Source organism: Natrinema sp. H-ect1, from assembly GCF_041821105.1.
Taxonomy (GTDB): domain Archaea; phylum Halobacteriota; class Halobacteria; order Halobacteriales; family Natrialbaceae; genus Natrinema; species Natrinema thermotolerans.
Window position 1 is genome coordinate 54386 of sequence record NZ_JBGUBA010000003.1, and the last position, 55151, is coordinate 109536.

The 55151-nt window shown below is 66.3% G+C and carries 56 protein-coding genes (2 of these 56 running past the window's edge); 28 read left to right on the plus strand and 28 right to left on the minus strand.

What is annotated here, in order from left to right:
• The 3 genes from ACERIM_RS08600 to upp all read right to left on the minus strand — a co-directional run.
• Nucleotides 1-119 carry the beginning of a TAXI family TRAP transporter solute-binding subunit gene (locus ACERIM_RS08600; RefSeq protein WP_006648500.1) on the minus strand. 832 nt of this gene lie to the left of the window's left edge, so 119 of the gene's 951 nt are visible here — the first part of the coding sequence; the start codon lies at nucleotides 117-119; the stop codon falls past the left edge of the window.
• A gap of 431 nt (nucleotides 120-550) precedes the next feature.
• A complete protein-coding gene (locus tag ACERIM_RS08605; RefSeq protein ID WP_006648499.1) occupies nucleotides 551-925 on the minus strand; it encodes a cupin domain-containing protein in 375 nt (124 codons plus the stop codon).
• 153 nt (nucleotides 926-1078) lie between these two features.
• Entirely contained in the window at nucleotides 1079-1756 is a 678-nt protein-coding gene (gene upp, locus ACERIM_RS08610; RefSeq protein ID WP_006648498.1) for a uracil phosphoribosyltransferase, read from the minus strand.
• 460 nt (nucleotides 1757-2216) lie between these two features.
• Here upp and ACERIM_RS08615 point away from each other — a divergent pair, with 460 nt between their 5' ends.
• The 5 genes from ACERIM_RS08615 to ACERIM_RS08635 all read left to right on the plus strand — a co-directional run bounded on the left by ACERIM_RS08615 (nucleotide 2217) and on the right by ACERIM_RS08635 (nucleotide 6097).
• Nucleotides 2217-2633, plus strand: coding sequence for a hypothetical protein (locus ACERIM_RS08615; protein ID WP_373632599.1), 417 nt, complete (start codon nucleotides 2217-2219; stop codon nucleotides 2631-2633).
• Between the two features lie 77 nt (nucleotides 2634-2710).
• Entirely contained in the window at nucleotides 2711-3433 is a 723-nt protein-coding gene (locus ACERIM_RS08620) for a DUF5828 family protein (RefSeq protein ID WP_006183136.1), read from the plus strand.
• 90 nt (nucleotides 3434-3523) lie between these two features.
• Nucleotides 3524-3955, plus strand: coding sequence for a hypothetical protein (locus ACERIM_RS08625; protein WP_373632106.1), 432 nt, complete (start codon nucleotides 3524-3526; stop codon nucleotides 3953-3955).
• A 170-nt stretch (nucleotides 3956-4125) separates the two neighbouring features.
• Nucleotides 4126-5319, plus strand: a complete 1194-nt coding sequence (locus ACERIM_RS08630) for an anion permease (RefSeq protein ID WP_373632108.1) — start codon at nucleotides 4126-4128, stop codon at nucleotides 5317-5319.
• A gap of 49 nt (nucleotides 5320-5368) precedes the next feature.
• The gene (locus tag ACERIM_RS08635; protein ID WP_373632110.1) at nucleotides 5369-6097 is read left to right on the plus strand and encodes a hypothetical protein; all 729 of its coding nucleotides are present in this window, start codon (nucleotides 5369-5371) and stop codon (nucleotides 6095-6097) included.
• 48 nt (nucleotides 6098-6145) lie between these two features.
• Here the strand turns inward: ACERIM_RS08635 and ACERIM_RS08640 are convergent, their stop codons facing one another.
• Nucleotides 6146-7549 carry a hemolysin family protein gene (locus ACERIM_RS08640; protein WP_049965236.1) on the minus strand — a complete coding sequence of 468 codons (1404 nt, stop codon included), beginning with the start codon at nucleotides 7547-7549 and terminating at the stop codon, nucleotides 6146-6148.
• A 108-nt stretch (nucleotides 7550-7657) separates the two neighbouring features.
• Here ACERIM_RS08640 and ACERIM_RS08645 point away from each other — a divergent pair, with 108 nt between their 5' ends.
• The 4 genes from ACERIM_RS08645 to ACERIM_RS08660 all read left to right on the plus strand — a co-directional run bounded on the left by ACERIM_RS08645 (nucleotide 7658) and on the right by ACERIM_RS08660 (nucleotide 9417).
• Nucleotides 7658-7948, plus strand: coding sequence for a glutathione S-transferase N-terminal domain-containing protein (locus ACERIM_RS08645; RefSeq protein ID WP_049905504.1), 291 nt, complete (start codon nucleotides 7658-7660; stop codon nucleotides 7946-7948).
• Nucleotides 7948-8463, plus strand: a complete 516-nt coding sequence (locus ACERIM_RS08650) for a redoxin domain-containing protein (RefSeq protein WP_006648491.1) — start codon at nucleotides 7948-7950, stop codon at nucleotides 8461-8463. The genes ACERIM_RS08645 and ACERIM_RS08650 overlap by 1 nt, the downstream gene beginning before the upstream one ends.
• A 50-nt stretch (nucleotides 8464-8513) precedes the next feature.
• Entirely contained in the window at nucleotides 8514-9101 is a 588-nt protein-coding gene (locus ACERIM_RS08655) for an L-threonylcarbamoyladenylate synthase (RefSeq protein ID WP_373632112.1), read from the plus strand.
• Nucleotides 9102-9252: 151 nt separating this feature from the next.
• Nucleotides 9253-9417, plus strand: a complete 165-nt coding sequence (locus tag ACERIM_RS08660) for a hypothetical protein (protein WP_373632114.1) — start codon at nucleotides 9253-9255, stop codon at nucleotides 9415-9417.
• A gap of 6 nt (nucleotides 9418-9423) precedes the next feature.
• On the opposite strand, the gene ACERIM_RS08665 is transcribed toward ACERIM_RS08660, so the two are convergent.
• Both ACERIM_RS08665 and ACERIM_RS08670 read right to left on the minus strand, forming a co-directional pair.
• Nucleotides 9424-10107, minus strand: a complete 684-nt coding sequence (locus ACERIM_RS08665; RefSeq protein ID WP_373632116.1) for a hypothetical protein — start codon at nucleotides 10105-10107, stop codon at nucleotides 9424-9426.
• Nucleotides 10108-10266: 159 nt separating this feature from the next.
• Nucleotides 10267-10857 carry a conditioned medium-induced protein 4 gene (locus ACERIM_RS08670; protein WP_373632118.1) on the minus strand — a complete coding sequence of 197 codons (591 nt, stop codon included), beginning with the start codon at nucleotides 10855-10857 and terminating at the stop codon, nucleotides 10267-10269.
• 180 nt (nucleotides 10858-11037) lie between these two features.
• Between ACERIM_RS08670 and ACERIM_RS08675 the strand changes: the two genes are divergently transcribed.
• Nucleotides 11038-13224, plus strand: a complete 2187-nt coding sequence (locus tag ACERIM_RS08675; RefSeq protein WP_049905485.1) for a heterodisulfide reductase-related iron-sulfur binding cluster — start codon at nucleotides 11038-11040, stop codon at nucleotides 13222-13224.
• A gap of 154 nt (nucleotides 13225-13378) precedes the next feature.
• Here ACERIM_RS08675 and ACERIM_RS08680 read toward each other — a convergent pair whose 3' ends face one another.
• The 6 genes from ACERIM_RS08680 to alaS form a co-directional block, all read right to left on the minus strand.
• On the minus strand, nucleotides 13379-13831 hold the full coding sequence (locus tag ACERIM_RS08680) for a type II toxin-antitoxin system VapC family toxin (protein WP_049905484.1): 453 nt from the start codon (nucleotides 13829-13831) through the stop codon (nucleotides 13379-13381).
• Nucleotides 13828-14106 (minus strand): hypothetical protein, encoded by a 279-nt coding sequence (locus ACERIM_RS08685; RefSeq protein ID WP_006648485.1) that lies wholly within the window; start codon nucleotides 14104-14106, stop codon nucleotides 13828-13830. The genes ACERIM_RS08680 and ACERIM_RS08685 overlap by 4 nt, the downstream gene beginning before the upstream one ends.
• Before the next feature lie 136 nt (nucleotides 14107-14242).
• Nucleotides 14243-14980 carry a type 1 glutamine amidotransferase gene (locus ACERIM_RS08690; protein ID WP_049965242.1) on the minus strand — a complete coding sequence of 246 codons (738 nt, stop codon included), beginning with the start codon at nucleotides 14978-14980 and terminating at the stop codon, nucleotides 14243-14245.
• 128 nt (nucleotides 14981-15108) lie between these two features.
• On the minus strand, nucleotides 15109-16362 hold the full coding sequence (locus ACERIM_RS08695; RefSeq protein WP_373632120.1) for a class I adenylate-forming enzyme family protein: 1254 nt from the start codon (nucleotides 16360-16362) through the stop codon (nucleotides 15109-15111).
• A 59-nt stretch (nucleotides 16363-16421) separates the two neighbouring features.
• On the minus strand, nucleotides 16422-17207 hold the full coding sequence (locus ACERIM_RS08700; RefSeq protein ID WP_373632122.1) for an alpha/beta fold hydrolase: 786 nt from the start codon (nucleotides 17205-17207) through the stop codon (nucleotides 16422-16424).
• Nucleotides 17208-17286: 79 nt separating this feature from the next.
• Nucleotides 17287-20064, minus strand: a complete 2778-nt coding sequence (gene alaS, locus ACERIM_RS08705; RefSeq protein ID WP_373632123.1) for an alanine--tRNA ligase — start codon at nucleotides 20062-20064, stop codon at nucleotides 17287-17289.
• Nucleotides 20065-20396: 332 nt separating this feature from the next.
• Between alaS and ACERIM_RS08710 the strand changes: the two genes are divergently transcribed.
• Genes ACERIM_RS08710 through ACERIM_RS08720 form a run of 3 tightly spaced genes read left to right on the plus strand, consistent with a single transcriptional unit; the run spans nucleotide 20397 to nucleotide 23902 of the window.
• On the plus strand, nucleotides 20397-21053 hold the full coding sequence (locus tag ACERIM_RS08710; RefSeq protein WP_006648480.1) for a twin-arginine translocation signal domain-containing protein: 657 nt from the start codon (nucleotides 20397-20399) through the stop codon (nucleotides 21051-21053).
• Nucleotides 21050-21760: a hypothetical protein gene (locus ACERIM_RS08715; RefSeq protein WP_373632125.1), complete on the plus strand. Its 711-nt coding sequence runs from the start codon at nucleotides 21050-21052 to the stop codon at nucleotides 21758-21760. Before ACERIM_RS08710 ends, ACERIM_RS08715 begins: the two co-directional genes overlap by 4 nt.
• Nucleotides 21761-21805: 45 nt before the next feature.
• Nucleotides 21806-23902 (plus strand): GAF domain-containing protein, encoded by a 2097-nt coding sequence (locus tag ACERIM_RS08720; RefSeq protein ID WP_373632127.1) that lies wholly within the window; start codon nucleotides 21806-21808, stop codon nucleotides 23900-23902.
• Between the two features lie 9 nt (nucleotides 23903-23911).
• On the opposite strand, the gene ACERIM_RS08725 is transcribed toward ACERIM_RS08720, so the two are convergent.
• Nucleotides 23912-24904 (minus strand): replication factor C small subunit, encoded by a 993-nt coding sequence (locus ACERIM_RS08725; RefSeq protein ID WP_373632129.1) that lies wholly within the window; start codon nucleotides 24902-24904, stop codon nucleotides 23912-23914.
• Nucleotides 24905-25034: 130 nt separating this feature from the next.
• On the opposite strand from ACERIM_RS08725, the gene ACERIM_RS08730 reads away from it, so the two are divergent.
• The 4 genes from ACERIM_RS08730 (at nucleotide 25035) to ACERIM_RS08745 (ending at nucleotide 27318) form a co-directional block, all read left to right on the plus strand.
• The gene (locus ACERIM_RS08730; protein ID WP_373632131.1) at nucleotides 25035-26132 is read left to right on the plus strand and encodes a polymer-forming cytoskeletal protein; all 1098 of its coding nucleotides are present in this window, start codon (nucleotides 25035-25037) and stop codon (nucleotides 26130-26132) included.
• Between the two features lie 82 nt (nucleotides 26133-26214).
• A complete protein-coding gene (locus tag ACERIM_RS08735; RefSeq protein WP_373632133.1) occupies nucleotides 26215-26466 on the plus strand; it encodes a ubiquitin-like small modifier protein 2 in 252 nt (83 codons plus the stop codon).
• Nucleotides 26467-26889 (plus strand): GNAT family N-acetyltransferase, encoded by a 423-nt coding sequence (locus tag ACERIM_RS08740; RefSeq protein WP_373632136.1) that lies wholly within the window; start codon nucleotides 26467-26469, stop codon nucleotides 26887-26889.
• 60 nt (nucleotides 26890-26949) lie between these two features.
• The gene (locus tag ACERIM_RS08745) at nucleotides 26950-27318 is read left to right on the plus strand and encodes a hypothetical protein (RefSeq protein ID WP_006648473.1); all 369 of its coding nucleotides are present in this window, start codon (nucleotides 26950-26952) and stop codon (nucleotides 27316-27318) included.
• A gap of 41 nt (nucleotides 27319-27359) precedes the next feature.
• Here ACERIM_RS08745 and ACERIM_RS08750 read toward each other — a convergent pair whose 3' ends face one another.
• The 3 genes from ACERIM_RS08750 to ACERIM_RS08760 all read right to left on the minus strand — a co-directional run bounded on the left by ACERIM_RS08750 (nucleotide 27360) and on the right by ACERIM_RS08760 (nucleotide 30809).
• The gene (locus ACERIM_RS08750) at nucleotides 27360-28706 is read right to left on the minus strand and encodes a tryptophanase (RefSeq protein WP_373632138.1); all 1347 of its coding nucleotides are present in this window, start codon (nucleotides 28704-28706) and stop codon (nucleotides 27360-27362) included.
• 153 nt (nucleotides 28707-28859) lie between these two features.
• Nucleotides 28860-29486, minus strand: coding sequence for a hypothetical protein (locus ACERIM_RS08755; RefSeq protein WP_373632140.1), 627 nt, complete (start codon nucleotides 29484-29486; stop codon nucleotides 28860-28862).
• A 144-nt stretch (nucleotides 29487-29630) separates the two neighbouring features.
• Nucleotides 29631-30809 (minus strand): aspartate kinase, encoded by a 1179-nt coding sequence (locus ACERIM_RS08760; protein ID WP_006648470.1) that lies wholly within the window; start codon nucleotides 30807-30809, stop codon nucleotides 29631-29633.
• A 206-nt stretch (nucleotides 30810-31015) separates the two neighbouring features.
• Here ACERIM_RS08760 and ACERIM_RS08765 point away from each other — a divergent pair, with 206 nt between their 5' ends.
• Nucleotides 31016-31453 (plus strand): hypothetical protein, encoded by a 438-nt coding sequence (locus ACERIM_RS08765; RefSeq protein ID WP_015298622.1) that lies wholly within the window; start codon nucleotides 31016-31018, stop codon nucleotides 31451-31453.
• Between the two features lie 233 nt (nucleotides 31454-31686).
• On the opposite strand, the gene ACERIM_RS08770 is transcribed toward ACERIM_RS08765, so the two are convergent.
• Nucleotides 31687-33246, minus strand: coding sequence for a DNA-directed DNA polymerase II small subunit (locus ACERIM_RS08770; protein ID WP_373632142.1), 1560 nt, complete (start codon nucleotides 33244-33246; stop codon nucleotides 31687-31689).
• Nucleotides 33247-33424: 178 nt separating this feature from the next.
• Here ACERIM_RS08770 and ACERIM_RS08775 point away from each other — a divergent pair, with 178 nt between their 5' ends.
• Together ACERIM_RS08775 and ACERIM_RS08780 are read left to right on the plus strand one after the other, a co-directional pair.
• Nucleotides 33425-34300, plus strand: a complete 876-nt coding sequence (locus tag ACERIM_RS08775; RefSeq protein ID WP_049965255.1) for a S26 family signal peptidase — start codon at nucleotides 33425-33427, stop codon at nucleotides 34298-34300.
• Between the two features lie 92 nt (nucleotides 34301-34392).
• Nucleotides 34393-35352 (plus strand): S26 family signal peptidase, encoded by a 960-nt coding sequence (locus tag ACERIM_RS08780; RefSeq protein ID WP_373632143.1) that lies wholly within the window; start codon nucleotides 34393-34395, stop codon nucleotides 35350-35352.
• Between the two features lie 87 nt (nucleotides 35353-35439).
• On the opposite strand, the gene ACERIM_RS08785 is transcribed toward ACERIM_RS08780, so the two are convergent.
• Nucleotides 35440-37200 carry a Cdc6/Cdc18 family protein gene (locus ACERIM_RS08785; RefSeq protein WP_006648466.1) on the minus strand — a complete coding sequence of 587 codons (1761 nt, stop codon included), beginning with the start codon at nucleotides 37198-37200 and terminating at the stop codon, nucleotides 35440-35442.
• Between the two features lie 1250 nt (nucleotides 37201-38450).
• On the opposite strand from ACERIM_RS08785, the gene ACERIM_RS08790 reads away from it, so the two are divergent.
• The 4 genes from ACERIM_RS08790 to ACERIM_RS08805 all read left to right on the plus strand — a co-directional run bounded on the left by ACERIM_RS08790 (nucleotide 38451) and on the right by ACERIM_RS08805 (nucleotide 41608).
• Complete coding sequence (locus tag ACERIM_RS08790; RefSeq protein ID WP_006648465.1) at nucleotides 38451-39089, plus strand: Era-like GTP-binding protein; 639 nt, start codon at nucleotides 38451-38453, stop codon at nucleotides 39087-39089.
• Nucleotides 39090-39095: 6 nt separating this feature from the next.
• Nucleotides 39096-39497, plus strand: a complete 402-nt coding sequence (locus tag ACERIM_RS08795; RefSeq protein ID WP_006183099.1) for a DUF2073 domain-containing protein — start codon at nucleotides 39096-39098, stop codon at nucleotides 39495-39497.
• Nucleotides 39497-40483, plus strand: coding sequence for a Zn-ribbon containing protein (locus tag ACERIM_RS08800; RefSeq protein WP_373632145.1), 987 nt, complete (start codon nucleotides 39497-39499; stop codon nucleotides 40481-40483). The genes ACERIM_RS08795 and ACERIM_RS08800 overlap by 1 nt, the downstream gene beginning before the upstream one ends.
• Nucleotides 40484-40825: 342 nt before the next feature.
• Entirely contained in the window at nucleotides 40826-41608 is a 783-nt protein-coding gene (locus ACERIM_RS08805; protein ID WP_006648463.1) for a hypothetical protein, read from the plus strand.
• A gap of 128 nt (nucleotides 41609-41736) precedes the next feature.
• Here ACERIM_RS08805 and ACERIM_RS08810 read toward each other — a convergent pair whose 3' ends face one another.
• Nucleotides 41737-42315, minus strand: a complete 579-nt coding sequence (locus ACERIM_RS08810) for an ATPase domain-containing protein (RefSeq protein ID WP_006648462.1) — start codon at nucleotides 42313-42315, stop codon at nucleotides 41737-41739.
• 349 nt (nucleotides 42316-42664) lie between these two features.
• On the opposite strand from ACERIM_RS08810, the gene ACERIM_RS08815 reads away from it, so the two are divergent.
• Nucleotides 42665-43345, plus strand: coding sequence for a class I SAM-dependent methyltransferase (locus ACERIM_RS08815; RefSeq protein ID WP_006648461.1), 681 nt, complete (start codon nucleotides 42665-42667; stop codon nucleotides 43343-43345).
• Between the two features lie 204 nt (nucleotides 43346-43549).
• Here ACERIM_RS08815 and ACERIM_RS08820 read toward each other — a convergent pair whose 3' ends face one another.
• Together ACERIM_RS08820 and ACERIM_RS08825 are read right to left on the minus strand one after the other, a co-directional pair.
• Nucleotides 43550-44125, minus strand: a complete 576-nt coding sequence (locus ACERIM_RS08820) for a DUF1684 domain-containing protein (protein ID WP_373632147.1) — start codon at nucleotides 44123-44125, stop codon at nucleotides 43550-43552.
• 138 nt (nucleotides 44126-44263) lie between these two features.
• Nucleotides 44264-44500 (minus strand): hypothetical protein, encoded by a 237-nt coding sequence (locus tag ACERIM_RS08825; RefSeq protein WP_006183093.1) that lies wholly within the window; start codon nucleotides 44498-44500, stop codon nucleotides 44264-44266.
• Between the two features lie 211 nt (nucleotides 44501-44711).
• Here ACERIM_RS08825 and ACERIM_RS08830 point away from each other — a divergent pair, with 211 nt between their 5' ends.
• Nucleotides 44712-47084 (plus strand): ATP-dependent DNA helicase, encoded by a 2373-nt coding sequence (locus ACERIM_RS08830; RefSeq protein ID WP_373632601.1) that lies wholly within the window; start codon nucleotides 44712-44714, stop codon nucleotides 47082-47084.
• Nucleotides 47085-47100: 16 nt separating this feature from the next.
• Here the strand turns inward: ACERIM_RS08830 and ACERIM_RS08835 are convergent, their stop codons facing one another.
• Nucleotides 47101-47589 carry an adenylyltransferase/cytidyltransferase family protein gene (locus ACERIM_RS08835; protein WP_373632150.1) on the minus strand — a complete coding sequence of 163 codons (489 nt, stop codon included), beginning with the start codon at nucleotides 47587-47589 and terminating at the stop codon, nucleotides 47101-47103.
• On the minus strand, nucleotides 47586-47894 hold the full coding sequence (locus tag ACERIM_RS08840) for a hypothetical protein (RefSeq protein WP_006648455.1): 309 nt from the start codon (nucleotides 47892-47894) through the stop codon (nucleotides 47586-47588). The genes ACERIM_RS08835 and ACERIM_RS08840 overlap by 4 nt, the downstream gene beginning before the upstream one ends.
• A 378-nt stretch (nucleotides 47895-48272) precedes the next feature.
• Between ACERIM_RS08840 and ACERIM_RS08845 the strand changes: the two genes are divergently transcribed.
• The gene (locus ACERIM_RS08845; protein WP_373632602.1) at nucleotides 48273-50141 is read left to right on the plus strand and encodes an SLC13 family permease; all 1869 of its coding nucleotides are present in this window, start codon (nucleotides 48273-48275) and stop codon (nucleotides 50139-50141) included.
• 22 nt (nucleotides 50142-50163) lie between these two features.
• Here ACERIM_RS08845 and ACERIM_RS08850 read toward each other — a convergent pair whose 3' ends face one another.
• From ACERIM_RS08850 to ACERIM_RS08870, 5 genes are all read right to left on the minus strand, one after another.
• A complete protein-coding gene (locus ACERIM_RS08850; protein ID WP_373632152.1) occupies nucleotides 50164-50355 on the minus strand; it encodes a hypothetical protein in 192 nt (63 codons plus the stop codon).
• A 74-nt stretch (nucleotides 50356-50429) separates the two neighbouring features.
• Nucleotides 50430-50741, minus strand: coding sequence for a hypothetical protein (locus ACERIM_RS08855; RefSeq protein WP_006648452.1), 312 nt, complete (start codon nucleotides 50739-50741; stop codon nucleotides 50430-50432).
• Between the two features lie 84 nt (nucleotides 50742-50825).
• The gene (locus ACERIM_RS08860) at nucleotides 50826-51863 is read right to left on the minus strand and encodes an ABC transporter ATP-binding protein (protein ID WP_373632154.1); all 1038 of its coding nucleotides are present in this window, start codon (nucleotides 51861-51863) and stop codon (nucleotides 50826-50828) included.
• Nucleotides 51860-53761: an ABC transporter permease gene (locus ACERIM_RS08865; RefSeq protein ID WP_373632155.1), complete on the minus strand. Its 1902-nt coding sequence runs from the start codon at nucleotides 53759-53761 to the stop codon at nucleotides 51860-51862. The genes ACERIM_RS08860 and ACERIM_RS08865 overlap by 4 nt, the downstream gene beginning before the upstream one ends.
• A gap of 4 nt (nucleotides 53762-53765) precedes the next feature.
• Complete coding sequence (locus ACERIM_RS08870; RefSeq protein ID WP_373632157.1) at nucleotides 53766-54848, minus strand: thiamine ABC transporter substrate binding subunit; 1083 nt, start codon at nucleotides 54846-54848, stop codon at nucleotides 53766-53768.
• 98 nt (nucleotides 54849-54946) lie between these two features.
• Between ACERIM_RS08870 and ACERIM_RS08875 the strand changes: the two genes are divergently transcribed.
• Nucleotides 54947-55151, plus strand: partial view of an AI-2E family transporter gene (locus ACERIM_RS08875; RefSeq protein WP_373632159.1) — the 5' end (the start) only. The gene runs 908 nt beyond the window's last position; only the first 205 of its 1113 coding nucleotides appear in the window; it begins with the start codon at nucleotides 54947-54949; its stop codon lies off the right edge, out of view.

The window sequence follows — 55151 nt, forward strand, 5'->3', positions numbered from 1 at the left end:
CCCGCGTGCCACGAAAGCGTGTTTCCGTCGCCGCCACCACTGAGACAGCCGGCGAGACCGGTGATCCCAGCAGCACCCGCTGCCTTGACAAAATTGCGCCTGTTGAAATGAGATGACATACTTCGATTCCAAGTAACGGGGCTATATACATTATTGATTGTCAATCGTATCCTCAGTATTAGTTTGCATCCCTACATTACAGACCCTAATGACGAATATTCGTTCAAAAACATAATTATCTATATAGCCTTATATTCCTCGCGACAGATGAGGGGAAGACAAAAGTCGGGTTCGACTGGAAACGAAGGGGTCGCGGACACCCATACCCACACCGGGATCGTTCGAATGAACACGGCCAGAAACGTCGGCGGTCTCGGTTGCATCGTCCTCGCAGTGCGTCTCAATCGGCTACCGGACCATATCCGGCCGATCGGCACCCCACGTTCATCGCCGGCAGTGACCTGCTCGCCACCGCGGTCAGCCAGCAGTAGCCGGTGAACGCGGCGCTGGGAATCGATGCCTGCAGCGGGGAGGTGGCGGACGCTCGAGGTTACGCCTCGGGTTCGTAGGGCGCGACGTCGTCGACCGCCGGCGCACCGATCGCCACGACCGACACCCGTTCGTCGGCGTCTTCGGGATTGTAGGCCCGGTGTGGCGACTCCGGCCGGGCCGCGAACAACGATCCCTCGGGAACCTCGAGGTCGCCCTCGGGCGTCTCGACGTGGAGCGTCCCAGAGAGGACGAGGAACGCCTCCTCTTGGGTGTCGTGGACGTGATAGGCCAGCGGTAACTGTTCGCCCGGTGCCGCGTCGAAGCGGTTGATCGCGACGTTGTCCAGGCCGGCCGCGTCGCTCAGTCGACGGAGGTCACAGGGCCGTTCGTCGACGTACTCGAGGTCGTCCGGATCGACGACGCTGTACTCCATGGGGGTCTGTACGAGGCGGTCCGCAAAAGTCCGTCGCCACCAGTCCGCTCGGTGATACCTCGAGCGCGAGTTCATACGGTCGACTGTCCGTCATTACCGGTGGGACCGCGACCGCCCTGCAGTCCCGCCAGGACATCGGGACAGCAAACCGTATCAGGTCGTGCGGAACGCGCGGTCGCCGGCGTCGCCCAGTCCGGGGACGATGAAGCCGTTCTCGTCGAGTCGGTCGTCGATCGACACCGTCAGCAGGTCGGCCTCGTCGAACTCATCGTCAACCCGGAGCAGTCCCTCCGGTGCCGACACCGCCGAGAGGACGATCAGGTTCTCCGGTTGCACCGCGTTCTCGACGATGTGATCGAGGACGGTACACATCGTACTCCCGGTTGCGAGCATCGGGTCGGCGATGATGACCGTGTCGTCCTCGGTGATTTCGGGCAGTTTCACGTAGTCGACCGTGATGGGGAACGAGCCGTCCTCCTCGCGGCCGGCCTCCTCGTCGCGGCTCGCGCTAATGACGCCCTGTCGCGCCCGCGGGAAGGCCTTTAGCAGTCCCTCGACGAACGGCGTCGCCGCGCGTAAGACGTTGATGATCACGACGTCGTCGAGGCCGCGAACGCGCTCGCCCATCGTCTGCTCTAAGGGCGTCTCGATCTCGACGTACTCGGTCTCCATGCGGCCGTCGATGATCTCGTAGCCACAGATCCGACCGAGTTTGACCAGTCCCTTCCGGAAGCTGACCTGCTCGGTTTCGACGTCGCGGAGCCGACTCAGCGTGTCCTTGGCCAGTGCGTGAGTGATGAGATAGGCGTTGTCCCGGTCTTCGATCGGCATACCCGTATGGCCACCCGCCGGGTAGTTCACAGTGTCGATCAGCGGCGACGACCGTGCGACGCGACACCGTGTCGAGACGGTCGCACCGGGGGAAAGGATGAATTGTGACCGCTAACAGGGTTTTACCGAGGCGCAAGCCACACTCCGCCCGAAATTCGGGCGGTCGCTACGACACCCGAAACCGGCTTCGCCCGGCCGAAACGGTCGTAACGGTGGCTCCGGTTTAATCGGCCGATCGGCGTAGCCTCCGGTGCCCGATCACGGGCGAGGAATTCCAATGAGCAACCAGCACCACCAGCAGCCGCGACAGGGACCGACGGGACAGCAACCGACGAGCCGAGGCGGAATGCAGGGGACGGGCGGGCAACAACCGATGGGCAGGCAACGAATGAGCGGCCAGCAGCCGACCAGCGGCGGCCAACAAACGGGTGGTCAGCAGTCGATTGGCGGCGGCCAGCGGATGGGAAGCCAGGGAACGCAGGGCCAGCGATCGTTCGAGGACCACCTCACCAACGAACTGCGGATCGCGCTCGAGGACTTCACCGAACTGTCCCACGTCGCCGACTGGTGTGCGAAGATGTGTGCCTCGGAGGGGCCACAGCTCGCGACGTGTGCGGCGATCTGTCGCGACATCGCGGAACTGGCCGCGTTCAACGAGAAGCTGATCGCCAGGGACTCGATGTTCGGCCCCGAAATCGCGGACACGTTCATCCGGATCGCCCGGGAGGGCCTGCCGGAACTCCAGCAGTACCAGCAACATCCCCACGTTGCTGAGACGATCTCAGCGATCGATCGGACGATGGACTCCTGTACGACGCTGCTCGAGATGGTCGGCGGGCAGTCGATGGGCGGCCGCGGGACGAGCGGCCAGCGGTAACGTCCCCCGGTACCGATCCACGTGACCGACGGCAGAGAAGTTTATACCTGTCCGCACGCTACCCCTCGGCCAGCCGAATGGAAGAGAGCATCTCGGGGTTCAAAGTCCGCGGTGACTGGGGCGATATCGTCGAACACGGGGAGCGAATCACGCGCGCGCTCCGCGATGTCGACGTCCACGATCCCGATCAGGAGTGGGGCGCGCGCTTCGCGCGTGCCTTCGAGGAATGGGACGAGTGGCGACCCAAAGCCCACGAAACCCTCGATTCCGACGTCAGCGAAAAGACCGCCGACCAAGCCAGCGTCGAGGAAGGCAAAGGCGAAAAGGCCGGCAAGGAGCCCGACGAGGACATCAAGACCGCCGGCGAGAAGCTCTCGGAGTCCTACGAGAGCCTCGAGGACGACGACGCCGGGGCCGCGGTCGACAACTGGAAGGAGTCGATCGATTACGTCGCGCGCGCGGCCGACTCAGCGAGCCGCAAGGCCCTGCGTCGGGTCGAGGACACGGTCTACCAGAACGTGATGACTCAGCTCGCGCCGTACTACTTCGACAACGAACTCGTCAGCGCCAACGTCCAGCAGTCGACGCGCAACGGCGGCAACGGCGAACAGTTCGTCTTCGAGGTCAACGTCAACGACGACGACCTCAAGGAGGCGGTCTCGGAGCGACTCGCCGAGTACGAGGACGAGATCGACCGCTGGCACGTCGAAGTCGAGAAAGACACCGACGCGGCCGAGGCCATCGAGGGCGCGGAGCCGCCGCCGGAACCCGACGACAACTCGCGGTCGACGACGAACTGAGACGACCCGTCGGGTTGTCGTCTCACTCGGTCCAGGAGCGCTCCGCTCGAATATAGATAGAATATTGTGGTGTGCTGACAGAATTGCCGTATGGAACGCGACCGACGCGCGACCGGCAACTGGCTCCTCGAGCCGACCGCCGATGGGGCACCGCTCGGCGTTGGAATACTGGGATGGCTGGTCCTCATCAACGGAATTCAAATCGGTATTCAAGGTATTAGTGAAGATACCCCCCTCGGACTCTGGCCAGCAATCGTCGTCGGTGCGTGTACAGTCGGTATCGGATGGACGATCATCACTGGCCGGCCGATCGGCCTCGCCGGCGGCGTCCTTGCGTGGAGTGGTCACATTCTATCGGGGTTTTTCGGGATTCTCGGCGCACGTACTCTCGAGAGTGATGTCGATCTGCTACTCGGTGTCGTGGCCGCCGTGGCGCTCTGGCTGACCGGACTGTGGATCCTATACAGACACAAGGGGTTCTTTCTCGACCACGTCGCGACCGATTCCGAGTCAGTCAGGTAATATTGACTGTCCAAACGGCGACAGATGGACGTGGAGACCAGGCGGATTCTCACGGCTTCCCACCTGCAGTAACTCGAGCAGGCCCGGTGCCGTTACGCTACCCGAACGGCCGCCACTGGCAGCCGCAGGTCGGCACACACTTGTAGGGGCCGCTAATAGGAAGCGAGTAGATGGTCGATATCGCCACGCTCGGGACCTTCGGCGTCGCTGCGATCGCGAGCCTCTTCATGGCGTGGGCGATCGGTGCCGGCTCGAGCGGGTCGACGCCGTTCGCGCCGGCGGTCGGTGCGAACGCGATTTCGGTGATGCGAGCGGGCTTTCTCGTCGGGCTGCTCGGCTTCTCCGGCGCAGTCTTGCAGGGTGCCAACGTCTCCGAGGCGGTGGGGACAGAACTGATTGGCGGCGTAACTCTCTCCTCGCTGGCCGCGACGCTGGCGCTGCTGATCGCGGCCGCCCTGGTTGCGATCGGGATCTTCACGGGATACCCGATCGCGACGGCGTTTACCGTCACGGGGGCAGTCATCGGCGTCGGCCTCGCGATGGGCGGCGATCCGGCGTGGGCGAAATACAGCGAGATCGCCACCCTGTGGGTTCTCACGCCGTTCGTCGGCGGCTCGATCGCCTACGCGGTCGCTCGAGCGCTACGCGCCGAGGTGGTCCCCGAGGAGTATCTCATCGTCGTGCTGGCCGCCGTGGTCGGCGCGATCGTCGCCAACATCGAGTTCGCGATCCTCGGTCCGGCGGACGCGGGCGGGCAATCGATCGCACAGGCCTCGAGCGTCTCGCTTCCCGGGCCGGCGATCGCCGGGACCGCCCTCGCAACGGCCGTGATCGCGGTGCTGTGGGCGGTCGCGATCGGGCTGGACCTCCGCAACGGCACCGAACGGGGCGAACGACACTTCCTGCTCGTCCTCGGCGGACTGGTGGCCTTTTCGGCCGGCGGCAGTCAGGTCGGGCTGGCGATCGGGCCGCTGATCCCGCTGTCGGGCGAACTCGATCTGCCCCTGCTCGCGATGCTGGTCGGTGGCGGGTTCGGCCTCCTGCTGGGGTCGTGGACCGGTGCGCCACGAATGATCAAGGCGATCTCGCAGGACTACTCCTCGCTGGGTCCGCGGCGGTCGATCGCCGCGCTCATTCCCTCGTTTATCATCGCCCAGACCGCCGTCTTCTACGGCATTCCGGTCTCGTTCAACGAGATCATCGTCAGCGCGATCATCGGGAGCGGCTACGCCGCGGCCGGCGCCGGCGGCGGCGTCAGCGCCCGCAAGATGGGCGTGACCGTCCTCGCGTGGATCGGGTCGCTGGCCGGCGCGATCACCGTCTCCTTTGTCGGCTACACCGCCGTCGCCGCGGTCCTGCTGTGAGCCGGCCGACATCGAACGGTCTTTACCCGACGGGTCGTGAGTCCGACGTATGGACGAGGACGCCGTCGACGTCACCGATGCCGACGACGAGACGATCCAGTGGCGTCGTGACGCCAGTACCTCACGTACCGTCCGACTGCTGTGGACGTTCGGCGTCGGCACCTTTTTCGCCGCGATCCTGACGGTCGTCTGCTGGCGGCTCTACAGGCTCGCCGGCGAGGCAGCCGGCGGGACCGGCCACACCGTCGTCGTCGCGCTCATCGCAGCCATCGCCGCGACCGTCCTCGCGGTCGCCGCCTCGAGCGACACCGAACGTCACCTCGAGCGACTCCCGGTCGACGTCCCCGGCGAGAAGCGACTGGACCGCGCGGTCGACGCGGCCGTCGGGACCGTCGTAATGGGGGGTGTCATCGGCCTGTTGATGGGGGTCGGGCGGTACGTCTCGCAAAACGAACTGTTGGCCGTCGGTGCCAGTCCCTTTACCTTCGTCGCGGCGGCATCGGTTCCGCTCGCGCTCGTCGCGCTCGTTCTCGCGTCGTTTCTCCAGTCGGTCGGCAGGCTCGATCCCGAGGAGCGAACGATCTATCTCTACGAACCCGAACAGGTGATCGATCTCGCAGTCATCGAAGCGGTTTCGATCCGCCGCCTCGGCGACGCGGCCGTCCTCTCGCTGACGTACGCCCAGCCGGACGGGCAGTACGTGCAGGGACCCCGTCGAATCGTCGTCCCGCCGGCGGTCGCACGCGATGTCGCCGCACTCGTCGGTTCGGAGAGCTGATCCGGCCCGCGGTCGCGCTCGATCGACAGGAAGTAGTGACCCGGCGGGCTACTCGTGGTCGTTGTCGGCCTCGAGCGGCGCTGCGTCGTCGGGTTCCGGTTCGTCGTCGTCCGGCTGCTCGAGTTTCGTGAGTCGGGCTTTCAGGATGCGGGTGTTCTCGACGGTCTCGACGGTGATACGGACGCCGTCGTAGGTGATCTCCTCACCCTCCTCGACGAGCCGGCCGGCACGGTTGAAGATGAAGCCGGCGATGGTCTCGAACTCCTGTCCCTCGGGGAGTTCGATGTCCAGCGCTTCGTTGACGTCCTCGATGTTGACCTCACCGCGGACGAGGACGGTGTCGTCGGCGATCTCCTCGATGGGCTGTTCCTCGCCGCCCTCCAAGATCTCGCCGATGATCTCCTCGATCATGTCCTCCATCGTCACCAGCCCCTCGGTGGTGCCGAACTCGTCGATGACGATGGCCATGTGCATCCGGTTTTCCCGCATCTCGGTCAACAGTTCGTCGACGTTTTTCGACTCGGGAACGTGTAGCGTCGGCTGGATGAGATCCGCTAGCTCGAGTTCGTCGTTTGCCGCCTCGCCGTAGTTCAGGTCCCGGACGAGATCGCGGATGTGGACGACGCCTTGCACGTTGTCGAGGCTGCCCTCGTAGACCGGGATGCGGGCGTGACCGCTCTGGATACAGGTCTCGATGGCCTCGTCGATCGGGGCGTCTTTCGGCACCGCCGTCATGTCGAGTCGCGGGGTCATCACCTCCTTGACGATGGTGTTGTTAAAGCGGAAGATCCGCGTGAGCATCTCGTGTTCCTCCTCCTCCAGGACGCCCTCGCGCTCGCCGGACTCGATCATCTCTTGGATCTCGTCGCGGGTGACGTAGGGCGACTCGATCGCGCCCGTCGAGCCGATGAGGCGGTTGATTTGGCGGGTGAGGTAATCGAAGAGGACGATCAGGGGAAAGAGTAGGTACTCGGTGAGCTTCAGCGGTTTCGAGATGCGGACCGACCACGACTCGGTGTTCTCCACGGCGTAGGACTTGGGGACGCTCTCGCCGAACAGGAGGACGATCGCCGTCACGCCGAACGTCGACAGCACGACCGGCACCAGCCCCGACTCGAAGTACAGGCCGAGCAGCGCCGTCGCGATCGACGACATCGCGATGTTGACGAGGTTGTTGCCGACCAGAATCGTCACGAGCAGCCGGTGGGGATCGTCTTTGAGCGACTTCACCAGCTCCGCGCCGGTGATCTCTTCCTCTAACATCCCCTCGAGACGGTGTTTCGGGAGGTTGAACATCGCGATCTCCGAGGAGGAGAAAAACGCCGACAGGGCGACGAGAACGACGATCACGAGTGCGCCGAGGGCCGCCACTATCGACTGATCGAACTCGACGCCCACGACCGGCAGCTCGTAGGCAACCATCGGGACCGCAAGCGACGGAGACAACGCCATTGATGTACAGCCTAATAGCCGGATCGGTTAACCGTTTCCCATTTTACAATGACGGCCATCGCCGCCGCCGACGACACGTTTACCCGGCTGTTTCCCCTATACGCGACGATGAGCGACACCGACGACCGACAGATCACGTTCTACCGGCTCCAAGGCTGTCCGTTCTGCGAGCGAGTCGCGCGGCTCCTCGAGGAGTACGAGCTGGGCTATCGCTCGCGGTTCGTCGAACCGATGCACTCCGAGCGAGACGTCGTCAAACGCGTCGCCGGCGTCCGGACCGTCCCCGTCGTCGTCGACGAGAACACCGGCGTCACGATGGCCGAAAGCGCCAACATCGTCGACTACCTCGAGTCGACCTACGGCGAGGGAGCCGCGGCGACGGCCGGAGGTGACGACTGATGCCGGAGTTCGATGTCGTCGAGTTGGGGCCGGCGGATCACCCCGAACCCGGCGCGGACGCACCCGACTTCACCCGACCGCTGGTCACCGACGAGTTCTGGGAGGACCGGACGCTGTCGGAGATCGTCGCCGAGACTGACGGCCCGACGATCCTCGTGTTCACGCCGATGACCGGCTCGTTCCTCGCCAAGTACGTCTGGGACGAACTGACGGAGCGAAACTGGGACGACCGCGCCGGCCGCGTCGTCGGCCTCACGGCCTCGACACCCTACGGCGTCAAACGATTCCTCGGGGACAACGACTACCCCTTCACGTTCTTTAGCGACCCGAGCAACGAAGTCGCCGCGTCCTACGGCATCGCCCACGACCTCGACGGCATGACCGGCCTCGGCGAACCCCGCGTCGCCTTCTTCGCGCTCGCGGCCGACCGCACGATCGAGGGCGCGTGGGTCGCCACTGAGTGGCCCGACTTCCCCGACTACGACGCCCTCGAGGCCGAACTCGGCCTCGAGTGACCGGCGCTGAGCGACAGGTTTTTGCCCGAGATCCGCCGAGTTCGACCCGAATGAGCGAGTACGACCGCGCAGCCGAGGCGATCGAGGAGGGGAAACTCGTCGTCTACCCGACGGAGACGGTCTACGGCCTCGCCGCGGACGCCCTCTCGCCCGCCGCCGTCGAGCGGGTCTTCGAGGTGAAAAGCCGGGACCGATCGAAGCCGGTCTCCATGGCGGTGCCGTCGGTCCCGTCAGCGCTACAGCACGTCCGCGCGACCGAGCGGGAACGGCAGTTCATGGGCACGTTTCTCCCCGGCCCCGTGACGGTCCTCTGTCGGCGACGCGAGAGGGTTCCAGACGAACTCACGGCTGGCCAGGACCGCGTCGGGATCCGGGTCCCGGACCACGCGGTCGCGTTGCGACTCTGTGAGCGGGCCGGGACGCCGATTACGTCGACCAGCGCGAACGTCAGCGGCCGCGAGAGCGCACGCCGGATCGACGACCTCGATCCGGAAATCCGCGAGGCCGCGGCCGTCGTCCTCGACAGCGGCGAGACCGATGGCGGGACCGAGAGTACCGTCGTCGACGTCTCGAGCGGAACGATCCACCGCCGCGGTGCGATGGCCGACGAGATCGAGGCCTGGCTCGAGCGACACTGAACCGCAGCAGCCGTGGCTGCCGGTCGCTCCGAACACGTCGCTGCTGCCCCCTTTGACAACGAAACCCACATACGACAACGGTCCGACGTGTTTCCGTACGCCGCCCATGAGCAGTCAGCCCATTACCGACTCGTGGTTTCGGACGCGGTCAGTGCTATGGCACCTCCTCACCGTGACGGTCCCCGGCGGTGTGTACGCCGGCAGCCAGATCGTGATCGGCGGGCAGTCGCCCGAGAGCGCGGTGCCCATCGGCATCGTCTTCGGGCTCGTCTTCGCCGTCACGACCGCGGTCCTGAAACACGTACTGGCACGGTAGCCGAGCCTACAGCCCCAGCAGCGATCGAAGCGTCCGCGTCTTGACTCCACACTCGGCCGCGAACTCACAGGACTCACATTTCGAGCGATTGGTCGTCCGCGGGGGCGGACCGTCAAGCTCACGGACCGCCCGCAACGCGCTTCTGTAGGTCGCTTTCCGGCGGGTCGTCATGTCGACCGAGCGGATCACGCCATGGGCGGGATACTCGAGCCAGGCCCGTTTGACCGTCGTCCCGTGTTCCCAGGCGACTGCCTTCGCGGCCGCGACCGCCTGGACCGACTGGGACTCCCAGACGCCGTTCTCGGGGGGTTCCCCCGAAGACACCAGCACCGGCTCGAGCGGGTCGGAAAGGACCTTGTGAACGATCCCGCGACAGTGGCGGCCGGTCGCGAACACGTCGCGGTCGCGCGGGTCTCGAAGCCGGTCCCACTGCCCGCTCTCCGCGAGCCGGTCCCGGGTCGCTGCCAGCCGGTCGCGGTACCGGACCGACGGGACGGCGATCGGTTCGTCCTCGAGATCTCCCGGTGGGGCCGCGAGCAGCGATTCGTAGCGGGGCTCGAGCGCCCGGATCGAGTCGACTTCGGGCGGTGGCTCGCGCTCCTCGGCCGGCAGTCGCTGCTGATAGTAGCACTTTCGAGGGCAGTAGGCGGCGGTCCGCAGGTCGCTGAACGAGACGGGAGAGTGGGTCACGCCCCGTCTGGCCGCGGCTTCGTATAAGAAGTCTCGCCGGAAACGGCGGTGCAATCGGTCGTGCCGAGCGTGAGCGGAGCGAGCGCTCGGCCTTTTTCATCGAAGTTTTTGCGCCGAGTGGTTCGCCTGCGGCGAACCCGAGGCGCAAAAAGTTCGGTTCTAGAACTCCACGTCCGTCTCCATCCCCTCAGTGGCGTCCTCGAGGCCGTCCTCGCGGAGGTCGGAGGCCATGCGTTCGGAGAGGTCGGCGTCCGAGAGGACACTATCGAACTCGTCGCGGTAGCGGTCGTTCGCCGTCCGAGACTGGTCGTCCGCCTCGGCGACACGGCGGTACCGACGGATCCGATCCTCGCTGACGCCGTACTCCGCCGCCAGCGTCGCGTCGTCCTCGCCGCGATCGCGAATCGCCGCGAGGTCGACTTCGTCGGCGTCGTCCTCGTCCACGAGATGCAGCGACATGCGGGCCTCGAAGATCGCGTCTACATCGACGCCGAGTTCGTCGGCGATCTCGTCGTCGCTCCGAGCGTCGTAGAAGGCTCTGGCGACCGTTATCAACTCCTCGTCTGCGAGGGGCGTCTCGAACTCGTAGCGCTCGCGCATCTGCTGGACGACGCTCTCGAGGCGTTCCTGATCGGTCCGTTCGTCCCGCTCTAAGGAGCCGCGGGTGTCTTCTTGGGATTCGGTGACGGTCTCCTCGCCGTCGGTGACGTCGGTGAAGATGTCCCGGAGTTCCTCGGTTTTGTCGTTCATGGGTGGACACTCCCGACGGGCGGCTATTTAAGCCTGTTGCCAGATAGGTTGGGCGGGCGAAACGAACATGGACGACTATTATAAACTCGAAATAGTAGGAAAATTTTCGCAAGACGGCGTCGGGGTTGCCTTCGATCGAGTGTGGCAAGAATTAAGTTACCGCCCTCCCCGTCATTGGATATGCATGCACTAGCACAGTCAGACGTGGCGAGGGAGACGTACTGGGGTATCACCAGCGTCGAGTACGCGACGTTTTACTTCCTCGCGTTTACCGCCATCGCCGTCTTCACCTACGGCGTCTATCGGCGGTTCGCCCGCTACTCGCAGGGCGACGACGACTCCTTCGCGCGTCTGAACGACCTGCCGAACCGCATCGTGAGCTCGGCCAAGATCGTGCTCTCGAACGAGAAGCAGTTCAACAGGGACCTCTACGGCGGCCTGATGCACTCGTTTATCCTGTGGGGATTCCTGACGCTGTTTATCGCGACGCTGATCCTGATGGCCGAGGAGTACGCCGCCCAGAAGATCCTTCACATGTCGTTCTGGGACGGTGACTTCTATCTCGCCTACCAGTTCATGGTCGACGCGCTGGGGCTGCTGTTCGTCGTCGGCATCGGGATGGCGATGTATCGGCGCTACTGGGTGCGCAACCACCGTCTCTGGGGCCGACACACCTCCAACGAGGACGATATCTTCATCTGGACGCTGTTCGCGCTGGGCATCGGCGGCTTCCTGCTCGAGGGGCTGCGCGTCTACAGCGCCGGGATTCCGGACCACGAGGTCGTCAGTTTCGTCGCCTACGGAATGGCGCTTGGCTTCGACGCCGTCGGGCTCCCGACGATGGGCGCCGAGCAGGCCGGACTGAACGGGGCCGGCTTCAACGTCGAGAACCTCCACTGGCTCGCGTGGTGGTCCCACTCGCTGATCGCCTTCTTCTTCATCGCGTGGATTCCCTACGCCAAGCCGTTCCACATGATCTCCTCGTTTGCAAACGTCGTCACGCGCGACGAGAAAGCAGGCAAGCGCCTGCCCAACGTCCCCTCGGACCTGGACGCGACCAACGCCGAGTCCATCGACGACTTCACCTGGAAGGAGATCCTCGACCAGGACGCCTGTACCAAATGCGGTCGCTGTTCGTCGGTCTGTCCGGCCAAGGCCTCCGACCGGCCGCTCGACCCGCGGAACGTCATCCTCGACCTGAAGTCCTACCGGGAGGATCTCGAGGCCGGCGGGGAGGAGAAACCGATCATCGCCGACGGCGGTACCTCGGTGATCAACTCCGAGACGATGGACTCCTGTATGGCCTGTATGGCCTGTATGGACGCTTGCCCCGTCGAGATCGAACACCTCAAGAGCTTCACCCGGCTCAACCGCCAGCAGACCGATCAGGGCGACGTCTCCTCGAGCATGCAGGACGTCTTCCAGAACGTCATGCAGAACGGCAACACCTTCGGTGACTCGCCACGCAATCGCGGCGACTGGACCGAGGACCTCGAGTTCGACGTCACCGACGCCCGCGAGGAAGAAGTCGACTACCTCTGGTACGTCGGCGACTTCCCGAGCTACGACGAGCGCAACAAGCAGGTCGCCCGCTCGCTGGCGACGATTCTGAAGGAGGCCGACGTCAGCTTCGGCATCCTCTTCGACGACGAGAAGTTCGACGGCAACGACATCCGGCGGGTCGGCGAGGAACTGCTCTACGTCGAACTGGCCGGCCACCACGTCGAGACGTGGGAGGACTGTGAGTTCGACAAGATCGTCTGTACGGACCCCCACTCCTACAACACCTTCAAGAACGAGTACCCGGAACTCAACTTCGACGAGTTCTCGGACGATCCGATGATGCCCTTCGAGTACGACGAGCAGTGGAACGACGACGGCGAGATCGACGTCTACCACTGGACCCAGGCCGTCGAGGAGCTCGTCGAGGACGGCAAACTCGACCTGGACGGGACCGAACTCGACTACACGGTCACCTACCACGACCCGTGTCATCTGGGTCGATACAACGACGAGTACGAGGCCCCGCGCGAACTCATCAAGGCGACCGGCTGTACGCTCGACGAGATGCCGCGCAACCGCAGCAACTCCTTCTGCTGTGGTGGTGGCGGTGGCGGCCTCTGGATGGACTTCGAGGAAGAGCCAAAGCCAAGCGAGGAACGCATTCGAGAGGCACTCGAGGACACCGACGCCGGCAGCGGGATCGAGAAGTTCGTCGTCGCCTGTCCGATGTGTATGACGATGTACGAGGACGGCCGCAAGACCGGCGACTTCGAGGACGAGATCGAGATCGTCGACGTGGCCGAACTCATCGTCGAGGCCATCGGCAAGGCAGACGAAGCGAAGGTCGAAGTCGCCGCGGACTGATTGGCACTCCGGTCGGTCCGGTAGCCGACGAATCGGATTCGTTTTGCGGATCGGTCGAACGGGAGAATTCGAACGGTTGTACTGCTATAGTAGCCGCTGAAAGTCATTGCACACCTGATCGCACGACAGCGTTGCGATCAGCGTGTAAATCGTTTCAACGGCTACTATAGTCGTCGCCGATTATCGTCGGATCGATCCGATCGACGAGGCCGTCGAAGTCGTCGTCGAAGCTGAGAACGGAATCGATACCGTCCCGCTCAACGATCGCGATCGTGTTCGCGTCCGTGAAACTAAGCGAATGATCCCGATAGTTCTCGAACGTTTCGAGCGTCTCCTCGAACAGTTCCGGTGTCGTCTGCTGTAGTTCGATCCGATCCGGGTATCCACCACGACCGAGGATTCGCCGTCCGATAGTCCACGCGGCGTCGTAGCTACCCGTTCGTTTCCGGGTAAGCGTGATCGCTTCGTCGATCACGTAGTCGCTCGTGTATGGACGGCCGAGACTGCCTGCGAGGACTGTCTGCATTGCATTGGCTGCCGCTTCATGCCTCGCTGCGGCACGATCGTGCTGCGCGAAGAAAACACCAGTGTCGATAAATACGCTCATTCGCCGTACAGAACCTCATCGATGTCTTCTTCCGTCGTCTCGACACCTGAGTCGACGGTTCCGGACAGCCACCGATCGATCTCGTCCTCCGACAGTGGCTCGAAATCGTCCCGATACGAGTCGATTATCTCGTCTTTCGATTCGTACGTGTTCGTAACGATCCGTTCGAGGAGGTCCTGTTGAGTCACGTTCGTTCCCGTCTCGAGGCGAATCTCTGCTTGAAGTTCCTCGAGGTACGATTTCGTGACATCCGTGACCTTGATCGAGGTACTCATATGCGCTAGTAGCGGACTCCACTGAGAAAACTGTTCTCCCGCTACGAGCAATGTCTTCCGACGGGCGAATTCAGAACGTTACAGTCGCTATCGAATGCCGTTCGAGCAGATAGCAATCGGAGGGGGAACCGGCTAGTCAGTCGGAGCGACCGGCTCGAGTCGCAGTCCGATTGTCGGTCCCGGAATCGACACCGTCCGCGCGCACCTCGCGAACGAACTCGAGGAAGTTGTCGAAGACGAGTTTCGCTTCGCTGGCCTGCCGGTAGTTCTCCGCGGTGATCTCGGCGAGGATCGACTCGCGGCGCTCATCGGAGAGGTCCTTGCGGTGGACGAGTTCGCGGGCGGTTTTCGCGTCGTACTCGGGGTGGAACTGGACGCCGAAGACGCGGCCCGTGCGGAAGCCGTGGTTCGAGTAGTCGTTTTCGGCGAGGGGGTCGGCACCGGGCGGGAGAGTAGTAACCGCGTCGGAGTGGCTGGTAAAGGACAGGAAGGTCTCGTCGATGCCGTCGAACAGCCGCGAGTCGCCGGTGTGTTCGATCTCGCTGTAGCCGACCTCGTAGACGCCCATGTCTTCGACGGTGCCCCCGAGGACGTCGGCGAGCAGCTGGTGGCCCCAACAGACCCCGAGGAAGGGGATCCCGCGATCGATCGCCTCGCCGACCCACTCCTTGACGGGCCGCATCCAGTCGTCGTCCCAGTAGACCGACGAGCGGGAGCCGGTAACGACGGCACCGTCGTAGTCGAAGTCGTCGGGGACTGTACCGTCGGTGGCGTCGAACTCCGCCAGCGAGGCGTCGAGTTCCCGTCGGAAGTTCCGCGTCGTGTTCTCGTCCCGGTGAGCCGCGTTCAGGACGGCGATTCGGGGTTTACTCATTACGCCATACTGCCCACTGGACAAGAATAGGTGTTCCGCCCGATGCCGTGGTTGCCGCAACTGCCGACGGCCAGCGCCGCGCCTCGAGCGCCGACGGAATCGAACTCGGTCACGCTCGCGACTGCGACTCATCGCAGGTAGTAGGTCCCCGCTTCGTCCCGCCGGAACCGGTCGCCCGTATCGAACCAGCCGTCGGCGATCCAACCGCGGTCGCCGGCGTTGTCCCCGGTACGCTCGAGTGCGGTCGGCTCGTCCCGCTGTTCGTCGGCGGTTCCGGCAGCGTTTACGTAACCGTCGGCCACCACCGGCCCCGAGAGTTGGAGGCGGCCGTCGGCCGCTCCCTCGAGGACCGTCCCCTCGTCGTCGACCAGCCGGGCACGACAGTCCGGAACCGGACGGCCGACCGGTGACCCCTCGGACTCGTCGACACGGGTGTCGCCGACGAACCCCTCGCTCAGGGCCGTCGGACACTCGAGGCGGCCGTAGACCCGTGCGACCGGCACATCCCGATCTCGGTAGGCCCGGACCACAGCCCCGTCGTCCGGCGCTTCGCAGACCGCACGCTCGAGCCGGTCGGCGGCGGCGTCGAAGCCGGTTTCGGCTGCGATATCGCGGAGGACCGTCGCTCGGCCGGGCAACAGCGTCGCTCCCTCCTCGGCGATCGCGGTCGCGGCGTCGCCGGGGTCGAAGGCCCGATCGAGCAGGAGCGTTCCGCCGACGTACAACACCGACAGCGCGACGCGGACGAGCCCGTCCGGCGCGGCCAGCGGCGTCGTGAGGGGAACGACGTCGTTCGCGGCCAGTCCCCACGCGGCGACGGCCGTCCGGCAGTTGCGCTCGAGGGTCTCGCTCGCATAGCCCGCGACCGGTCGACCTGACTGGCCATGGAGGGCGAGCAGCGGAGCGTCGCCCGGCCGGCGATCGTCGACTTCGACACCGGCGCGATCCGTCTCGGACAGTTCCGCAAGCGTCACCGATCGGTCGAACGGGATCGACCGCACTAGATCGCGCTGGGCCGCTTCCGCGACGACGATCTCGGGCTCGAGGACATCGAAGGGACGCTCGACGGAGGCGGGCGTCAGCAGATGGGAAACCGGCGCGAGCGTCGCCCCGAGCCGTCGACAGGCGAAAAACAGCCCCAGCGTCGCGACCCGGTTTCGGGTGACGAGACAGACCGTATCGCCGGGTCCGATCCCGAGCGTGGCGAGCCGTTCGGCGGTTCGGTCCGTGATCGCCGACAGCGCTCCGTAGGAAACCCGGTCCTCGTGAATCGTCTCCGCGGGCGCGTACAGCCGATCCTCGGAGATGTCGACGACCGCCGTCCGATCCGGGAAGCGGTCCGCCCGGCGGGCCAGCGAGAGGGTCACGGCGGTCGCTTCCACGCTCGCATACGTAGTATGGCGGGGGTCAGTCGCAAGCACTCCCCGCGTCGGCCGAGCCGTTACGTGGATTCATCCGTCCGATCCGCGAGAAAGCCCAGCAGGAGATCGTTGACCGTCCGCGAGCGCTCGATGAAACAGAGATGCCCCGCGCCCTCGAGGTTGCGGAACTCCCCGCGGGGCAGTCCCCGCGCCAACGCCGTCCCGGCCGCCGGCGACACGAGTTCGTCCGCGCCGCCGTGGATCACCCGCGTGGGCTGGGTCACCTCGACCAGCCAGTCGGTCGCGTCGAACCCCTCGAGCGCCGCGACCTGTGCCTCCCAGCCGTCCCGTTCGGCGTCGCCGTCGGCCCGCCAGTCGACGATCCCCTCGAGTGCGTCGGGTTGGGCCTCGCGGAAGTCCGTCGAGAGGCCGGCCGTGAGCGACTCCCGAAGCGCGTCACGGTCGTCCGGCGGGGCAAAGAGCGGTTCGAGGTCGAACGCCTCGCCCTCGGCCGCCGTTCCGAACAGCGTCAACGTCGCGACGCGACTCGAGTCTCGAGCGGCACGAAGTGCGATCGCACCGCCGAGCCCGCAGCCGACGAGATGTGCGTTCGGAATCCCGCAGTCGGCCAGCACCGCCTCGAGGTCGGCGGCGAGCGTCTCGAGGTCGTAGGGACCGGGCGGTGCATCCGAGCGACCCGTCCCACGGAGATCCCAGACGACGGCCTCGTGGGGGCCGGCGACGGCGGCGTGTTGCCAGCCCCACAGCCAGCCGCCGAGGCCGGCCCCGGGGACGAAGACGACGGGCGCGCCCTCGCCCGCACGGTCGTAGTACAGCGAGACGGAGCCGTTCGTTGCGGTCGGCATGAGAGAATCGACGGGGCGGCGGTGAAAGAAGGGGACGGTTTCGACTCGAGCGGGAGATCGAACGGCGTCGAACCGCCGATCAGGCGTTCAAGATCTGGCGCAACACGTCGGGGGCGTCCTCGAGCGCGTCGTCGAGGTCCTCGACGTTGGGGCCGCCGCCCTGTGCGAAGTCCGGTGGGCCGCCGCCGCCGCCGCCGACCTTGGCTGCGAGTTCGCCGACGACCTCGCCGGCGTTGACGCCCACGTCGTCGGGGACGGCGACGACGAACTGGGCACCGCTCTCGCCGCTGCCGAGGACGGCAATCTTGCCGTCCTCGACGAGGGCGTTGGCGGTCGCGCGGAGTTCGTCCATGTCGGCGTCGATGCGGTCGACGACGGCGGTCGTCTCGCCGACCTCGACCTCCTCGCCGCCGCCACCGCCGCCGGCGCGGGCCGCGGCGAGCTGTTCGGTCAGGTCCTCGATCTCCTTGCCTCGAGCTTTCCACTCCTCGAAGAATCGCTCGGCGGTCTCGGGGACGTCCTCGGGGGAGACGTCGAGGGTTTCGGCGGCCTCGTAGAGGGCGTCCTCCTTCGCTTGCGTGGCCTCGATGGCGGCCTCGCCGGCCGCGAAGGTGATCCGCTCGACGCCGTCTTGGACGCGCTCGGTCGAGAGGACCTTGATCGTGCCGATGTCGCCGGTGCGGGCGACGTGGGTCCCGCCGCAGGCCTGGACGTCCTCGTCGACGGTGATCAGCCGGATCTGCTCGCCCGGCGGGATCCCGCCCTGATAGAGGTCGAAGCCGTGTTCGGCCTCGGCGTCGTGGCGGTCGGGCCACTCCTGTGTGACCTGCGTGTTGTCCATGACGATCTCGTTTGCCAGGGACTCGATCTCCTTGACGTCCGCCCGGGAGATCCGGTCGTAGTGGCGGACGTCGATCCGCGAGGAGTCGACCCCCTTCTGTGCGCCGGCCTGGCGGATGTGTTCACCGAGTACCTGCCGGGCGGCGTGGATGACGATGTGGGTCGCCGTGTGGTGGCGCATGAGCTGACGGCGACGACCGCCGTCGACCTGCCCGTTGACGAACTCGCCCTTGCCGGGGCTCTCGTCGGTCCGGTGGAGGATCACTCCGTCCTCGATCTGGACGTCTTCGACCTCGACGGTGGTGTCGTCGGTCGAGAGTGTCCCCGTGTCCGCGGGCTGGCCACCGCCCTCGGGGTAGAACATCGTCTGATCGAGGACGACGTCGTAGCCCTCCTCGCGCTCGAAGACGTCCAGCACGACCGCCTCGAACTGGGTGCGCCCCTGATCGTCGTAGTAGAGCTTGTCCGTCTCGGGGAGGTCGGCGAAACGTTCGTCTTCCTCGTCTTCGGCCTCCGCAACGACCTCGGGCGTATCGTGGCGCTTCGCGACGAGGCTGTAGAAGTCGTCGGGGATCTCGACGTCAGCCCCCGACTCCGCGGCGATCTCCGCGACCATGTCCGGCTGGATACCGTGGGAGTCGTAGAGTTCGATCAATTCGTCGGTCGGGATCGGCTCGTCTTTCTTCGCGTACTCCTCGGCCAGCGTCTCGACCCGGCGGCCGCCCCGTTCGAGCGTCTCGCGGTACTTCTCGACCTCGGTGCGGACGATGTCCCGGATCGTGTCGCGGTTCTCGTACTCGAGGCGCTCGGCCTGCATGTCGACGAGTTCGTCCAGCGGCGCGTCGACGCCGACCGTGTCACAGAGCCGTTTGGTGCGACGAAGCACCATCCGCGCGAGGTAGCCGGTACCGACGTTCGAGGGGACGATGCCGTCGCCGAGCATGTACGCCAGCGTGCGGCAGTGGTCGGCGATCGCGTAGATGTCCTCGAGCGGCTCCATCAGTTCCTCGAGGGTGTCGACGTCGACGTCGAGTTCGGCCGCGATCTCGCCGCGGGCGGTCTCCATGTCCTCGGCCTCGTCGATGTCCATGTGGCCCGCGAGTTTCGCGGCCCGATGGATCAGTGCCTCCTGCTCGTCGGTGTGGTCGAGGCCGGCGTTGTCCTTCAAAAAGGCGATCATGTCGGGGTAGACCGCCTCGTAGACGGTCGGGGTCCCCTGTGAGACCCAGGTCCAGCGCTCGAGGCCGTAGCCCGTGTCGACGATGTAGGTGTCCATCGGGCTGTAGCGGTTCCCGTCTTTCATCTCGTACTCGCCGTCCGGGTCCTGTTCCATCGACATGAAGACCAGCGTGGCGAGTTCGACGCCGCGGTAGATGACCTCGATGGCGGGGCCGGCGTTGCCGCCGCCGACCCACGGGTCCTCGATGTAAATGACTTCCTCGAGGTCGACGCCCATCGAGTCGAAGAAGCCGTCACAGAGTTCGACGGTGCGGTCCTTCCAGTAGACCTCGCCGTGGTAGGCGTACTCGTCTTCCTCGACCTCCTCGCGCGTGTTGAACGCGTGATGGGCCATCATCTCGAAGGCCATCGTGTGTCGCCCGGTCTTGCCGACGTTGTCGATGTCCTGCATCCGGATGCAGGGCTGGGAGACCGTCAGCGGGTTCGCGGGCGGGGGCGTCTCGCCGCTGGTCACCAGCGGCTGGAAATCGTAGATCGACGCCTGAGTCAGCAAGACGTCGTCTCGCCAGCGGTTCGCCGCGACCGGGTAGGGATCGATTCGCTCGTGGTCGTGGTCCTCGAAGTAAGAGAGAAAGGCCTCGCGCATCCCCGAGAGGTCGTACGACTCCTCGAAGCCGGAGTTGTCGATGAAGCCGTACTCCTCGCAGGGTGGTTCACCGCAGGTCTCCCTGGCGTGATCGCGCGTCCAGAAGTGCGCGCCACACTCCGGGCACTCCTTGCGCTCGAACCCTTCCTCCTCGAAGTACTCGAGGCGGTATTCCGCCGCCAGTTCGCTCATTACGCGTCTATTGGCCCTGCAGCGCGTAAAACAGTTCCGCAACCCCGCCGCCCGCCAGCGAGCGGGGCGAACGTGATCGGGAACGTAACGGCCGGACACGGATGTCGACCGACGACGATCAGGCGTGAGAGTCCCGAAAGGGACCGCCGCTGCGCGTTATTGTCCACGTGTCAAATTGGAAAACTAATAAATAAGATCTTGTTGAACTGGTGACCAATGAGACAGGGTCAGCGGAACCGAGGCGAACGACGAGCGATCGGCGACGACGGCGGAGAGCGCCCGCCGTCGACTCCGGGTTCGGGAGTCGGACGCCAGCGACGGCGGAGGTAACCGTGTCGACGCGACGGGACTTCCTCGGGAAGTTCGGGCTGGCCGGCGTCGGAACGGTCGTCGGAGCGGCGCTGCTCCCGTCGCCGCCGGACGCGACCGACTCGAGCGGGACGGTCGAGGCCGCCGAACCGCCCGCGGAAGCCGGCGACTGGGTCGACGACCCGATCACCGACGAGGACGAGACACCGATCGGCCGCTACCACTACGAGCCGACGCTCGACGGCTACCGGGCGACCGCCCCGTTCAACGTCGTCGTCCTCCCGGCTGCAGAGGGCGAGAGCGGCCTCGAGCGGATCATGTCCGTCCTCGTCGACGAGGGGTGGGTCCGCAACCCCGAAGAGTACACCCGGTACGCCTGGGATCGGACGACCGAGGAGTACGTCCGTCAGGAGGCGACGGCCGCCCAGACCTACTACGGGATCAACGGGCGGCGACACGTCCGGTGCTGGTCGTTCGAGGGCGTCGTCTCGATGCAGGCCCACGAGGACACCCCCGCCCGGCCGACACACGGGGTCACGTCCTACCTGCGCGGCCGGGAGACGATGGAACGGATCTTCGCCGACGAGGGGTGGCGCGTCTCCCCGCGCGCGATCGACCTGCGAAACGAGACGGAGCCCGACCACGACGGGCTCGCGACCGTCATCGCGGAGGAGCCATGAGTCCCGGCACGGACGGCCGGCACTCGCCGGGCGCGGCCACGTCGATCGGTGCCGCGCTCGAGCATCCCCTCGTCGGCCGCTATCGGCGACGGACGGCGCTGACGATTGCGTATCTGGGCGGACTGGTCGCGATGTTCGCCGGGAGCTACCTCGGGGCGCGAGTGAGCGTCGGCGGCGACGTCCTCGACACCGTCTCGACGACGGGGTTCGACGCGCTCAGCATGGTCTTTATCGCGCTCGTCACGCTCACGCTGCTGGTCGTTCCCGTCTGCTATGCGCTCTGGAACGGCGGTCCCGGACTGGCCGCGCTCCTCCCGCTGGTCCCGGTCGCACTCGGCGACCTCGTCGTCGGGAGCTACGTCCTCGATCTCGATCTCGCGACCGGGCTGACCGTCGGTGCGAGCGCGGCCGCGCTCGCGCTCGTCGCGGCGGACGCCCGGCGAGCGGGCTCGCTGCGGTTCTGGGAGGCCCCGATCGACGACGACGGCTTGCTGTTCGTCACCGCCGTGTCGCTCGTCGGCGCGTTCGGCGTGGCCCGGTTCGTCGCCGCCGTACCCGCATACGTCTACGAGTGGTACGCGCCCTTCGGCGCCCTCTGGCTCGTCCCTGCGGTCGTCGTCGGGAGCTACTGGCTCCGCCGGCTCCGGTCGGCGTGGCGTTCCCGATCGACGGCCGCCGCTCTGACGACCCGGCTCACCGGTCGATAGCGACGACAGAACTTTATCCCGCCGGTCCAGTCACGTCGGACAGACGTGAGCCGCGACGGCACACCCCCTTCGGCGACCTCGCGACCCCGAACGGTTCTCTACGTGGCCGACACCGAACGGGCCGCCAGCGACGGTGCCGCCGCGCTCGAGGCCGTCGAGTCGGGGCCGACGCGGTCGGTCCACGCCGTGACGACGGTCGAGCGGGTTCGCAACTGGGCGGCCGAAGCCGACTGCGTCGTCTTCGCCGAGACGCCGACGACGGCGGCGGGAGCGACGCTGCTCGAGGTCGTCGACGCCTGCGGGGAAACGCCGCTGGTCCTCTTTACCGAGTCGTCGTACGCGCCGACGGCCGCCCGATCGACCGACGGGATCGACGGCTACGTTCGCCGGGACACCGACGACGCCGTTTCGCATCTCGCCGACGAGATCGAGTGGGTCTGTGCGGTGGCCGGGACCGTGGCCGACGGGCCGGAACGAGAGCCCGAGTCCGAACCCGATGCGATCGCGCTGGCCGGCGACCGGGCGCCGTCGACCGACCGGGCGGCCGAGCGACTGCTCGAGGCGGTCCCCGAGCTGGCCGCCTGTCGCGACCGCGACCGGCTCTTCGAGCTGGTCGTCGAGACGGTCGCAGACGCCCTCGAGCGGGATCGCTGCTGGCTGTCGACGGTCAACTTCGGGACGTTCGAGCCACGGGTGACGACATCGGCGGTCGGGACCGACGAGCTATCGCCGCTTCCCCGCGAGGGACCGCTCGAGGGCATCCTGCAGTCCGGCGAGGCGCTTCGGATCGACGACCTCGCCGCCGACGATCGGCTGACCGCCCCGCTCGCGGACGCGGCGTCGCTGTGTTGTGTCCCCGTCGGCGACGTCGGCCTGCTCTGTGTCGCCGCCGCCGAGCCTGACGCGTTCGACGAGGCCGACTGCGAGGTCCTCTCGGCGTGGTGTCGGGCCGCCGGCGCGGTCCGCGAGCGGATCGACGACGAAACGGGTCGCCGACGCGAGCGGGACCGCCTCGAGAACCAACGGGATCGATTCCGGAGCGAGCGGGATCGACTCGCCGAGGAACGCGACCGACTCGAAGACGAACGCGATCGCTTCCGGGCGCTGTTCGCGAACGTCCCGGAGCCGACAGTCCGTTATGAGACCGACGACGGCCAGCCGGTCGTCCGAGATGTCAACACGGCGTTCCACGAGGTGTTCGACGTCGATCCCGAGTCGATTACGGGGACGCCGGTCGGCGAAGACGCCGTCCCGCCGGGACTCGAACACCGACAGACCGCACTGGCGGACGCGCTCCGGTCGGGCGAGCGTCGCCAGCTCGTCAGCCGCCGGGAGTCGGTCGAGGGAGTCCGGGAGTTCCTGCTGACGCTGGTCCCCGTCGAGACCGACCCGGAGCGGGACGATCACAACCCCGAGGGGCTGATCGTCTACAGCGACGTTACCGCGGCAAACCGAACCGAGCGGGAACTGGCCGCCGCGCGGGCACGCCTCGAGACGATCGCGGACCTGGTCGACGACGACGTTCGAACGCCGCTGAACGTCGCCCGGGGCTACCTCGAACTCGCGGCCGAGACCGGCGACCCCGACCACTTCGCGGAGGTCGACGAGGCACAGGAACTGCTGCGGGAACGGATCGACGAACTGGCCGCGATCGCCCGCGAGGACGACGTCCTCGTCGAGACCGAACCCGTCGCGGTCCACGACGTCGCCCGGCGGGCCTGGGTCGCCGTCGACACCGGCGACGCGCGGCTCGTGACGCAGGCGCCAAACGACCGCGTCCTCGAGGCGGACAAGGCGCGGCTCCGGGAGCTGTTCGAACACGTGCTGGCGGCCGTTATCGACGAGGAGGGTAACGCCGAGGGCGACGACCACACCGGCGAGACGCCGCCGGTCGTCACCGTCGGCGCGACCGACGACGGGTTCTACGTCGCCCGACGGGCCGGCGAGGACGCCGAACCGGGGAGCCCGGCGACGGAGCCCGTGCCCGGCCAGTTGGCCGCCGCCGACGGCACCGGGTACGGGCTCGGCACCGTCGAACGGATCGCCGACGCCCACGGCTGGGACGTCGGCGTCGCCGAGGACGGCGACCGCATCGCTTTCGCTTTCCGGGGCGTCGACTCGGCCGACGACGGACCCGCGTAGAAAAGCGCGTTAGGGCTCGTTCTCGAGGGCCAGCGACGCCAGCATCGCCTCGAGTTGCAGCCGTTCGTTCGCTCCTTCCGTGATCCGGTAATCGACCTCGCCGAGTCGCTCGAGCAGGCGCACGGTCGCCCGCTCGGGGACGTCGAACTCCCACGCGGAACGGTGCAGTTGGTCGATCACGTCGCCGCCGGCCAGCCCGCGCTCGGTCAGGAGGTCCTCGAGGGCGGCGCGGGCAGCGGTGAAGTCGCCGTCGATGGCGTGTTCGACCATCGCCTCGACCTCCTCGGGGCGGGCGGTGGCGGTGATCGCGAAGACCGTCTCCTCGTCGACGGTCTCGCCCATCACGGCGGCGGCCTGCAGCCCGTTGATCGCCTTCCGCATGTCGCCGTCGGCCGCGAAGACTAGCGCGTCGACCCCGTCGTCGGTGACGTCGATCCCCTCGTTCGCGGCGATCTCACGAACCTGTGCCTCGATGGCGTCTTCCGTGAGTTCGGTAAACCGGAAGACGGCACACCGCGACTGAATGGGGTCGATGATCTGACTCGAGTAGTTACACGAGAGGATGAAGCGGGTGTTGTTCGAGAACTGCTCCATCGTCCGCCGGAGCGCGGACTGGGCGTCGGAGGTCAGCGCGTCGGCCTCGTCGAGGAAGATGATTCGATGCGAGTAACCGCCGAACGAAGAACGTGCGAAGTCCTTGATGCGGTCGCGGACGACGTCGATCCCGCGCTGATCGGAGGCGTTCAGCTCGAGGAAGTTCTCGCGCCAGTCGTCGCCGTAGACCTCGCGGGCGATGGCCTGTGCGGCCGTGGTCTTTCCCGTACCCGCAGGACCGGCGAAAAGAAGATGGGGGAGGTCGTCCTGCTCGACGTAGTTCTCGAGTCGCGGGACGATATCCGTGTGGCCCTTGATATCGGCGAGCAGTTCTGGCCGGTACTTCTCGATCCAGACCTCCGTCTTCCCGGGGGTGGGCTCCGCCGCCTCGGCGTCGGCCTCGCTCATACCGGTCGAAGGTGCGGACGCAAGATAAATCGCCCGAAGGGAGTTCTCGCATCTCGAGCCGACAACGGAACCGGCATGGGTATTGATACCTCATAACACGTTTTTCTATTTGCTCGTGGTCGGGAGGCGTATGCAGGGAGAGCGCTACGGTTCACGGCTCCTCGTCGCGATGCTAGTCACAATCGTGATCATCGGCATCGGTCCGCTGACGGTCGCCGCCCAGTCGAACGGCCAGACCGGCGGCACCGTCGTCGTCGAGGAGGACGAAACGGTCGACAGCCTCGAGGCGTTCGGGGGCAGCGTCGTCGTTCGGGGAACCGTCACCGGCGACGTCAGTGCCGTGGGCGGTGACGTCCGGATCGAACGCACCGGCGAGGTCGGCGGCGACCTCGAGACGGCCGGCGGGAGCGTGACGATCGCGGGTACCGTCGATGGCGACGTCGATGCCGGCGCGGGGAGTCTGACGATCACCGAAGACGGAACCGTCGGCGGGACCCTCACGGCCGGCGTCGGGACCGCGACGATCGACGGCACGATCGAGGGCGACGCCGAGATCGGGGCCGATACCATCCGGCTGGGCGAGACGGCGTCGATCGCCGGGGATCTGCGGTACGACGGCGACCTCGAGGGCAACACCGACGCGGTCGGGGGCGAAATCGTGCAGGACGCCTCGCTGGGAGTTGACGTCGCGCCGACGATCCAGCCGTTCGCGTCGTGGTTGTTCACGGCCTACGCCTTCGCCGTGAACCTGTTGCTGGGCGCGCTCTTGCTCGGGCTGTTCCCGCGGTTCTCCGACGGCGTGGCCGACCGCGTCGCAAGCGGTCCGCTCCGGTCGGGGCTGGTCGGGCTGGCCGCCTTCATCGGGATTCCCGTCCTCCTGATCGCGCTCGCGATCAGCATCGTCGGCCTCCCACTGGCGTTCGTCGGCGGCTTCGCGTTCGCCCTGCTGCTATGGGTCGGAGTCATCTACGGTCGCTTTGCCATCGCCGCCTGGGTCCTGTCGCTCGTCGGGCTCGGGAACCGCTGGCTCGCACTCATCGTCGGGCTGGTCGCCGGGGCGCTCCTCTCGCGGCTGCCGGTGCCGATCGTCGGCGAGGTGATCGGACTGGTCGTCCTCCTGCTCGGGCTCGGTGGACTCGTTCGCGGCCTCGTCGGCCACTGGCGGACCGCACGGGATCGCGACCGCGAGCGGCCGGCTCCCGGCTCCGACGAACCGACCGTGGACTGACGGCGGCCGACGAGACGGGGTCGGCCCCGCCGCCATCGACTGCGAGCGACGCGCTCAAGAACGCCCCGTTGCAAGTGGGGGTATGCAGGTCACCGTCGACGTCAAGGGCGAGGACACCTACGAGTTCGATCTCGAGGCGGTCGCGGGAGCCGACGCCGGCGGGGTCGACGGCCGCGATGCCGAGCCGCCGACCTACGCCGATCTTCTCCGCGAGATCGACCTGAGTCCCCACGAGGTGAGCGTCCTCATCGACGGCCGTCCGGTGCCCGAGGATCGACCGGTCGAGAGCGAGCAGGTGACCGTGCTGCGGCTCATCAAGGGCGGCAGCCGGTAGATGTTCGTCCGTCCCGCGACCCCCGAGGAGTCCCTCGACGTACGGCGGATCCTCGACGCCGCCATGCTCGAGCCCGGCGACGTCGAAGCCCGGATCGAAAACGGCGACGTCCTCGTGGCTGGCGACCGGCGCGACGGAAGCGCCGACGGAACGGCTGGAACCGACCGGATCCTCGGCACCGTCGTCCTCGAGCCCCTCCCGGACGAGCGGGGTGCCCACGTCGCGTCGATCGGCGTTCGCCGTCGCCACCGCGATCGGGGGCTCGGGTCGGCCCTGATCGATCGCGCCTTGGAGCGCGAGCGCCGGCTCACGGCCCGATTCGACGACAGCGTCCGACCGTTCTACGAGCGACTGGGGTTTACGATCGAGGCGATCGACGACCGGCGACACCGCGGCGTCGCGGTACAGGGAGACGACGATTGACCGAGACCCGTCGCCTGCCGGCCCAGCTTTATCCCGACGGAACGTGGTAGCCACCGTCGCATGGCGCTCCAACGGCTGCTCAGCGGTGATCCGTCGAAGAGTTCGAAGGTCTATCTGGCGATCGGTGCGCTCTCGCTGGCGAAAGCGATCGCCGTCCGCAACGACCGGGAGCGGTTCCGACGCGAGCTACGCGACGCCGGCCTGTTCCTCGGCGTCGGGCTGGCGCTGCGCCGGTTCGGCAAGATGCGGGCCCAGAAGCGCCGGGAACTCGAGTCACAGGTCCCCGACTGGGCGATCGAGTTGGCGACCTCCGAGCCGGCAAAGCAGGGCGTGCGAAACGTCGCGAAACAGCGTCTCGGGCGTGTGTCGGAACCGCAAGCGGAACCGAGCCTGAAGGATCGAGCCCAGCGCGTCCTCTCGAGTCGCTGATTGCCCAGTACAGCGACCGTCTCGAGCGATCGGTCGCGTTCTCACGACGGGATCGGCTCGAGGCTGGCAGTGAAGTGACGCAGTTCGCGGTTTTCGGGCTCGGACGTGATCTCGAGTCCGTCGACCGCTTCGCGCTTCTCGAGGACGGTCGCGGCGGTCTCGGCGACGTGTTCGAAGTGTTCCGCGTGGTACGTACGGCGCGGGACAGCGAGGCGGACCAGTTCCGGTCGGTCGGTGTCGGGGAACGCGAAGCTCCCGAGTTCGACCCCGCGGACGCCGCCCTCGCGATACAGTTCACAGACCAGGGCCTGACCGGGGAACTCGTCGTCGGAGAGGTGGGGAAGCGCCGCGCCGGCGTCGAGGTAGACGGCGTGACCGCCGGGCGGCGTGTAGATCGGGACGCCCGCGTCCTCGAGTAGATCCGCGAACGCGCGGACACCGTCGAGGCGGTCGTCGACGTAGGCCGCTTCGACGGCCTCGCGAAGGCCGGTAGCCATCGCGGCGAGGTCCCGTCCGGACATCCCGCCGTACGTGGGAAAGCCCTCGTAGAGGATCGCTCGCTGCTTGCACCGCTCGAACAGCGCCTCGTTGTCGGTCGCGACGAAGCCGCCCGCGTTGGCGAGCCCGTCTTTCTTGCCGCTCATGACGATCGCGTCGGCGTAGCCGAGTTGCTCGCGGGCGATCTCGTCGATGTCGGCGCCGGCGAACTCGTCCTCGCGGCGGCGAACGAAGCCGGCATTCTCGGCGAACCGGCAGGCGTCGACGACGAACGTCGCGCCGATCTCGTCGGCGAACGCCCGCACCCGACGGGTGTTCTCGACCGAGACCGGCTGGCCCGCCGTCGAGTTGTTCGTGATCGTCAGAATCACCAACGGTACGCGCTCAGCGCCCACTTCGTCGACGATCGAGCGGGCCCGCTCGAGCGAGAAGTTGCCCTTGAACGGCTCGTCAGACGTGAGGTCGTGGGCTCCTTCGACGGGACAGTCGACCGGGTCGGCCCCCTGATTCGCGACGTGGGCCCGCGTCGTATCGAAGTGCGTGTTGTTGAGCGCGACGTCGCCCTCCTCGAGAAGGGCGCCGTAGAGGACGTTCTCCGCGCCGCGGCCCTGGTGGGTCGGGACGACGCACTCGAATCCCATCACGTCTCGAACGGCGGACTCGAGGTCGTCGAAGCTCCGCGACCCCGCGTAGGACTCGTCACCGCGCAACAGGGCGGCCCACTGGGCGTCACTCATCGCACCGGTGCCGCTGTCGGTCAGGAGATCGACGAAGACGTCCTCGGCATCGAGATCGAAGACGTTGTAGCCGGCCTCGGCGAGCGCTCGTTCACGTCGGTCTCGAGAGGGGAGCCGGATCCGTTCGACGACTTTCGACTTGTAGGCGACCATACGGCAACGAGGACGGCGCGCGTGTTCAGTCTAGTTGCGGCTCCGTGTCCATCGATGGCGCGAACCGTCCGTTGCAGGATGGATCGGCTCATCGACGGCCGAAACGGGCGGCCTGCGGTCGAACGCGGCTGCCGAACGCCTCGTCGACCGCAGTCAACGGGCACCGGTGTCGCCGAACGCGTCGTTCCCGACCCGCGTCGGCGTCGGTTCGGGACCGACGAGTTCCAGATCGGTTCCGGCCCGGACGGTGAGCGCGGAATTCGAGTCGCCACCGTCCCCGCCCGCATCGCCGGTCTCGATCGTCTCGGCTCGCCGGCTCGAGGCCGTGTCACCGCCACTCGAGGCGGCGTCGGAGCCGTTGTCGGTATCGGCCGACGCGTCCTCGCTCGACCCGGTCGCCGTGACGGCGCTGAGTTCGGTCGCCGTCGCGTCGATCACGTCGCCGTCGTCACGGACGACGACGTCCGGATCGCCGACGAATTCGAACGCGAGGGCAGCGGCGGGACCGGCCACCCCGTCGGCCGCGTCGCTCCGATCGGGCGGGTCCGGGTCAGCCGCTGAGTCCGCGTCCGCCGGCGTGACGGTCTGGAGGTCGGCGAAGAGTTCGGCCGCCGTCGTGTCGTCGACGGCAGCGTCGTCGGGGATCGGGTCGTGAGCGCCGTCACCCTCGAGGTCCGCCGGCGAGTCGACGCCGAACTCGGCGAGGACCGCGTCTGGATCTGGCTCGACGTCGGGGAACACTTCAGTCGGGGTCGAATCCGGGCTCATGACTCGCCCCATTCGGCACCGCCCCTTCGTTACGGCGTCGCTACCGTTGTTTCGGTAGTGATAGTCACGTACTAAAATTCGTATCGATCGGGCGACAGTCACGATCTGGAATCGATCGAGCGGCGTCGGAGCGGAGCCGACGCCGGAAACCGGTGCCTAGAACAGGTCCTGGGTCAACTCGAGGGTCTTCTCTCGGTCCTCCCAGTCGACGAACAGCGCGACGCTGGTCGCGCTGGTGATGATGTCGTTGAGGTGGATCCGGGCCTCGGACAGCGGGTTGACGATCTCGCTGATGATGCCGGGCTGGTTGGGGAGTTCGCCGCCGGTGACGCGGACGACCGCGACCGGCGAGTCGACGGTGACACTCGAGAGTTCGTCGCGGGCGATGACCTCGCGGTGAAGGATGTTCTCGGCGCGTTCGGCCTCCTCCTCGTCGATGTAGAAGGTGATGGTGTCCATCCCGCTGGCGACGGCGTCGACGTTGACGTCGCTTTCGGCAAGCGCCTCCGAGAGGTGGTTGAAGATGCCGGGCTGGTTACGGATCGCCCGGCCGGCGACCGTGAGACAGGCCAGCGGCCGCTCGCGCAGGTCGACGAGGTTCTTGAACTCGCCCTCGATGCTCGTCCCGCCCGACAGCAAGTCACCGTGCTGGTAGTGGACGACGCGGACGTCTAGCTTGCCGTCCTTGTAGGAGAGCGCGGAAGGGGCAACGACCTCGGCCCCGCGAAACGAGAGGTTCCGGAGTTCGTCGACCGAAATCTCGCCGACGTTGCGAGCCCCTTCGACGACGTGGGGGTCGCCGGTCATGACGCCCTCGACGTCGGTCACGATGACGACCTCGTCGGCGTCCATGTACTTGCCCATCATGACGGCGGTGGTGTCGCTACCGCCCCGACCCAGCGTCGTGATCGAGCCGTCCGGCCCCTCCGCGAGGAACCCGGTGATGACCGGAACCGTGCCGTCGAGGTCGGCGGCGACCTCCTGGGCGCGTTTCTGGGTCTCCTCGACGTTGACCTCGCCGTACTCGTCGGTGACGACGGGCCAGCGATCGCTGCCGGGTTCCAGGAAGACGGCGTCGATGCCCCGGGCCGTGAGTGCGGCCTTGAGCATCCGAACCGACGTGCGCTCGCCCATGCTGACGATCTGGGCGCGGTCTTCCTCGTCGGTCTCGAAGGTGATCTCCTCGAGCAGTTCGTCGGTGGTCGACCCCATCGCACTGGCGACGACGGCGATCTCGTGACCGTCCTCGACGGCGGCGGCGATCGAGTCCGCGGCGCGGTTGATCCGGTCGCCGCTACCGAGACTCGTGCCGCCGAACTTGGCTACGACGCGCATGCTGACACCTCGCTGACCGTGTGCGTGACGGTGGTGTGACTCATACTCGTTCCGTTACCAAGGCGTGCAGATAACTGTGTCCCATCGACCGTGTTTTTGCCCCGGTCGTTCGGCCCGCAACGGCCCGAAACTGACAGTAACGATACCAGTCAGGGAAGACACTCGCGACCGGGATTTATTGTCGTGCGTAGCATTACCACATGCCGATGAACGTACGGGACGCCCTCGAGGCCGACGCCGACGCGCTCGCGTCGATCGCCGACTCCCCGACCGACGTGATGCGGAATCTCGTCCACGACCGGACGGTGCGCGTCGCGGAAGACGGGAATCACGATCCCAACGCCGACGTCTCGGGATCGCAATACGACGGCTCCGATCCGGAGGACCTCCTCGGGTTCATTAGCTTCGACGCGCGCGAAGATACTGTTCACGTTACCCAGCTCGACGGGACGGACGAAGCCTGCAAACGGCTGCTGGCCGAACCGGTCCGGTTCGCCGAACGCGAGTCGATGGCCGTCGAAGTGCTGGCCGCTCGCGACGCCGATCCGATCGAGACCGCCGCCGAGGACCTCGGCTTCGAGCGCCGGGGCCGCGGCCCGCGGTTCAACGGCTCCCCGACGGTCCGGTTTCGACTCGAACCGTAGCGAAACAGGCGGTTGTATGGCCTCGAGCCGAAGAAGACAAACGAGTGTCCGTACCGCGAGTGAGCGAAGCGAACGAGCGGGCCGACGACCGATGTGAGCGAGAGCGCGGCACGTAGTGCCGCGAAAGCGAGCGGCTTCGCCGCGAGCAACGAGCGAACGGAGGGAGGAGGCTTTTCATCGAAGTTTTGCCGAGTGCAGTCGCTCCGCGACCGCACGCAGCGCAAAAGTTCGGTTCAGCTGAACTTCTGGACGGTCACGTCGAGCGTGTCTAGATCGACGATCGGCGCGAAGCCGGCGTCGGGATCGATGTTGACGCTCTTCTGGAAGTCCGTCTGGGCCTGCCAGCAGCCGGAGTTGATCGCCAGCACGTCGTGGTACTTGCCGAAGCCGAGCTTGTGGACGTGACCGGTATGGAAGATATCGGGTACCTCGTCGATGACGAGATAATCCTCCTCCTCGGGCGCGAGTCGCGTGTGACCCCCGAACTGCGGCGCAACGTGGCGCTTCTTGAGGAGGTGATACATGGCCTTGTGGGGGTCGTCGTAGCTGGCTTTGTCCTCGGGCAGTTCCGCGATGACCTCGTCCAGACTGACGCCGTGGTACATCAGGACGGAGACGCCCTCGAGGGTCACCATCGAGGGGTTGCTCACGATCCGGGGATCGTGGGCGGACATGATCTCGCGCAGTTCCTCGTCGAAGCCGGGCTGGGGTTCGGCCAGTCGGACCGCGTCGTGGTTGCCCGGGATCATGACGATCTCGATGTCGCCGGGGATCTTCTTGAGATGTTCGCTGAAGGCCTCGTACTGTTCGTAGATGTCGACGATGTCGAGTTCCTCGTCCTGATCGGGATAGACGCCGACGCCCTCGACCATGTCGCCGGCCAGCAGCAGGTACTCGACGTGTTCCGCTTCCGCGGTGTGAAGCCAGTCCGCGAAGGCGTTCCAGGCGTCGGCCATGAACTCCTGACTGCCGACGTGGACGTCGCTGATCAGCGCTGCCTGCACGTGACGGTCGGCCGTCGACGGCTCGTGGGTCCGAGGAACGTCGGGGAAATGCAGCGAGTCGACGAAGGCGATTCCCGAGTCGTCCGCCAAGGTCCCCTCCATCGCCAGCACCTCGTCACAGAGCAGCTCGTCGACCAGATCGACGTACTCCCGGTCCTTCATCACCAGCCACGGAAAGGTTCCCGTGGCGTCCTCGAGTTCGATCAGCCAGTGGCCGCTGGCAGTCGATCGGATATCGTTGACCAGTCCGACCATCGCGACCTCGCTGCCCCCGGGCATGTCCTGAATGGCGGTCGCCGGCCGGTGGTTGACCCGTCCCTTGAGCTTGCCGCCCAGCCGGTCGAGCCGGTCGCGAAAGACCGAGACGAAGTCCTCGTACTCGCCCGTCCCGGTACTCTGGCCGGTCATGTCGCCGATGATCTCGAGAGCGCGTTTCGCGGGATCGACGGAGCGATCGGCGGGCAGGGACCCCCCCGTTTCAACTGGAGTGGCTCCGGCCGGTTCGTCGCCCGGGTCCGGGTCGGTTCCAGTTGAAACGGAGGGGGTCGAATCGCCGTCGGGAACGGCGGTCGGCTCGGCACGAGCGGCGTCGGGGGCGTCCGCCGAGAGCGCCGCCTCGACGTGTTCGGTCCGGACGACTAAGGCGTCCTCGGGGACCGCCTCGAGGACGCGTTCGAGGGCCGCACCGGGATCCGAGGCCCCGGCGAGCCGCGTCACGGCCTCGCGTTCGGCGTTGTAGCCGCGGCTCGTGAGTTCGCCGACGATCCGCGCGGGGGCCTCGAGTGGCACAGCCGTCACATTCGCGAGCGGAACAAAAAGGGTAGCGAATGCCGGGTCCGCCGGCAACCGGCGACCGATCGGGCTGCTCCGTCGCCGGGACGGGATCGTCCGAAGCCGGACGAGCGATCGGTTGACCGACCGGCCGCCGCCGGAAGGTTCATGCGCGACTCGACGCAACTGCTCGTCAATGGACGGGCCCGACGCCGGCGAGAGCGACCGCGGCCGATCGGGGCCACCCGACGATCCGCCGACCGCCGACGTGTCCGATTCGGCGGCCGAGCGGGACGGAGCCGACGACCGACTCGCGTCCCGTCCCCGCCCGGGCGAAGGCGTCACGATCGACGACGGGATCGTCCGCTGGTTCCTCGAGGCCGACGACCGAGCGGCAGCCGTGGGTCGGGATATCGCTGCGAGCCTCGCGATCGTCGGCGTCGTCGGCCTCCTGCTGTTTGCCGTCGCCGGTACCTGGCCGCCGCTGGTCGCCGTCGAGAGCGGCAGCATGGAACCCCACCTCGAGCGGGGAGATCTCGTGATCGTCGTCGACGAGGGGCGATTCGCCGGCGACGGTGCTGTCGACGGAACCGGCATCGTCACGCGCGAGCGCGGACTGGAGACGGGCCACGAGACGCTCGGCGATGCGGGCGACGTCGTCGTTTTCAGACCGAACGGCGACCCGCATCAGACCCCGACGATCCACCGGGTCGCGTTTCGGGTCGAGAAAGGGGAACGCTGGATCGAGACGAAGGCCGACCCGGCGTTCGTCAACGGCGCGACCTGTACCGAGATCCCGTCGTGTCCGGCACCCTACGACGGGTTCATCACGAAAGGCGACGCCAACCCAGCATACGATCAGATCCCGCGGTCCGGGGCGGACACGACCGTCGTCAAACCCGAGTGGGTCCGGAGCAAAGCGATGGTTCGGCTCCCGTGGCTCGGCGAGATCCGGCTGGCGGTGGATTCCGCCCGTTCGCTGCTGGGCGTGGGTCCGGCGGGCGTCGCAGTCGTCGCAGGACTGGTCGCGATCGCGCTGTTTGCCGCGGCTGCCGACGGCCGCGATCCGTAGGACGTTTCGTGCCGGGCACTACGATCCGTCGCGGCGATTGGCAGTCGCGACGAACGGAAAGTTGATTGGCGGCCCCGGCAAAACGGGGCACGATGAGCGGTTCTGATTCCGGGGATCCCCCCGGCGATTCCGGCGACGATCGCGAGCGGTCGGCGGCGAGTCCCGGCCGCGACTCGCCGGATGACAACGCCGAGAGTTCACAGCAGCGCGGTGACCGCGAACACGCCAGTGGCGACGGCGTCACGATCGAGGACGACGGCATCGTCCGCTGGTTCCTCGAGACCGACGACGAGAACGTCGTGTTGGTTCGCGACGTCGCGAGCAGCGTTGCTCTCGTTGCCGTCGTCGGCCTCCTGTTGTTCGCGGTCAGCGGACTCTGGCCGCCGTTGGTCGCCGTCGAAAGTCCGAGCATGGAACCGAACATGCACAGGGGCGACCTGATCTTCATCGTCGAGGACGGGCGGTTCACCGGCGACGGGGCCGTCGGCGACACCGGCATCGTCACGATGCAGCGGGGCGAGGAAACCGGCTACTCGGAGTTCGGGAATCCCGGCGACGTGATCGTCTTCCGGCCGAACGGCGTGACCGAAACAACGCCGATAATCCATCGCGCCCACTTCTGGGTCGAGAAGAACGAGAGGTGGGTGGAAACGAAGGCCAGCGAGGAGTTCGTCAACGGCGCGACCTGCGAAGAGATCGCGTCCTGTCCCGCTCCCTATGCCGGGTTCATTACGAAAGGCGACAACAACCCCGGCTACGATCAGTTGCCGGGGTCGGGTGCCAGAACGACCGTCGTCAAACCCGAGTGGGTGACCGGCAAGGCCATGTACCGGATCCCGTGGCTTGGCCACGTTCGACTGACCGTCGACAGCTTCCTGGGCGGCATGGTCGTCCCCGGCTCGCCTGCGGGTTCGGCCGCTCCCGCGACGACCGCGTCGGCTGCTGGCTCCGGCGCGTCAGGGACAGGACTTGGTGGGGCAGTCGCCGGCGCGACCGGTACCGCCGGACTCGCCGGCGGTGCCGTCCTCGCTGCCGGTCGCTACCGGTCCTGACTCGCAGTTCCGTTCTTGGAGCGTCACCCGTCGGTACTGGCAGCGAAACGAATCGGCGACGAAAAGACCATCGGAGACCGGCGGAACTCAGTTCTCGAACCGAGCCTGTACGAACGGCTGGACGTCGTCGATATCGGAAAGCCGCGAATCGGAAAGGAGGACAGCCTCCGTCTCCTCGAGCGGGACCGAGAGACTGATCTCCTTGGTTCGGCCGTACCGGCCCTTGGAGACGACGACGGCGTTGACGATGCCGAGCATGTCGAGTTCGCTGATGAGGTCCGTTACGCGACGCTGCGTAAGGACGTCCGCGTCGATCTCCTCGCAGAGCCGTTTGTAGATGTTGAACACCTCACCCGTGTTGATGCTGTGGACGCCGTTTTTCTCGAGTAGGATGATCGCGAAGAGGACGAGTTTGCTCTGGGTGGGGAGGGTGCGAACGACCTCGACGACCCGATCGAGTTCGATCTTGTCCTGAGCCTGTCGGACGTGTTCCTCGACGATCGTCTCCGACTGGGAGCGCTCGGCGAGTTCGCCGGCGGTCCGCAGCAGGTCCAGCGCACGCCGTGCGTCCCCGTGTTCCTGTGCGGCGAAGGCCGCACACAGCGGGATCACGTCGCCTGAAAGCGCGCCCCCCTTGAACGCGACTTCGGAGCGATGCTCGAGGATGTCCCGCAGTTGATTGGCGTCGTAGGGCGGGAAGACGATCTCCTCTTCCCCCAGCGAGGACTTCACGCGGGGATCGAGGAAGTCGGTAAACTTCAGGTCGTTCGAGATGCCGATGATCGAGACCCGCGAGTTCTCGAGTTCGGAGTTCATCCGCGAGAGATTGTACAGCGTGTCGTCACCGCTTTTCTCGACGAGTTTGTCGATCTCGTCTAACATGATGACGACGACCCGCTCGTCGTAGTCGACGGCATCGAAGAAGACGCTGTAGACCCGGTCGGTCGGCCAGCCGGTCATCGGTACCTCTTCGAAGGAGTCCTTGTCGTCTCGTAACCCCGCGATCCGGGCTTCGATCTCGTCCCGGTCGTCGAACGGCGTCGATGCGAGCGGGTGGTCGGGCGTCGGATCGGCGGCCCCATCTCCGGACGCCTCGGTCCCGTCGGCAGCGTTCTCGAGTGCTGCCGGTTCGGTTTCGGACGATGAATCTGTTCGGTCACCGGACCCCCCTTTTTCGAGTGGAGAATCACCGGACTGCGGTCCGATGTCAGTTCCAGTCGAAGTTTCGGCGTCGCCGTCAACCTCGTCCTCGGAGACGAAATCGAACGGGTCCGACGCCGTCCCGTCCGCCGGCTCGTCGCTCGAGGCATCGACGTCGATAGCGCGGTCGTACGCCTCGAGATCGTCCAGCAGGGACTGGAGTTCGTCGATCCGCTCGTCGATTCGAGCCTCGTTTTTCTCGATGAACTTGTTCGCGAGCTGTGCGAGGACCCGGTACTGGGTGTCGGTGACCTCGCAGTTGATGTACTCGACGTCACAGGGGACCGAGTACTTCTGTGATGTACTCTCGAGTTCCTTGCTGACGAACTTCGCGCTCGCGGTCTTGCCGGTCCCGGTTTTCCCGTAGATGAGAATGTTCGAGGGGGTCTCCCCGCGGAGCGCGGCGACCAGAATCGTCGCCATCTTGTTGATCTGATCGCTCCGATGGGGGAGTTCGTGTGGGGTATAGGACGGTCGCAGGACCTCCTTGTTCTCGAAGATCGGTTCGCCGCTCAACAGATCATCGAACAGGCCCTGATTCGACTCTTCGTCGCCGAGATCCGCGTTCTCGAAGTTTCCCGAGAACCCGTTCGCTCCGTCGACCTCGACCTCGTCCGAACCCGTGATCTCTGAATCGTCGTCTGACATCGGTCGTACACGAACCCCCTGGTTTCGGGTGGAGTACCGAGCCGGCAACCGGGAAGAGCCTCGTACGATGGCTTCCTTCAGTGGATTCGCGATCCCGGTTACACGATTCGGGTCCAGTTGATGCAAACGAAACAGAGGAAAACCACGCTAATAAATTTGTCCCTTCCCCGTCCGGATCGAGAAGCAGCCGCCGATCGATGGCTGTGACTCGGCCCTGCCAACGACATCGTGTCCGCCGTTCGGTGGCCGAACGGAACCGATCGCCGCTGTTCACACGCTTGAGTCACGAGCGACACCGCCGTCCGAAAGGTGAGTTCGAACCCGGGATCGGGGGCAGGGGAGAGCATTGGGAACGGAATTTCGAGTCGACCGGCAGGGGGCTGGCTTCGACTGGAACGGACGGACGTACTGCGTGTGCGTTGGTATCTACATGTCGACGATACATGTCGACGATACATGTTGGGGTAGTAACCGAAGAGTGCGGCCGAGTTCTGTATCGGAAGTGGATGTGGGACCGACTGACAGAGTCGGAAGAGAATGTGTGGTGTGCGATACCAATATCCGATACCTTCCCCCCCCCCACCCCTTCGTTTCGGGTGGAACATAGTCCAAGGGTGGGGTGGGGGGAGGGGGTCATTTTGGGAGGGAAGTTTTATTTAGATAGAATAGAAACAGTATCCGCAGAACTAGCAGACACCAGTATTTTGCTAGAGGGTTATTTGGTATTGCTAGTACCTACTAGATCGACACCTCATAGCTTCTCTAATTACTAGATTAGTCTTCGAGTTACTAGAACCGATCCCTCCGCCGCGTTCGGCCTTGAGACCCTCCCGAACGGCGGCTCGAGTGGAAGTCAAGGGGGAATCCGCACCGACTCCGTCTCTTGATCCACTCCCCCGTTCGTTGGTCTCCACTCGAAACGAAGGGGTGGGGGGCTCCGCTCCGTGATCCTACTAGGTGGTCCTTTATCACATACAGTTCGACACACCGTATCGGGCCACTCGTTACCAGAGACCAATGTTGCCCTTCGAAACACGGTTCTATGCTAACGGCTCGGAGAGGAACGCGTTCTCGAGTCCTACTGCCGTTTTCCCTCGATTATCAGTCACTTCTCGTCAGTTCTAGGTAAACCACTGTCCGTCCGACCGACAACTCCCGTTCATCGAATTGTCTACATGTCTGACGTAGGCTTAAGTGAGTTCAGTTTGTAGTACGCGCAACTGCACCCCGCGGTGCTGGAGGCCCCACAGATGGGACTGTTCACAGAACTCAAAGATAGTATCTCTCGGGCAACGGATCGCCTGTTTTCGGAACAGGAGCCCAAACGAATCGGTATCTACGGTCCGCCCAACGCTGGAAAGACGACGCTCGCGAACCGCATCGCGCGTGACTGGACCGGTGACGCGGTCGGCGCGGAGAGTCACGTCCCGCACGAGACGCGACGCGCACGCCGGAAAGAAAACGTCGAGATCGAACGCGACGGCAAGACGGTGACCATCGATATCGTCGACACGCCCGGCGTGACGACGAAGGTCGACTACGAGGAGTTCACCGACGATATGGACGAGGAAGACGCCATCCGTCGCTCCCGGGAAGCGACCGAAGGCGTCGCCGAGGCGATGCACTGGCTGCGCGAGGACGTCGACGGCGTCATCTACGTCTTAGACAGCGCCGAGGATCCGATCACACAGGTCAACACGATGCTGATCGGCATCATCGAATCGCGCGATCTCCCCGTTCTCATCTTCGCGAACAAGACCGACCTCGACGACTCGAGCGTCAAACGGATCGAAGACGCGTTCCCCCAACACAAGACCGTCCCCCTGTCGGCCAAAGAGGGGGACAACATGGACGAAGTCTACGACAACATCGCGGAGTACTTCGGGTGACCACCGATGCCAAAAGCAACTAACGCGGACGATGCCGATGCCCCCGACGGCGTCCAGATCGACCTGATCAGCGGCGAACGCATGGCCGGCATGGCGACGATGGAGAAGATCAGGATGATCCTCGACGGTGTCCACGACGGCAACATCGTCATCTTAGAGGAGGGGCTGACGCCCGACGAGGAAAGCCGGCTCATCGAGGTGACGATGGCCGAGATCAGTCCCGACGAGTTCAACGGGATCGAGATCGAGACCTATCCCAAATCCGAGACCCGCGACTCGTCGCTGTTGGGCCGAATCATGGGCAGCAATGAGACGGAAGCGAAACTGACGGTGATCGGCCCGGCCAACCAGATCGAGACGCTCCACAAGGACGAAACGCTCATCAGCGCGCTCGTGTCCCGCAACTAATGCCCCATCAGTGTACGAACTGTGGCCGGCAATTCGCCGACGGCTCGAAGGAGATGCTGTCGGGCTGTCCCGACTGCGGCGGGAACAAGTTCCAGTTCGCGCCGACCACGACGGCCGCAGCCGATTCGTCGGCCTCGACGGAGGCCGAAACCGACGGCTCGGGTGCAGTCGATGCCGGGTCGACGCCGGACTCGAGCGATACCGAGTCCCCGGACGGCGTCGCGACTCGAGCCGCCGAAACCGTCCGGAACCTGATGTCCGCCGGCTCGGCCGACGACGCCGAATCGGACGGTGCCGACCACCGACGACCGGCGGATACGGAACCGACTGCGGACACGGAACCGACCGTGGACGACGGTTCCTGGCCCTCGAGCGGGGCCGCCGAGACGGACGGTTCGGAGCCGGCAACCGGCAACGATGCCGGTTCCGCAGGGGAATTCGACGAATGGCCGGAGACGGCTCGCCGACCCGCGGACCGCTCCGACCCGCCGGCGGATCGGACGGTTGACGACACCGACCGGCCCGATCAGTCGTCGGACGGCTCGAGCCGGCCGACAGAGGGCCCGACGACGACGTACGCCGACGACGAGAACACGGCACAGGCCGACGCCCGAAGCGAGGTCGTTCCCACGGACGAACTGCCGGCACACGAGGGTGACGAACCCCGACTCGAGACCGAGAGTGGCGACGAGTCCCATCCCGGCACCGATGCCACGGGCGACTCCTCACCCGTGACCGACGCCGCCGACGCGCCACCGGACCACGGACGGGTCGTTCAGGAGCCGAGCGGCCAGCGCCCGTCGATCGAGGAACTCCGGGCGGAACTCAACGAACAGTTCGAGAGCATCAAGATCGTCCGCCCGGGTCAGTACGAACTCAACCTGATGGAGCTGTACAACCGCGAGGAATACATCATCTCGCTCCAGGAGGACGGCCGCTACGTGATCGACGTACCGGACTCGTGGCGAGACGCCGACGACGAGTGACACGGCCTCCGACACCCCTCCGTTTCGATTGTAATTCACCTGTCGTCTCCTTCGTGGCTCTCTCACACAGTGAAACCCGTTCCATTGGAAACGATGCCCACAATCCGGCTCTCCAACAGGTCGTACTGACGGCGATCCGACGACGGAGTCTCACGCAACTTCGGTGTGACCGTCGAATCCACTGTAGCCGCTCGAGGGCAGTCTCCGAACGAAGAAAGATGGATTTAAACGACGCGGCTACGACCCCTCGAACATGAGTACCGCAACCAAGGTCGTTCTCGCGACGGTCGGAGTATCGGCGCTCCTGTCGATCCTGCTCGTCTTCCAGACCGCACTCGCCTGATGTTCGAGGCCCGTGCGCTCTCGGCGGCGGTCGACGCCGTCCGCGAGAGCCACGCACCCGACGTTCGGGTCCTCGACTGCGAACGCGACTTCGAGACGTTGAACCCGGCACGCGCGGAGGATCTCGGGCTGGTCGTCGACTCGCTCGAGCCCGCGAGCTACCCGGCAGCGTGGCTGCCCGAGGACGCACCGACACTGCTCGCTCGCTACGCGAGTTCGGAGCTGACGATCGGGATGCCGGGCGACGGCAGCGTCGCCTGGACCCGCCAGACCGAGCCACCGCTCGTGCTGGTCAAACCGCGCGTCGAGGGCTCGCCCGACGCCTTCATCGACTTCCTGATCGCCGAGGCGCTGGTCCAACTCGATCTCGGCGTTCCGGAACACTTCATCGGCTTCTTCGAGGACTCCTATCCCGCCCTCGATCGGGCGGTCGAACTGGACCCGAACGGCACCTATCAGGTCGCCGCGGCGCTGTACGACGGCTGGGTCGGACTGCAGACCCGGGAAGTATTCGCCGAGTGGCACGACGACCATCCCGACCTCGCCGACGCCTGGCAGGACGCGGGGACCCGCCTCGAGGATCGCGTTTCGGACCTGCCGCGGGCGGTCGCACGCGGCGACACCGATTTCGCCGACGCGACGGAACTGGCGTGTGCGGCGATCAAGCACGCGATCGAGTTGCCGGCACCCTTCGCCGCGCTCGACACCGAGGCCTACCTCGATCACGGCCCCGAGTACGCCATCCAGTGGGCCGAGACGACCTTCGAGTCGCTCGAGAACTAGTTCGTTTGGCGTCGGCTGTCGGCAACTAGACGCCTGCACTCGATCGTCCAAACGAGTCATGACACAGCACGCGCCACGCTGTGACGCTCTTCTGTGACCGGGAACCCGAACTCACCGCTGATCGCCGCTCAGAAGTCGGCGTCGATGCTGCCGTCCTCGTCGAGGTCGATTACGCCGTCGAACCGGTCGCGGAATCGGTCGACCAGTTCCTCGTCGTGGGGGTCCTTGGCGAGGTGGAACAGTCCGACCGCGTCGTACTCGGCGAGCAACTCGAGGATCCGGTCGACGGCCTCGAGGGCCTGCTCGTCGCCGGCGTAGTAGGCGAGTTCGGTGACGGAGTCGATACTGATGCGGCGTTTGCCGTCGTGTTCCGCGAGGAAGCCGTCGATGTGATCGACGATGCCGTCGACGTCGTCGGGGGCAGCGACGTAGTGGACGGTATCGGAGGAGCGCCGGGAGTAGCCGCGTTCGATGCTCAGCGTGTCTAGGATCTCGGCCCGTTCCTCGTCGACATCGTAGTACTCGAGTTTCTGTCTGACTTCGCGGGCGGTGGTTCGGGTGGAGACGACGAGGAAGTTGTCGGTATCGGTCTTGAAGAAGTCGGTGTCGATACGGTCGGTCTCGCCGGTACTCGGATGCAACAGGAGTACCCCGGTGCCGCCCGGTATGGTTGCCGGTGTCCCGTCTATCTCGAGCGTATACTCCATACTGGCCGCAACAACTCCGGGAACTCCCTTAAGCGTGCGGATGTCTCTCCCGGGGAAGTCGGAAGCGGTGGAAGGGTCTGAAAAACTGGCGAGGGGTGGGACAGTGCGACTCACCGAACGTCGAGACGAAATCCGGATGCCCACGGATTTCGATCCGACGACCCTTCGCCCGCTACTTTTTAGGCCAGCCTAAAGAGTCTGTCGGTGGTTCTCGTGACAGTGAGAACGATCGCCGATACCGGTGATCGTCGTCCCATCGATACCCCTGCGCTACTGCTGTCCCATTCCATGGGGGTTGCTTCCGTCTCGATGCGAACGCGTTTAGGGTCGCGACGCGACGCTTGTGGATATGAGCGTTCGCGAGGAGTTCGACGACTGGGCGGCCAGCGGTCGGGATAGAGGCATGGAAGAACGACACTGGCACACCGCAAAACACGCGCTCGCACGGATGCCGATCGAGTCCGGCGACACCGTCCTCGATCTCGGCTGCGGGAGCGGCTACGCCGGCCGCGCCCTGCGGGACACGAAGGACGCAGGGCGGGTCTACGGCCTCGACGGCTCGCCGGAAATGGCACACAACGCGGCCGGTTACACGGACGAGTCGGCCGTTGGCTACCTCGTCGGGGACTTCGACGAGTTGCCTTTCGCCGACGACTCGATCGATCACATCTGGAGCATGGAGGCGTTCTACTACGCCGCCGACCCCCACCACACCCTCGAGGAGATCGCCCGGGTTCTCCGGCCCGGCGGTACCTTCTACTGTGCGGTCAACTACTACGAGGAGAACGTCCACTCCCACGAGTGGCAGGAGTTCATCGCCATCGAGATGACCCGGTGGGACCGCCACCAGTACCGCGACGCCTTCCGGGAGGCGGGCTTGCACGTCGCCGAACAGGACAACATTCCCGACCGCGAGATCACGATTCCGCCCGCGGCCGAGTTCCCGACCGAGGACTGGGAGACCCGCGAGGCGATGGTCGAACGCTACCGCGAGTTCGGGACCCTCTTGACCGTCGGCGTCGCACCCTGATTCCCCGCATTCGGCCGCCCGCCACACAAGAATCGCGTTCTGCCGTCCGCGATCGACCCGGAGTCGTGAGTCGAAACCCCCCGGTTTCCACTCGAGGTTCGTAACCCCCTTCGAGGGGCCGTCACACGGCCGCTGACTCGAGTCGAAACGGTCCCGTCCGATCGGTGACAATCATCGGCTCGTGACTGTGGCGTTTCGCCGTCGTTATTCGTGGCGTTCGCCGGCCGGGATCGCGACCTCGAGCCAGTTCTCCTCGGGCGGGAGCGGACAGTCGAACGTATCGCTGTAGGCGCAGAACGGCGAGTACGCGAGGTTGAAGTCGACGACGATCTCGTCGCCGTCCGCGAGGTCCCGATCGGGCTCGAGTTCCATGTAGCGGCCGCCGTCGTAGCTCTGCTGGCCCGTCGTCTTGTCCCGGAAGGGGAGGAAAAGCGGCTGCTCCTCGGGGCTCTCCTGTTGGTAGGCCGCGAGTTCGAACGTGCCGTCCTGCAGCTCCTCGTCCTCGCGGTCGAGGTCGAACTCGAGCGTCGCGACCCGCAGGTAGCGCATCTCCCGGCCCGCAGTGGTGTCTAGCAACACGACCTCGGGGTCGTCGTGGACCGTCGCGGTCGCGGTCACGCGGTAGGTCGGATCCGGCTCGAAGTAGTCCAGTCCCGCGAAGTCCTCGCGCTCCTCGGGCGGGATCGGCGACTGCGGATGGTCAGCGAAAAAGTCGTCTTTCTCGGCGCGTTTGGACTCGAGTTCCGTTCGCCAGCGGTCGACGTCGATGGAATCGCTCATAGCCGGCGTAGGCGGCCAAGCGGGGAAGGCGTTGTGCTTCGACTCGATTTCGGTCGCTATGAGCGCGCTCTATCGACACGTCGAAAACACGGTCGATCGGGCCATCACTGCGCCGTTCGATTTCTGTACTCCGGCGCGCTACTCTTCGATCGTGAGTACGCCGTTCCGGGCCGAGACGGCGGTCGCTTCCGGCGGGAGTTCGAACTCGAACTGCTCGCCGTCCGCGATGATGATCGCGGTCGACCCGACGATGTCGACCGAGATGTCCGCGGCCGACGTGCCGAAATCGACCGCGATGGTGCTACCGTCATCGTATTCGAACGTCCGAACGACCACGTCTCGGTCGACGTTCTCGAGGGAGTGGGGAACCTTCACACACGACCTAGGGACTGAGCTAAGTAAAGGGTCACGCTGGCAGCAATCGGGTGGGTCGATCGCGGATCGATCGTCGGCCCCGTAGCGTCGCGACCGCCCGCTCGATCCCGACCGATCCGGCATCGCACCGAGCGACCCGAGGTTTATCACTGAGCGAGCGACCACTCCAGTCCGTCAACGCTATGGACGACCGACCATGAGTACTGGCAGAATGACGGACTGGCGGACGGTGTTCGGCCACGACGAGCCCTACGAGCCGCAGGTCGACGGTATCGAAACGGCCATCGACACCGGACGAGAGGGCGGCTACACCGTCATCGAAGGCGCCTGTGGTACCGGGAAGACGATGATCGCGCTCACTGCCGGGATCGATCTGGTGCGTGATCCCGACACCGACTACGAGCGCGTGTTCGTCCTCACGAGCGTCAAACAGCAACTGCGCCAGTTCGAAGCGGACCTCGAGACGATCAACGAGAACCTGCCGGCCGACTGGAACCCCGTGTCGGGACTGACCCTCGTCGGGAAGGCCGACGTCTGTCCGTACAACCGCGAGAAAACGGCTGGGTTCGACGACGGAACCGTCTACGATCGCTGCGAGACCCTGCGTGATCGGACCCGCGATCTCACCGGCGAGGGCGGCGATACGACCGCGAAGAACCTGGCCGCCCGCGCCCGCAGCCAGCAGATCGGGCTGGCCGACAGCGGGAATCGGTCGAAAAACACGTTCCTCGAGACCGCCGGCGAGCCGACTCCCTACCCGCCCGACCTGCCGGAGTACGGGGAGGGCGGGCCGGTCGGGGCCGAGACCGAGTACTGTCCGTTCTACGCACAGTATCTGGAGGATCTGCCGGACGACGAGGACGGATCGCCCGCGGAGGCGATACCCTACGACTTCACCGATGCGGGAATGATCACGCCCGAGGACCTCGTGGCCCGCTCGGTGACACACGGCACCTGCCCTCACTCCGTGATGGGGGCCGCCCTCGGCGAGGTCGAGGTCGTCATCGGCAACTACTACCACGCCTTCGATCCCCGTACCGTCGGCTCCTTCACCGGCGCGCTGCTCGACGACTCGACGTTCGTCGTCTGCGACGAGGCCCACATGTTAGAGCCCCGCGTCCGCGACCTGGTCAGCGAGGGCGTTGCCGACCGCACGCTTCGGGACGCCGAGACCGAACTCTCGCGGGTCATCCAGCCGGTCAAATTCGAGCGCGAGGGCCGGCAGGCCGAGGGCGGCTCGAAGACCGCCGACGCCGACCTCGTCCGCGGCGAACTGAACGATAGCGACGTCTCGTTCGAGGAACTCAACCGCACCCTCGAGTTCGTCCAGGACCTCCGGGCCGAACTCGATCGGCGCGTGACTGCCTCCCTCGACCGCAACCACCGGGGCTGGCAGTCGAACCTGAACGACCTCGAGGATGCGGAACTTCCCCTCCGGGACCCCGCAGCGCCCGCCGAAGACGAGCTGACCGAGTGGGCCCGCGAGGAGGGGTACGGCGACGCCGACTGGGTCCGCGCCGAGGCCGTCGGCGCGGTCGTCCAGCGGGTCTTAAACGAGGCGGAAGACGAGGACCGGACCCGCGCCGCGCCCGCCGTCGGGCGGGTCCTCGGCGAGTGGTACCGCCGCGGCCACACCGATTACTTCCGCGAGATCGAACTCGAGCGCACCTGGGACGACACCGAGCCGCCCGATTCGTGGCGACGGGCCTACAACGCTCGCCTCTCGCTTCACAACTGCGTCCCAAGCGACGCCATCGGCGACCGACTCGGGCACTTCGGCGGCGGCGTCCTGATGAGTGCCACCCTCGAGCCGATCGAGGCCTTCACCGAGGTGACGGGCCTGCAGTACCTCGCACGGGAGGAGGACCGACCGGTCGTCGAACGCCGGTACGGCCTGCACTTCCCCGCCGAGAACCGCGAGAGCTTCGCGGTCGCCGCGCCGAAGTACACCTACGACAACCGCGGCCGACCGGGCGAGGAGAACCCGACCCGCCGATCCTATGCGAACGCCGTCGCGACGGTCGCCCGCCTCCCCGGCAACGTCCTCGTCGGCATGCCAAGTTACGCCGAGGCCGAGTGGATCGCCGGTCGGCTCGAGGATCGGGTCGACAAACCGGTCCTGCTCGACGTCGCCAGCGACGACGAGACCACGGAGTCACTCAAGGACGAGTTCTTCGCGGGCGAGGGGAAGGTGCTGGTCACGAGCCTGCGGGGAACCCTGACCGAGGGCGTCGACTACAGCGGCGACCGACTCGCCGCCGCGGTCGTCTGTGGCGTCCCGATCGTCAACACCTCGAGCCCCAGGACGAAGGCCGTCCGACGGGCTTACGACGACGCGTTCGGCGACGGCTTCACGTACGCACTCACGATTCCCGCCGTCCGGAAGGCTCGACAGGCCATCGGTCGGGTCATTCGCAGCCCCGAGGACGTCGGCGTTCGCGTCCTGCTCGACGAACGGTACGCCCGCGACAGCTGGGACTCGGTTCGCCCGTATCTCCCCGACGACGGCGAGTTCCAGCCCGTCAGTCCCGACATGCTCGATGTCGGTCTCGATCGGTTTCAGTCACGGCTCTCCTCGCAGTAGCGTCGCCCGTTCCCGCTCAGTCGTCCGATTCGGCCTCGAGCGACGGCCGTCGCTCGTCCCGCCGCCGCGCGAGAACCCGGTCGACGATGTCGCTACTCGAGTGCAGGCGCTCCGCCGTCGGCTCGAGCCCGCTCGCCCGCTCGACGCGACAGTCGATTCCCCACGCTGCAAGCAGCCCGGCGATCTCGTCCTCGTCGTGGTGCTGGTCGTGACCAAGCACGACGACGTCGGGATCGATCTCGCGGATCGGTACCGAGAAGTCCGATGGATGGCCCAACCGGGCGTGATCGACCGCCTCGAGCGCGGCGACGGCGTCCCGACGCTGCTCGCCCGGCAGCACGGGGTCGGGTTTGTGCGTGACACTCTCCGCGCGGGCGACGATGACGTGGAGTTCGTCGCCGGCCGCGGCGGCCGCCTCCAGATAGTGGACGTGGCCGGGATGGAGGACGTCGAAGGTGCCCTGAGCGACGACTCGCGTCGGTCGGCCGGACGGTCCGTCGGTCATACTGACAGCTCCGTGGTGACGGTGATGTCGGTGGTTTCGGCGTACAGCGAGTAGAGCAAGATCGCGAACCCAAGCGCCGTCGCCGAACTCTGGAGGGCGATGCCCAGTCCCATCGTCTCGCCGAGGAGGTGAACGCCGCCGCCGAGGATCGAGCCGACGACGATGACGCCGAAGCCGGCGGCGACGGCACGCAGCGCCGCCGACCCGGTCCGTCGGAAGGCCCGATAGGCGAGCAACGCGATTGCGCCGCCGGTCAGTACCGTCGCCGTGTTCGCGATCGCGATGGGGAGCGTGTACTCGTTCATGGCTCGGTGGGGCAGCGGCCGCCGTCCGAGCCGCCCTCTCGAGTCGGTCGCCGCGAGAGGCGGTGGGGAGTCGCGGCGACGAGAGGTGGTCGACCGTCGGCCGTCTCCGTACCCGTTCGTCCTCGGAACAGTCACTTGAGTACGCCCACCGGTTCTCGAACCAAAGGAACGTGGCCGATGATGTTCGCCGCATTCCGACGGCCGACCCGCCGCCGACCGCCCGGGAGGACAGCCGATCGCGACGGCGTCGGCGAACCGGGGGCTTCAAGCGGCATCGTCAAGGAATCCGTACTATCAACCGTGACCGGACGTCTTTTCTCCGAGGGCGGAGTCGTACCGCTGGCCGCCGATTCCGGCGGGCTCGCGGTGACGCCCCAGATGCTCGTGGTGTTCGCGATCATCCTTTTGGCGCTGGTGCTGTTCATTACCGAGTGGCTGCCGATCGACGTGACCGCCATCCTGATCATGGTGCTGTTGATGATTCTGGGTGCCGATGGCGTCGCGAACTTCACCGAAATCTCGACGACGGAAGGGACCTCCGGGTTCTCCAATTCGGCGACGATCACCGTGCTGGCGATGCTCATTCTGAGTTCGGGGATCAGTCAGACCGGCGTCGTCCAGATCATCGGCCGGAAGATGTCCGCGTTCGCCGGCGAGGACCTCGATAAACAGCTGCTCGCGACGATCGGGGTTAGTGGTCCGATCTCCGGGTTCATCAACAACACCCCCGTCGTCGCGATCCTCGTGCCCGTCGTCTCCGACATCGCTCACAAGGGCAAGACGTCGCCGTCGAAACTGCTGATTCCACTGTCCTACGCCTCGATGTTCGGCGGCATGCTCACGCTGATCGGGACCTCGACGAACATCCTCGCGAGCGACGTCTCCGCGCGCCTGCTCGATCACCCCTTCTCGATGTTCGAGTTCACCAAACTCGGCGTCATCGTCCTCCTCGTCGGCAGCCTCTATCTCATGACCGTCGGTCACCGGCTGCTCCCCGAACGAGTCCCCGTCGACGAGGACTACGTCACGGAGTACGCCATCGGGGAATACCTGACCGAAGCGATCGTCGACGAGGGCTCCCCGATCGTCGGCTCGACGGTCGCCGACGCAATCGATCGCGTCGAGTTCGACGCCGACATCCTGCAGGTCGTCCGCGACGGCGAGGAGTTCATCGAACCCATCGGCCAGAAGACGATCCGCGCCGGCGACACGCTCCGGCTGCGGGCCGACCGGCCGACCGTCCAACAACTCGTCGAACGCGAGACGCTCACGATCGACGGCGGTCCCGAGACCGACGCTGAACTCGAGCCCGAGGACATCTCCGACCGCACGCTGGTCGAGGTCGTCGTCCCCCGGGGCTCCTTCCTTGTGGGCGAGTCGCTCGAGACGTCGACGTTCCGCCAGCGCTACGACGCGACCGTGCTGGCCTTCCGTAGTCGAGGGGAGACGGTCCGTAGCGACATGGACGAACGCCGCATTCGAGTCGGCGACACGCTGTTGGTCCAGGCGGCACCCGACAGCATCGACCGGCTCTCGCAAAACGACGACTTCATCGTTGCCCACGAGCCGGACGAGCCCGACTACCGAACGGAGAAGATTCCCCACGCAGCGGCGATCATGGCCGGCGTCGTCGGCTTCGTCGCCGTCCCATGGGGGGCCGTCGGGACCGCGCTGGCCGGTGTGACCGGCGTCGCCGCGCTCGAGTCCATGTCGGCGCTGTCCCTGCCGATCATGGTCACCGCGCTGGCCGGCGTCGTCGCGATGGTCGCGTCGGGCGTCCTCAAGCCGACCGAGATCTACGACGCCGTCGAGTGGGACGTCATTTTCCTGCTTGCGGGAATCATCCCGCTGGGGATCGCCTTAGAACAGACCGGCGGGGCCGACTTCCTGGGGTCGCTCGTCGCGTCGACCGGGGCCTACCTCCCGGCGCTCGGCGTCCTCTGGGTCTTTTACCTCGCGACAGGGCTCATCACGGGCGTGATCTCGAACAACGCCAGCGTCGTGTTGATGCTCCCGGTGGCCGTCGAGACCGCCTCCCAGATCGGCGCGAACCCGTTCGCGTTCGTGCTGGCGGTGACCTTCGCGGCCTCGACGGCGTTTCTCACGCCCGTCGGCTACCAGACGAACCTGTTCGTCTACGGCCCCGGCGGCTACAAGTTCATGGACTTCGTCCGGGTCGGCGCGCCGCTGCAGTTCCTGCTCTCGATCGTCACCGTCCTCGGGATCAACTTCTTCTGGGGGCTGTAGCCCTCGCGTATCGCGCCGATCGCTACTCGTCGCTCGAGGCGGCGTCCTCGGCCGATTCCTCGTCGTCCGCGGCCGACTCGTCCCCGTCGCCCGCCTCGTCGGCCGGCGGCTCGTCCTCGTCGTCGCGCTCGAGGGCCTCCTCGAGTTCCCGCTCGCGCTGGCGCTCCTCGGCGTCGTCGGCCTGGTCCTCGCGCCCGTCCTTGGTGTCTGCCATAATATCACACACATCGCCGACGGGGATAACGCTGTGCCATGGCGCTTCAACGCCGTCCGCCCGCCGAGCGCTCGTCACCGGGACCCGACGAGACGACGCGGTCGGCGTCTCGAGGCCGTCGAGACGACCCGAACGAGCGCCGACCCCGGCTCGTAGGCCACGCGGTCGGTCGGGGACTTCGCGGCGACGAGCTTCCAGAAGCCCGGCGCGTCGAGTCGCAGCCGACACAGTCCCCGCTCGTCCGTGCGGGCCGATTTCCGTCCCGCCTCGACGAACGCCCCTTCGACCGGCCGTCGCCGGTCGTCGCGGACGCGAACGGTGAACTCGGTTCCGACGGGTACCTCGTGGCGCTCGAGGTCGACCCGGAGCCGACGAGTAACTTGCATGCAGGTAAGTAACACGATCCGATCGAAAAGCGACCACCCTGTGTATTCCGGTCCGGAGACGGGGCGCCGCGTCACGCGCGCGGCTCAGTCGGTCGCGACGACGTGAGCGTCGTCGGGGTCGAACCCGACCGTCAGTTCGTCGGCTTCGGGGACCCCGGGCAGTTGGAGGACGATCTCGACTCCGTTCCAGCGGCCGTGGACGCGGACGGTCTCGCCGAGGAACTCGCTGGTTTCGACGGTCACCGGCAGCCGGTTGGTCCCGACGTTCCGGGAGAGCGCACCCGGTCGCACGCAGACGGTGACCCGGTCGGCCCCCGGCGGGACCGCCGACACCGCGAGGGTTTCGCCGCCGACGTCGATCCGCGCCTGGTCCTCCTCTCGAGCCCGAACCGTGCCCTCGAAGACGTTGTTGTCGCCGACGAACTCGGCGACGAACCGCGTCGCTGGCTCGCGGTAGATCGCCTGTGGCCGGCCGACCTGCTCGACCCGGCCGCCGTTCATCACCGCCACGCGATCGGAGATCGCCAGCGCCTCGGCCTGATCGTGGGTGACGTAGACCGTCGTGATTGCGAGTGCCGACTGAATCCGTTTGACCTGTCGGCGCAGCGACTCCCGAAGCTGTGCGTCGAGCGCGCTCATCGGCTCGTCGAGCAAGAGCAGGTCGGGAGCCGGCGCGAGCGCCCGCGCCAGCGCGACCCGCTGGCGCTGCCCGCCCGACAACTGATCGGGGTCGCGCTCGCCCATTCCCTCGAGGTCGACCAGCGCGAGCAGTTCCCGGACGCGTTCGTCGACGGTCTGCCCGTCCGGGGGATCCCGAAATCGCAGCCCGTAGCCGACGTTCTCGGCGACGCTCATGTGGGGAAAGAGGGCGTAGCTCTGGAAGACGACGCCGACGTCTCGCTCCTCGGGCGGGACACCGTCCATCGCCCGGCCGTCGAAGCGGACGCTCCCCTCGGTCGGCGACTCGAAGCCGGCGACCGTCCGCAGCGTCGTCGTCTTCCCGCAGCCGGAGGGGCCGACGAGGGTGAAAAACTCCCCGTCACGGACCGTCAGGTCGATCCCCTCGAGCGCGACGGTCCCGTCGTATCGTTTGGCGACGCCCTCGAGTTCGAGGTCGGTCATCGCTCGAACCTCCCGCCGACGCGGTCGACGACGACGAAACTGGCGGCCGTGACGAACAGCAGAACCGTTCCCATGGCGATCGCGGGGCCGGAGCGACGGCCGAGATAGCGCTCGACGGCGACTGGCATCGTGTAGGTGTCGCCGCCGCCCGCCAAAATCACCGTCGAAGAGAACTCCCCGATCGAGATGGCGAAGGCGAAGGCTGCGCCGGCGACGATGCCGCTGGCCACGAGCGGCAACTCGACGTCCCGCAGCGCGCGGTACCGGGAGGCACCCAGCGCACGGGCGGACTCGACCATCGCCGGATCCAGGTTCGCGAGCAGCGGCGAGACGTTGCGCGTGACGAACGGGTAGGCCGCGACCGCGTGGGCCGCGACGATCGCGACCGCGCCGGTCACCTGAAACCGCCAGCCGCCGGGCAACGGAATCCCGAAGACCAGTCCTCGGAGCAGGCCGATCCCGAAGACGACGCCGCTGACCGCAAGCGGCAACATCGCCAGCGCGTCGACGACGGCCCCCGCACGGCCCGCCCGAGCGGTTACGACCGAGATCACGACGCCCATCGGGACGGCGACCGCGAGCGTCGCGACGCCAAACAGCAGCGAGTTCCGGATCGCGATCCACGGCAGCGTCTGGTAGCTGGCCCCCTCGAGCTGGCGCTCGAGCAGGAACGCGTAATGGCGACCCGTGAGCCCGCTCCCGTCGGTGACGCTGCCGACGATCAGGCTCGCCATCGGTCCGACGAAGACCACCAGTACGACGAGTCCGTAAGCGACGATCGCCAGCCGGCGCGGTGACAGCGCGGTCCGCAGGTCGGGAACGAGCGGCCGCCTCGCGGTCGACCCGGCCGCACGTGCCAGTCCCGACTGGGCGGACTCGTATCGGAGATAGGCGTACGTCAGTCCCAGCGAGAGCAGCGTCTCGAGGACGGCAAGCGTCGCGGCCTCGCCGTAGGCCAACTGGCGCACCCGGTCGTAGATCCAGACCTCGACGGTCGCCAACTGGAGCCCGCCCAGCGCGAGGACGATGGGGAAGGTCATGAACGTGAAGATGAAGGTCAGCAACGCGCCGGTCAACACTGCGGGAAACAGTTGCGGAACGACCACGTCGCGGAACGCCCGCCGCGGACTCGCACCGAGGCTGCGGGCCGTCTCGACGGCCCGGCGGTCGACGGACTCCCACGCGGCGACGGTCACGCGGGCCACCAGCGGCGCGTTGTAAAAGGCGTGGGCGACGATCACGATCGCCAGCGGGTTCCACTCGATGAACGGGTACGGCCCGAACCCGACCAGTCCGAGCAGGCCGTTGAGCGTCCCACCCCGGCCGAACATCGCGTAGAAGCCGACCGCGACCATGATCCCGGGCAGGACGAAAGGCAGGATCGTCAGCGAGCGAATCGTCCGCCGGCCCCGGAACTCGTAGGTCGCGAGGACGTAGGCGGCTGGTAGCCCGAGTGCAACGCTTGCGAGCGTCGACAGCGCCGCCTGATAGGCGGTAAAGCCGAACAGTCCCAACCGGACCCCCGGCGTCTCGAGGGCGAGCCACGGCACCGGCAGGCCGAGGCCGGGGATCGGCCGGACGACGGTAGCGGACACCGAGATGGCCCCGAACCAGCCGGCGACGCCCTCGAGATGGCTCCCGACCGCGAGCGGCTCCGCGAAGACGTCCGCGAGCGCCCCGACATAGAACGGATCGGTCAGGACCGCCCGGAAATGGGCGAGCGTCGGCCGGCCCGCCTCGAGGACGGCCTCGACGAAGACGACCCCGACCGGCAGGTAGAGCATGATCGCAAGCACCGCGGCCGTCGCGAGCGCCGCGAGCGAGAGGGCGTGGCGCTCGAGGCGCGACTGGAAGGTCACGACCGCGTTCCGGAGCCCAGGGCGATCCGATGCGGGCACGGGCTTACTGGCTGACGTACTCGCGGGCCCAGTCGTCGACCCACCCGCCGAGGCTGCCCCGAAGCGCATCGTAGTCGAACGCGACCGTTTCGGACGGCTCGTGGGCGTACTCGTCGAACGTCGAATCGAGGTCGACGTGGTCGTCCGCGACGGCCGGGAACTGGACGTTGCGCTGGGCGATCTCCGCCTGGGGCTCGCTCGAGAGGACGAAATCGAAGAAGTCGTAGGCGACGTCGACGTCCGTCGCTCCCTCGAGGATGCCCATTCCTTCGGGGTTGGCGTAGCCCTGCCCGTTCGGGAACGCGACCTGATGGCGGCTCATCTCGTAATCGTACTCGTTCGCGTACACCTGATCGGTCGAGTAGGAGACGACCATCGCCCGCTCGCCCTCCATGTACGCGCCGCTGTAGGACTCCGTCCAGCCGTCGAGGACGCGAACGCCGTTGTCCTCGAGGTCGCCCCAGTAGTCGAGGTAGCCGTCCTCGCCGTGGGCGTCGATCGTCCACAGCAGGAACGCCCGTCCCGGATCCGAGTTCTGGGCGTTCTGAGCCAGCAACGCGTCCTCGTAGGCCGGCTCGGTCAGGTCCGCGAGCGTCTCGGGTTCGTCGACGAGCGTCTCGTCGTAGACGAGACAGATGTAGCCCGTGTCGTAGGGCAGCACGCGACCGTGGGGGTCGCCCATCTCGAGTTCGTCGCGGATCCGATCGGCGTTGTCGAGCCGATCGACCTCGAGTTCCTGCAGGAGTTCGCCGTCGCCGAGTTCGTCGTCGATCCGGACGAGGTCGTCGACGTTGACCCCGACGTAGGCGTCGGCGTCGATGTCCGCGTTCTCCCGCGCGCTCCGCACGTACTGTGTGAGTCCCTGGTCGGGAACCGTCCACTCGATTTCGGCGTCGTGTTCGGCCTCGAACGCCTCTTTGAGCCACGGCCCGGCCGAGTTCTCTGTGTTGACCATCGAATCGTAGGTCGCGATCCGCAGCGTTCCGTCGTCGCCGTCGCCGTTCCCGCCGCCGTCGCGAGTCAGACAGCCGGCGACGCCGGTGACCGTCCCCGCACCGACCGTCCCGATGAACGTCCGTCGATCCATTACTCGGTGGTTACACTGAGTGGTCTTAAACGGCGTGATCGGCCGATCGGTCCCGTCAATCGGACAAAGACTTTACCGCTCGAGTGAGAGTCTCGGCTGTGACTGGGACCGCTCGCGGGGACGATCGCTCGAGACGAAAGCGCCGCTACGTCCTCGCGGGGATCGTCGTCGCGCTTGGGGTCGTGACCGGCGGGATCCTGCTCGAGGTACTGGGAACGATCCTCTTCGCACTGACGGTTGCCTACGTCCTCATGCCGGTCCAGGGGTGGCTCGTCAGGCGCGGGCTCTCGGAGTGGACGGCCG

What these genes read in the sequence shown, in the direction of transcription:
- ACERIM_RS08605 (WP_006648499.1), bottom strand. Translation starts at nt 925, where the DNA reads ATGGAGTACAGCGTCGTCGATCCGGACGACCTCGAGTACGTCGACGAA.
- upp (WP_006648498.1), bottom strand. Translation starts at nt 1,756, where the DNA reads ATGCCGATCGAAGACCGGGACAACGCCTATCTCATCACTCACGCACTG.
- ACERIM_RS08615 (WP_373632599.1), top strand. Translation starts at nt 2,217, where the DNA reads ATGGGAAGCCAGGGAACGCAGGGCCAGCGATCGTTCGAGGACCACCTC.
- ACERIM_RS08620 (WP_006183136.1), top strand. Translation starts at nt 2,711, where the DNA reads ATGGAAGAGAGCATCTCGGGGTTCAAAGTCCGCGGTGACTGGGGCGAT.
- ACERIM_RS08625 (WP_373632106.1), top strand. Translation starts at nt 3,524, where the DNA reads ATGGAACGCGACCGACGCGCGACCGGCAACTGGCTCCTCGAGCCGACC.
- ACERIM_RS08630 (WP_373632108.1), top strand. Translation starts at nt 4,126, where the DNA reads ATGGTCGATATCGCCACGCTCGGGACCTTCGGCGTCGCTGCGATCGCG.
- ACERIM_RS08635 (WP_373632110.1), top strand. Translation starts at nt 5,369, where the DNA reads ATGGACGAGGACGCCGTCGACGTCACCGATGCCGACGACGAGACGATC.
- ACERIM_RS08640 (WP_049965236.1), bottom strand. Translation starts at nt 7,549, where the DNA reads ATGGCGTTGTCTCCGTCGCTTGCGGTCCCGATGGTTGCCTACGAGCTG.
- ACERIM_RS08645 (WP_049905504.1), top strand. Translation starts at nt 7,658, where the DNA reads ATGAGCGACACCGACGACCGACAGATCACGTTCTACCGGCTCCAAGGC.
- ACERIM_RS08650 (WP_006648491.1), top strand. Translation starts at nt 7,948, where the DNA reads ATGCCGGAGTTCGATGTCGTCGAGTTGGGGCCGGCGGATCACCCCGAA.
- ACERIM_RS08655 (WP_373632112.1), top strand. Translation starts at nt 8,514, where the DNA reads ATGAGCGAGTACGACCGCGCAGCCGAGGCGATCGAGGAGGGGAAACTC.
- ACERIM_RS08670 (WP_373632118.1), bottom strand. Translation starts at nt 10,857, where the DNA reads ATGAACGACAAAACCGAGGAACTCCGGGACATCTTCACCGACGTCACC.
- ACERIM_RS08675 (WP_049905485.1), top strand. Translation starts at nt 11,038, where the DNA reads ATGCATGCACTAGCACAGTCAGACGTGGCGAGGGAGACGTACTGGGGT.
- ACERIM_RS08680 (WP_049905484.1), bottom strand. Translation starts at nt 13,831, where the DNA reads ATGAGCGTATTTATCGACACTGGTGTTTTCTTCGCGCAGCACGATCGT.
- ACERIM_RS08685 (WP_006648485.1), bottom strand. Translation starts at nt 14,106, where the DNA reads ATGAGTACCTCGATCAAGGTCACGGATGTCACGAAATCGTACCTCGAG.
- ACERIM_RS08690 (WP_049965242.1), bottom strand. Translation starts at nt 14,980, where the DNA reads ATGAGTAAACCCCGAATCGCCGTCCTGAACGCGGCTCACCGGGACGAG.
- ACERIM_RS08700 (WP_373632122.1), bottom strand. Translation starts at nt 17,207, where the DNA reads ATGCCGACCGCAACGAACGGCTCCGTCTCGCTGTACTACGACCGTGCG.
- alaS (WP_373632123.1), bottom strand. Translation starts at nt 20,064, where the DNA reads ATGAGCGAACTGGCGGCGGAATACCGCCTCGAGTACTTCGAGGAGGAA.
- ACERIM_RS08715 (WP_373632125.1), top strand. Translation starts at nt 21,050, where the DNA reads ATGAGTCCCGGCACGGACGGCCGGCACTCGCCGGGCGCGGCCACGTCG.
- ACERIM_RS08725 (WP_373632129.1), bottom strand. Translation starts at nt 24,904, where the DNA reads ATGAGCGAGGCCGACGCCGAGGCGGCGGAGCCCACCCCCGGGAAGACG.
- ACERIM_RS08730 (WP_373632131.1), top strand. Translation starts at nt 25,035, where the DNA reads ATGCAGGGAGAGCGCTACGGTTCACGGCTCCTCGTCGCGATGCTAGTC.
- ACERIM_RS08735 (WP_373632133.1), top strand. Translation starts at nt 26,215, where the DNA reads ATGCAGGTCACCGTCGACGTCAAGGGCGAGGACACCTACGAGTTCGAT.
- ACERIM_RS08740 (WP_373632136.1), top strand. Translation starts at nt 26,467, where the DNA reads ATGTTCGTCCGTCCCGCGACCCCCGAGGAGTCCCTCGACGTACGGCGG.
- ACERIM_RS08745 (WP_006648473.1), top strand. Translation starts at nt 26,950, where the DNA reads ATGGCGCTCCAACGGCTGCTCAGCGGTGATCCGTCGAAGAGTTCGAAG.
- ACERIM_RS08750 (WP_373632138.1), bottom strand. Translation starts at nt 28,706, where the DNA reads ATGGTCGCCTACAAGTCGAAAGTCGTCGAACGGATCCGGCTCCCCTCT.
- ACERIM_RS08755 (WP_373632140.1), bottom strand. Translation starts at nt 29,486, where the DNA reads ATGGGGCGAGTCATGAGCCCGGATTCGACCCCGACTGAAGTGTTCCCC.
- ACERIM_RS08760 (WP_006648470.1), bottom strand. Translation starts at nt 30,809, where the DNA reads ATGCGCGTCGTAGCCAAGTTCGGCGGCACGAGTCTCGGTAGCGGCGAC.
- ACERIM_RS08765 (WP_015298622.1), top strand. Translation starts at nt 31,016, where the DNA reads ATGAACGTACGGGACGCCCTCGAGGCCGACGCCGACGCGCTCGCGTCG.
- ACERIM_RS08775 (WP_049965255.1), top strand. Translation starts at nt 33,425, where the DNA reads ATGGACGGGCCCGACGCCGGCGAGAGCGACCGCGGCCGATCGGGGCCA.
- ACERIM_RS08780 (WP_373632143.1), top strand. Translation starts at nt 34,393, where the DNA reads ATGAGCGGTTCTGATTCCGGGGATCCCCCCGGCGATTCCGGCGACGAT.
- ACERIM_RS08785 (WP_006648466.1), bottom strand. Translation starts at nt 37,200, where the DNA reads ATGTCAGACGACGATTCAGAGATCACGGGTTCGGACGAGGTCGAGGTC.
- ACERIM_RS08790 (WP_006648465.1), top strand. Translation starts at nt 38,451, where the DNA reads ATGGGACTGTTCACAGAACTCAAAGATAGTATCTCTCGGGCAACGGAT.
- ACERIM_RS08795 (WP_006183099.1), top strand. Translation starts at nt 39,096, where the DNA reads ATGCCAAAAGCAACTAACGCGGACGATGCCGATGCCCCCGACGGCGTC.
- ACERIM_RS08800 (WP_373632145.1), top strand. Translation starts at nt 39,497, where the DNA reads ATGCCCCATCAGTGTACGAACTGTGGCCGGCAATTCGCCGACGGCTCG.
- ACERIM_RS08805 (WP_006648463.1), top strand. Translation starts at nt 40,826, where the DNA reads ATGTTCGAGGCCCGTGCGCTCTCGGCGGCGGTCGACGCCGTCCGCGAG.
- ACERIM_RS08810 (WP_006648462.1), bottom strand. Translation starts at nt 42,315, where the DNA reads ATGGAGTATACGCTCGAGATAGACGGGACACCGGCAACCATACCGGGC.
- ACERIM_RS08815 (WP_006648461.1), top strand. Translation starts at nt 42,665, where the DNA reads ATGAGCGTTCGCGAGGAGTTCGACGACTGGGCGGCCAGCGGTCGGGAT.
- ACERIM_RS08820 (WP_373632147.1), bottom strand. Translation starts at nt 44,125, where the DNA reads ATGAGCGATTCCATCGACGTCGACCGCTGGCGAACGGAACTCGAGTCC.
- ACERIM_RS08830 (WP_373632601.1), top strand. Translation starts at nt 44,712, where the DNA reads ATGACGGACTGGCGGACGGTGTTCGGCCACGACGAGCCCTACGAGCCG.
- ACERIM_RS08835 (WP_373632150.1), bottom strand. Translation starts at nt 47,589, where the DNA reads ATGACCGACGGACCGTCCGGCCGACCGACGCGAGTCGTCGCTCAGGGC.
- ACERIM_RS08840 (WP_006648455.1), bottom strand. Translation starts at nt 47,894, where the DNA reads ATGAACGAGTACACGCTCCCCATCGCGATCGCGAACACGGCGACGGTA.
- ACERIM_RS08845 (WP_373632602.1), top strand. Translation starts at nt 48,273, where the DNA reads ATGCTCGTGGTGTTCGCGATCATCCTTTTGGCGCTGGTGCTGTTCATT.
- ACERIM_RS08850 (WP_373632152.1), bottom strand. Translation starts at nt 50,355, where the DNA reads ATGGCAGACACCAAGGACGGGCGCGAGGACCAGGCCGACGACGCCGAG.
- ACERIM_RS08855 (WP_006648452.1), bottom strand. Translation starts at nt 50,741, where the DNA reads ATGCAAGTTACTCGTCGGCTCCGGGTCGACCTCGAGCGCCACGAGGTA.
- ACERIM_RS08860 (WP_373632154.1), bottom strand. Translation starts at nt 51,863, where the DNA reads ATGACCGACCTCGAACTCGAGGGCGTCGCCAAACGATACGACGGGACC.
- ACERIM_RS08870 (WP_373632157.1), bottom strand. Translation starts at nt 54,848, where the DNA reads ATGGATCGACGGACGTTCATCGGGACGGTCGGTGCGGGGACGGTCACC.